Origin of the sequence: Caldicoprobacter algeriensis (assembly GCF_023838525.1) — a bacterium.
In the GTDB taxonomy this organism is placed as follows: domain Bacteria; phylum Bacillota; class Clostridia; order Caldicoprobacterales; family Caldicoprobacteraceae; genus Caldicoprobacter; species Caldicoprobacter algeriensis.
This window is the reverse complement of sequence record NZ_JAHUQD010000011.1, coordinates 1-57671: the sequence shown is the minus strand read 5'-3', so window position 1 is coordinate 57671 and position 57671 is coordinate 1. Positions and strand designations below refer to the sequence as shown.

At 48.3% G+C, this 57671-nt stretch carries 60 protein-coding genes, 4 tRNA genes, 2 pseudogenes and 1 riboswitch (1 of these 67 running past the window's edge); of the genes and pseudogenes, 9 read left to right on the top strand and 57 right to left on the bottom strand.

What is annotated here, in order from left to right; genetic code table 11:
* The 3 genes from KVG29_RS07920 to KVG29_RS07910 form a co-directional block, all read left to right on the top strand.
* Positions 1–53, top strand: a tRNA-Leu gene (locus tag KVG29_RS07920) (it extends 33 nt beyond the left edge of the window).
* Between the two features lie 4 nt (positions 54–57).
* Positions 58–132, top strand: a tRNA-Gly gene (locus KVG29_RS07915).
* A 27-nt stretch (positions 133–159) separates the two neighbouring features.
* A tRNA-Arg gene (locus KVG29_RS07910) sits at positions 160–236 on the top strand.
* A gap of 320 nt (positions 237–556) precedes the next feature.
* On the opposite strand, the gene KVG29_RS07905 is transcribed toward KVG29_RS07910, so the two are convergent.
* The 6 genes from KVG29_RS07905 to yfmF are packed head-to-tail and all read right to left on the bottom strand — an operon-like array spanning position 557 to position 4988.
* Complete coding sequence (locus KVG29_RS07905) at positions 557–937, bottom strand: phage holin family protein (RefSeq protein ID WP_252227699.1); 381 nt, start codon at positions 935–937, stop codon at positions 557–559.
* 31 nt (positions 938–968) lie between these two features.
* Entirely contained in the window at positions 969–1271 is a 303-nt protein-coding gene (locus tag KVG29_RS07900; protein WP_252227698.1) for an MTH1187 family thiamine-binding protein, read from the bottom strand.
* A gap of 21 nt (positions 1272–1292) precedes the next feature.
* Entirely contained in the window at positions 1293–1472 is a 180-nt protein-coding gene (locus KVG29_RS07895) for a hypothetical protein (protein WP_252227697.1), read from the bottom strand.
* A gap of 2 nt (positions 1473–1474) precedes the next feature.
* Complete coding sequence (gene lgt / locus KVG29_RS07890) at positions 1475–2398, bottom strand: prolipoprotein diacylglyceryl transferase (protein ID WP_338084628.1); 924 nt, start codon at positions 2396–2398, stop codon at positions 1475–1477.
* Between the two features lie 27 nt (positions 2399–2425).
* Positions 2426–3712 (bottom strand): EF-P 5-aminopentanol modification-associated protein YfmH, encoded by a 1287-nt coding sequence (gene yfmH / locus KVG29_RS07885; RefSeq protein WP_252227696.1) that lies wholly within the window; start codon positions 3710–3712, stop codon positions 2426–2428.
* Complete coding sequence (gene yfmF / locus KVG29_RS07880) at positions 3696–4988, bottom strand: EF-P 5-aminopentanol modification-associated protein YfmF (protein WP_252227695.1); 1293 nt, start codon at positions 4986–4988, stop codon at positions 3696–3698. Before yfmF ends, yfmH begins: the two co-directional genes overlap by 17 nt.
* 593 nt (positions 4989–5581) lie before the next feature.
* Between yfmF and KVG29_RS07875 the strand changes: the two genes are divergently transcribed.
* Positions 5582–6136, top strand: a complete 555-nt coding sequence (locus tag KVG29_RS07875) for a helix-turn-helix domain-containing protein (protein ID WP_252227694.1) — start codon at positions 5582–5584, stop codon at positions 6134–6136.
* 287 nt (positions 6137–6423) lie between these two features.
* Positions 6424–8079, top strand: coding sequence for an AMP-binding protein (locus tag KVG29_RS07870; RefSeq protein ID WP_252227720.1), 1656 nt, complete (start codon positions 6424–6426; stop codon positions 8077–8079).
* Positions 8080–8127: 48 nt separating this feature from the next.
* On the opposite strand, the gene spoIVA is transcribed toward KVG29_RS07870, so the two are convergent.
* The 17 genes from spoIVA to pdxS form a co-directional block, all read right to left on the bottom strand.
* Positions 8128–9606, bottom strand: coding sequence for a stage IV sporulation protein A (gene spoIVA, locus KVG29_RS07865; RefSeq protein WP_252227693.1), 1479 nt, complete (start codon positions 9604–9606; stop codon positions 8128–8130).
* 198 nt (positions 9607–9804) lie between these two features.
* Complete coding sequence (locus KVG29_RS07860; protein WP_252227692.1) at positions 9805–10833, bottom strand: NAD(P)H-dependent glycerol-3-phosphate dehydrogenase; 1029 nt, start codon at positions 10831–10833, stop codon at positions 9805–9807.
* A gap of 175 nt (positions 10834–11008) precedes the next feature.
* Positions 11009–11605: a glycerol-3-phosphate 1-O-acyltransferase PlsY gene (gene plsY, locus KVG29_RS07855; RefSeq protein ID WP_252227691.1), complete on the bottom strand. Its 597-nt coding sequence runs from the start codon at positions 11603–11605 to the stop codon at positions 11009–11011.
* 46 nt (positions 11606–11651) lie between these two features.
* A complete protein-coding gene (der, locus tag KVG29_RS07850; protein ID WP_252227690.1) occupies positions 11652–12965 on the bottom strand; it encodes a ribosome biogenesis GTPase Der in 1314 nt (437 codons plus the stop codon).
* A 20-nt stretch (positions 12966–12985) separates the two neighbouring features.
* Positions 12986–14290, bottom strand: coding sequence for a DUF512 domain-containing protein (locus KVG29_RS07845; RefSeq protein WP_338084630.1), 1305 nt, complete (start codon positions 14288–14290; stop codon positions 12986–12988).
* A gap of 113 nt (positions 14291–14403) precedes the next feature.
* On the bottom strand, positions 14404–14889 hold the full coding sequence (locus KVG29_RS07840; protein WP_252227688.1) for a DUF3189 family protein: 486 nt from the start codon (positions 14887–14889) through the stop codon (positions 14404–14406).
* Entirely contained in the window at positions 14886–15365 is a 480-nt protein-coding gene (locus KVG29_RS07835; protein WP_252227687.1) for a DUF3189 family protein, read from the bottom strand. The genes KVG29_RS07840 and KVG29_RS07835 overlap by 4 nt, the downstream gene beginning before the upstream one ends.
* 187 nt (positions 15366–15552) lie before the next feature.
* On the bottom strand, positions 15553–16683 hold the full coding sequence (gene spoIIP / locus KVG29_RS07830) for a stage II sporulation protein P (protein ID WP_252227686.1): 1131 nt from the start codon (positions 16681–16683) through the stop codon (positions 15553–15555).
* Positions 16676–17368, bottom strand: coding sequence for a DUF1614 domain-containing protein (locus tag KVG29_RS07825; RefSeq protein ID WP_252227684.1), 693 nt, complete (start codon positions 17366–17368; stop codon positions 16676–16678). Before KVG29_RS07825 ends, spoIIP begins: the two co-directional genes overlap by 8 nt.
* A gap of 122 nt (positions 17369–17490) precedes the next feature.
* Positions 17491–17856, bottom strand: a complete 366-nt coding sequence (gene crcB, locus KVG29_RS07820) for a fluoride efflux transporter CrcB (RefSeq protein WP_252227683.1) — start codon at positions 17854–17856, stop codon at positions 17491–17493.
* A 16-nt stretch (positions 17857–17872) separates the two neighbouring features.
* A complete protein-coding gene (locus tag KVG29_RS07815; RefSeq protein ID WP_252227682.1) occupies positions 17873–18301 on the bottom strand; it encodes a fluoride efflux transporter FluC in 429 nt (142 codons plus the stop codon).
* A 44-nt stretch (positions 18302–18345) separates the two neighbouring features.
* Entirely contained in the window at positions 18346–18663 is a 318-nt protein-coding gene (locus tag KVG29_RS07810) for a hypothetical protein (RefSeq protein WP_252227680.1), read from the bottom strand.
* A gap of 50 nt (positions 18664–18713) precedes the next feature.
* Positions 18714–18776, bottom strand: a riboswitch (Fluoride riboswitch).
* A gap of 65 nt (positions 18777–18841) precedes the next feature.
* Entirely contained in the window at positions 18842–19384 is a 543-nt protein-coding gene (locus KVG29_RS07805; RefSeq protein ID WP_252227679.1) for a pyruvate kinase alpha/beta domain-containing protein, read from the bottom strand.
* A gap of 171 nt (positions 19385–19555) precedes the next feature.
* The gene (locus KVG29_RS07800; RefSeq protein WP_252227678.1) at positions 19556–20299 is read right to left on the bottom strand and encodes an RluA family pseudouridine synthase; all 744 of its coding nucleotides are present in this window, start codon (positions 20297–20299) and stop codon (positions 19556–19558) included.
* Positions 20300–20687: 388 nt separating this feature from the next.
* A complete protein-coding gene (locus tag KVG29_RS07795; RefSeq protein ID WP_252227719.1) occupies positions 20688–21095 on the bottom strand; it encodes a secondary thiamine-phosphate synthase enzyme YjbQ in 408 nt (135 codons plus the stop codon).
* Between the two features lie 108 nt (positions 21096–21203).
* Positions 21204–22277, bottom strand: coding sequence for a bis-aminopropyl spermidine synthase family protein (locus KVG29_RS07790; protein WP_252227677.1), 1074 nt, complete (start codon positions 22275–22277; stop codon positions 21204–21206).
* A gap of 153 nt (positions 22278–22430) precedes the next feature.
* Positions 22431–23309 carry a pyridoxal 5'-phosphate synthase lyase subunit PdxS gene (gene pdxS / locus KVG29_RS07785; protein WP_252227676.1) on the bottom strand — a complete coding sequence of 293 codons (879 nt, stop codon included), beginning with the start codon at positions 23307–23309 and terminating at the stop codon, positions 22431–22433.
* Between the two features lie 549 nt (positions 23310–23858).
* On the opposite strand from pdxS, the gene pdxR reads away from it, so the two are divergent.
* Positions 23859–25340: a MocR-like pyridoxine biosynthesis transcription factor PdxR gene (gene pdxR, locus KVG29_RS07780; protein WP_252227675.1), complete on the top strand. Its 1482-nt coding sequence runs from the start codon at positions 23859–23861 to the stop codon at positions 25338–25340.
* Positions 25341–25537: 197 nt separating this feature from the next.
* Here the strand turns inward: pdxR and KVG29_RS07775 are convergent, their stop codons facing one another.
* Positions 25538–26233 (bottom strand): Crp/Fnr family transcriptional regulator, encoded by a 696-nt coding sequence (locus KVG29_RS07775; RefSeq protein WP_252227674.1) that lies wholly within the window; start codon positions 26231–26233, stop codon positions 25538–25540.
* A 133-nt stretch (positions 26234–26366) separates the two neighbouring features.
* On the opposite strand from KVG29_RS07775, the gene KVG29_RS07770 reads away from it, so the two are divergent.
* Complete coding sequence (locus KVG29_RS07770) at positions 26367–27074, top strand: ATP-binding protein (protein ID WP_252227673.1); 708 nt, start codon at positions 26367–26369, stop codon at positions 27072–27074.
* 196 nt (positions 27075–27270) lie between these two features.
* Positions 27271–28917: a hydroxylamine reductase gene (hcp, locus tag KVG29_RS07765; RefSeq protein WP_252227672.1), complete on the top strand. Its 1647-nt coding sequence runs from the start codon at positions 27271–27273 to the stop codon at positions 28915–28917.
* Between the two features lie 284 nt (positions 28918–29201).
* On the opposite strand, the gene KVG29_RS07760 is transcribed toward hcp, so the two are convergent.
* The 8 genes from KVG29_RS07760 to KVG29_RS07725 form a co-directional block, all read right to left on the bottom strand.
* A complete protein-coding gene (locus tag KVG29_RS07760) occupies positions 29202–29861 on the bottom strand; it encodes an MgtC/SapB family protein (RefSeq protein WP_252227670.1) in 660 nt (219 codons plus the stop codon).
* Between the two features lie 141 nt (positions 29862–30002).
* Positions 30003–30776: an alpha/beta hydrolase gene (locus KVG29_RS07755; protein WP_252227669.1), complete on the bottom strand. Its 774-nt coding sequence runs from the start codon at positions 30774–30776 to the stop codon at positions 30003–30005.
* Positions 30777–31015: 239 nt separating this feature from the next.
* Positions 31016–31537: a YhcN/YlaJ family sporulation lipoprotein gene (locus KVG29_RS07750; protein WP_252227668.1), complete on the bottom strand. Its 522-nt coding sequence runs from the start codon at positions 31535–31537 to the stop codon at positions 31016–31018.
* A 108-nt stretch (positions 31538–31645) separates the two neighbouring features.
* Positions 31646–32737, bottom strand: a complete 1092-nt coding sequence (gene mtnA / locus KVG29_RS07745) for an S-methyl-5-thioribose-1-phosphate isomerase (RefSeq protein ID WP_276576462.1) — start codon at positions 32735–32737, stop codon at positions 31646–31648.
* An 87-nt stretch (positions 32738–32824) separates the two neighbouring features.
* Entirely contained in the window at positions 32825–33604 is a 780-nt protein-coding gene (locus tag KVG29_RS07740; RefSeq protein ID WP_252227667.1) for an S-methyl-5'-thioadenosine phosphorylase, read from the bottom strand.
* Positions 33583–33732: a hypothetical protein gene (locus KVG29_RS07735; protein WP_252227666.1), complete on the bottom strand. Its 150-nt coding sequence runs from the start codon at positions 33730–33732 to the stop codon at positions 33583–33585. The genes KVG29_RS07740 and KVG29_RS07735 overlap by 22 nt, the downstream gene beginning before the upstream one ends.
* Before the next feature lie 186 nt (positions 33733–33918).
* Complete coding sequence (locus KVG29_RS07730; RefSeq protein WP_252227665.1) at positions 33919–34554, bottom strand: SGNH/GDSL hydrolase family protein; 636 nt, start codon at positions 34552–34554, stop codon at positions 33919–33921.
* Positions 34555–34615: 61 nt separating this feature from the next.
* Positions 34616–35254, bottom strand: coding sequence for a LysE family transporter (locus tag KVG29_RS07725; protein ID WP_252227664.1), 639 nt, complete (start codon positions 35252–35254; stop codon positions 34616–34618).
* 265 nt (positions 35255–35519) lie between these two features.
* On the opposite strand from KVG29_RS07725, the gene KVG29_RS07720 reads away from it, so the two are divergent.
* Positions 35520–35723, top strand: coding sequence for a hypothetical protein (locus KVG29_RS07720; RefSeq protein ID WP_252227663.1), 204 nt, complete (start codon positions 35520–35522; stop codon positions 35721–35723).
* Positions 35724–35837: 114 nt separating this feature from the next.
* Here KVG29_RS07720 and KVG29_RS07715 read toward each other — a convergent pair whose 3' ends face one another.
* The 25 genes and pseudogenes from KVG29_RS07715 to KVG29_RS07595 form a co-directional block, all read right to left on the bottom strand.
* The gene (locus KVG29_RS07715) at positions 35838–36497 is read right to left on the bottom strand and encodes an endonuclease III domain-containing protein (RefSeq protein WP_252227662.1); all 660 of its coding nucleotides are present in this window, start codon (positions 36495–36497) and stop codon (positions 35838–35840) included.
* Between the two features lie 164 nt (positions 36498–36661).
* Positions 36662–38416, bottom strand: a complete 1755-nt coding sequence (locus tag KVG29_RS07710) for a DNA methyltransferase (RefSeq protein ID WP_252227661.1) — start codon at positions 38414–38416, stop codon at positions 36662–36664.
* Between the two features lie 436 nt (positions 38417–38852).
* Complete coding sequence (locus KVG29_RS07705) at positions 38853–39110, bottom strand: hypothetical protein (RefSeq protein ID WP_252227660.1); 258 nt, start codon at positions 39108–39110, stop codon at positions 38853–38855.
* Between the two features lie 16 nt (positions 39111–39126).
* Positions 39127–39591: a Gfo/Idh/MocA family oxidoreductase gene (locus KVG29_RS07700; protein ID WP_252227659.1), complete on the bottom strand. Its 465-nt coding sequence runs from the start codon at positions 39589–39591 to the stop codon at positions 39127–39129.
* A 54-nt stretch (positions 39592–39645) separates the two neighbouring features.
* Entirely contained in the window at positions 39646–40032 is a 387-nt protein-coding gene (locus KVG29_RS07695) for a LacI family DNA-binding transcriptional regulator (RefSeq protein ID WP_252227658.1), read from the bottom strand.
* 76 nt (positions 40033–40108) lie between these two features.
* Positions 40109–41713 (bottom strand): mannitol dehydrogenase family protein, encoded by a 1605-nt coding sequence (locus tag KVG29_RS07690; RefSeq protein ID WP_252227657.1) that lies wholly within the window; start codon positions 41711–41713, stop codon positions 40109–40111.
* Positions 41714–41938: 225 nt separating this feature from the next.
* Entirely contained in the window at positions 41939–42928 is a 990-nt protein-coding gene (gene rnfB, locus KVG29_RS07685; protein ID WP_252227656.1) for an RnfABCDGE type electron transport complex subunit B, read from the bottom strand.
* 15 nt (positions 42929–42943) lie between these two features.
* Positions 42944–43531, bottom strand: a complete 588-nt coding sequence (gene rsxA, locus KVG29_RS07680; protein ID WP_035146079.1) for an electron transport complex subunit RsxA — start codon at positions 43529–43531, stop codon at positions 42944–42946.
* Between the two features lie 160 nt (positions 43532–43691).
* On the bottom strand, positions 43692–44285 hold the full coding sequence (gene rsxE / locus KVG29_RS07675) for an electron transport complex subunit RsxE (protein WP_252227655.1): 594 nt from the start codon (positions 44283–44285) through the stop codon (positions 43692–43694).
* Positions 44285–44869: an RnfABCDGE type electron transport complex subunit G gene (locus KVG29_RS07670; RefSeq protein ID WP_252227654.1), complete on the bottom strand. Its 585-nt coding sequence runs from the start codon at positions 44867–44869 to the stop codon at positions 44285–44287. Before KVG29_RS07670 ends, rsxE begins: the two co-directional genes overlap by 1 nt.
* On the bottom strand, positions 44862–45839 hold the full coding sequence (locus KVG29_RS07665) for an RnfABCDGE type electron transport complex subunit D (RefSeq protein WP_252227653.1): 978 nt from the start codon (positions 45837–45839) through the stop codon (positions 44862–44864). The genes KVG29_RS07670 and KVG29_RS07665 overlap by 8 nt, the downstream gene beginning before the upstream one ends.
* A gap of 20 nt (positions 45840–45859) precedes the next feature.
* The gene (locus tag KVG29_RS07660; protein WP_252227652.1) at positions 45860–46009 is read right to left on the bottom strand and encodes a hypothetical protein; all 150 of its coding nucleotides are present in this window, start codon (positions 46007–46009) and stop codon (positions 45860–45862) included.
* Positions 46010–46262: 253 nt separating this feature from the next.
* Positions 46263–47600 carry an electron transport complex subunit RsxC gene (gene rsxC, locus KVG29_RS07655; protein WP_420840541.1) on the bottom strand — a complete coding sequence of 446 codons (1338 nt, stop codon included), beginning with the start codon at positions 47598–47600 and terminating at the stop codon, positions 46263–46265.
* 380 nt (positions 47601–47980) lie between these two features.
* Positions 47981–48334: a sulfite exporter TauE/SafE family protein gene (locus tag KVG29_RS07650; RefSeq protein ID WP_252227651.1), complete on the bottom strand. Its 354-nt coding sequence runs from the start codon at positions 48332–48334 to the stop codon at positions 47981–47983.
* Positions 48335–48688, bottom strand: a complete 354-nt coding sequence (locus KVG29_RS07645) for a sulfite exporter TauE/SafE family protein (RefSeq protein ID WP_252227650.1) — start codon at positions 48686–48688, stop codon at positions 48335–48337. It abuts the gene before it with no gap.
* A gap of 209 nt (positions 48689–48897) precedes the next feature.
* The gene (locus tag KVG29_RS07640) at positions 48898–49701 is read right to left on the bottom strand and encodes a peptidoglycan-binding domain-containing protein (RefSeq protein ID WP_252227648.1); all 804 of its coding nucleotides are present in this window, start codon (positions 49699–49701) and stop codon (positions 48898–48900) included.
* A 135-nt stretch (positions 49702–49836) separates the two neighbouring features.
* A complete protein-coding gene (locus KVG29_RS07635) occupies positions 49837–50394 on the bottom strand; it encodes a GNAT family N-acetyltransferase (RefSeq protein WP_252227647.1) in 558 nt (185 codons plus the stop codon).
* 111 nt (positions 50395–50505) lie between these two features.
* On the bottom strand, positions 50506–51786 hold the full coding sequence (locus KVG29_RS07630) for a D-alanyl-D-alanine carboxypeptidase family protein (RefSeq protein ID WP_252227646.1): 1281 nt from the start codon (positions 51784–51786) through the stop codon (positions 50506–50508).
* A 129-nt stretch (positions 51787–51915) separates the two neighbouring features.
* Positions 51916–52003, bottom strand: a tRNA-Leu gene (locus KVG29_RS07625).
* Positions 52004–52127: 124 nt separating this feature from the next.
* Positions 52128–53105 carry a radical SAM protein gene (locus tag KVG29_RS07620; RefSeq protein ID WP_252227645.1) on the bottom strand — a complete coding sequence of 326 codons (978 nt, stop codon included), beginning with the start codon at positions 53103–53105 and terminating at the stop codon, positions 52128–52130.
* Between the two features lie 36 nt (positions 53106–53141).
* On the bottom strand, positions 53142–53297 hold the full coding sequence (locus KVG29_RS07615) for a hypothetical protein (protein WP_252227644.1): 156 nt from the start codon (positions 53295–53297) through the stop codon (positions 53142–53144).
* Between the two features lie 85 nt (positions 53298–53382).
* Positions 53383–53655: a nucleotidyltransferase domain-containing protein gene (locus KVG29_RS07610; protein ID WP_252227643.1), complete on the bottom strand. Its 273-nt coding sequence runs from the start codon at positions 53653–53655 to the stop codon at positions 53383–53385.
* A gap of 263 nt (positions 53656–53918) precedes the next feature.
* Positions 53919–56561: a GH116 family glycosyl-hydrolase gene (locus KVG29_RS07605; protein WP_252227642.1), complete on the bottom strand. Its 2643-nt coding sequence runs from the start codon at positions 56559–56561 to the stop codon at positions 53919–53921.
* A 51-nt stretch (positions 56562–56612) separates the two neighbouring features.
* Positions 56613–56711: pseudogene (locus KVG29_RS12650) on the bottom strand (AAA family ATPase); the annotation flags it as partial.
* Positions 56705–57023: pseudogene (locus KVG29_RS07595) on the bottom strand (IS21 family transposase); the annotation flags it as partial. The pseudogenes KVG29_RS07595 and KVG29_RS12650, both read right to left, overlap by 7 nt.
* Between the last annotated feature and the right edge of the window lie 648 nt (positions 57024–57671).

Genomic DNA, 57671 nt, shown 5'->3' with positions numbered 1-57671 from the left:
TTAGGATCTAGTGGAAGGTATCCGTGGAGGTTCAAGTCCTCTCGCCCGCACCATCATGCGGCAGTGGCTCAGTGGTAGAGCGTCGCCTTGCCAAGGCGAATGTCGCGGGTTCGAATCCCGTCTGCCGCTCCATTTATTTTTGACAAAAATTAAAACTACGCGCCCATAGCTCAGCTGGATAGAGTGACAGACTTCGAATCTGGAGGTCGCAGGTTCGAATCCTGCTGGGCGCACCAGAGCCCTGTAACATCAAGCGTTACAGGGTTTTAATTTTTATTATGTTCTGTTTTCACCAAGTTCTAAAATTGGTCAAAAACGGTAAAACAATACAAGTTACCGATAGAGGAAAGCCTATCGCAAAACTGGTACCGGTAGATACCCCATTGCCGCAAGGAATAGAGGAAATGCTGGATAAAGGAATCGCTTCATGGGACGGAAAAAAACAAAAGGGATAGACATAAAAGCCTTCCGACTTGATTAACACAAAAGGGACTTTTTCCCAAAGTACATCTGCTTGGGGAAAAGTCCCTTTTGTTGTGCTCCTTTCGCTTCCAAATCACATAACGTGTGTAGGGATAATGGCGTCAATAATCCCTATGATCAAAGCCGCCACAATAGCGCCGAATACATTGATCTGCATTCCCGGCACGATAAACTGCGTCAAGTAGATAATCAATGCCGACAATAAAAATCCCGTTATGCCCCGTCCAAAGGGTGAAGCATCGATCTTAAACAGCTTTTGTATCACGTAATCCAACGCTGCAATTACAACCGCGGCCAGCAACGCTGTGCCAAACCCCATATTGGAAAAACCAGGGGTCAGCAGCGCTGTCACCATCAGCACCACAGCGGCAACTACAAAGCGGATGATTATGCCTAACCAGCTTCTGCCGCCTTCGTTCCTTTCACTCTGCCTATTTTCAATTCCTTCTGCCATATCCTCACTTCTCCTTTCATGATTAAATTATTTATTGACTCATATTGCGCTTGACCGATTGCACTTGCCTTTCCATATCCATTGGCCGGTCATGGCGCTCATCAATTGTCATACTGGTAATAACCCGTTCGGCTCCCATTTGAAACGGGATACTGTGAATCTGTCGAGCCACGTTCATCAATTGGTCAAGATTGCCCTCTATCACCGTACCAGTAGGCGTAATCTGATATTTGAGCCCATGCTGCTCTATAAGCCTGCAGGCCTCAGCCACATAGCTGCTAAAACTGGGCTGACCAGTGCCAACCGGTACTATGCTGATGTCCAACACCGGCATTTTCTCACCTCCAACAGTTTTCTATCCGTTATTTTTTCCGACTTTATTATTTTTCATCCCATCTTTAATAATAAAAAGAGAGGAGCTACTTCCTCTCTTTTTACCTGCACTTAAATCGCGCCATAATTGCTGGTTTGCACTTTTAATTTGCAGTTTAAAGCTACCTTGTTTAAGCGTCGGGCACAGGGCATGATGTTCCACTATCATTGCCCGGCAGTATCGGAGCTGTCCGAATCGGGTTTTTGCCCCGTATCCTGTAAATCGTCTTCTTTTATACCCTGATTTTCTTGCTCTCTATGCTCTCCCTCTTTTTCGCCTATCTGCACTAGCCTTTCATCATCACCCGATAAAGCGCCCTGTTCGGCAGCAGGCTCAACCCTCCTTCGCCTGACCACAAGCATTATAATGGAAAAGGCTATAAGCAAACCCGCCAGCAGCTGTGAAACCCTGAACGGCCCCCAGTATAGGCTATCGGTACGAAGCCCTTCAATTACGATACGCCCACACGAATAGAGAAGCAGATACAGTAGAAATATGTCCCCCGGCCTTTTCCTCCGCTTCCTGTAATACATCAAAAAGATGAATACCAGCAAATTCCACATAGATTCATAGAAAAAAGTAGCCATGTGCCATTCTCTCTTTGCCTCTATGTATACGGCAAACGGAAACCACTGCCAGGCCTTATCGGTCACTAGTCTGCCGTAGGCTTCCTGGTTGAAGAAATTTCCCCACCTGCCAATTGCCTGACCGAGTATAAGGCTGGGCGCTACAATATCCGCCAGGTCCCAGAAATTGACCTTGCGCCACCGCGAGAATATCACAGCCGCCACGATGCCGCCTATCACCGCACCGTATATGGCAAGACCGCCTTCCCAGATTTTAAACATATCTATCGGATTGTGCTTATAGATCTCCCATTGAAAGACCACATAATACAGCCTTGCGCCTACAATGGCAAACGGGATGGCCAGAAGGGCAAAGTCCAGAATCATCTCTGGGTCAAACTTAAGCCTCTTGGCATATCCCATCGCCAGGTAAATCCCTATAAGCACCCCTGTTGCAATGAGTATACCGTACCAGTACACAGGGCGTCCAAAAATCTCAAATGCCACCGGATCCGGCCACATAAAACTTCCCCCTTACCTAAAAATTTTCTAATTCGGCAGTATTATGGATACGCTGCTTTGGTAATTTTCAAAAAATCCGTTGAAGTGGCCTTTTAGCTGCTCATAATTTATCTGCATCAGCCTCTCAATGTAATTAAACAGCCCTATTTCCTTGAAAATCAAGGACACAAACTGCACGCCAATGGTCTCAAGCGAGTTGAACATCCTTATATACTCCCCAATCTTCTTTTTCTTGATCCGGGAGAAATACTCCACATCCCAGGGTTCCTGCTTTAGCCTCTCTATCTCCCGGTAAACCATGTCCACAACCTTTTCTGGATTTTGTGACTCACCGCCCATTATTATATGCCCGTAATCCTTCTCGCCGGTATACTCGGCACTGAAGGACAGGTCAATCAATCCTTCCTCATACAGTTTGCTGTAAAGGTCGGAGCTTTGGCCCACCAGCATATCCAGCATGATGTCGTTGAGTATCATCTTATCGAGCAAAGCCTGACCCCCCTGTCCCACCTGGGTATCTTTGAACCCCAACATAAACAGCGGCCGGGGTACCGGCAACTTATCCTTCACCATCTGGCTGGCCACCGCGGGAGGCTCATTAGGATATATCCTCTTTATTTCGCCCTGTTTTGACACATTTTTATCCTTAAAATGGCGCTCCACCTGCTGTATAACTCTATCAGCATCAACATCCCCTGTTACAAATAAAACCATGTTGGAGGGATGGTAAAAAGTCTCATAGCATTTATACAGCATTTCCTTGGTTATTCTCTGAATGGATTCCACTGTACCGGCAATGTCGTTTTTTACGGGATGGTTCTGGTACAGCCCTTTTAGCAGGTTGAAGTACACGCGCCAGCTGGGATCATCCTGATACATGACTATTTCCTGAGTAATAATGCCCTTTTCCTTTTCTACCGTCTGGTCAGTAAAATAAGGGGTGCCCACAAAATTGAGAAGCACATCCAGGCACTCATAAAAGTTCCCAGTAGATGTAAAGTGGTAGGCTGTCGTGTTAAAGCTGGTAAAAGCATTGGGACTGGCCCCCAGCTTTGAAAAAACGTCAAATACGCTTCCTTCCTCCTGCTCAAACAGCTTGTGCTCCAGAAAATGTGCGATGCCCTCGGGCACCTTTGTGGGCTGTTCCTCCCCGGGCACCACAAACTGATTATCATTGGAGCCATAATTGGTGGCATAAATGGCAAACTGCTTTTGATAGCCCTCCTTGGGCAGCACGTATACATTTAATCCGTTTTTTAGCTTTGCATGTATCAGCTTTTCGTTTAATAGATCGCTTTTAATTTCCTTTTTCATGGACAACATAACCCCTCTTTCTATTTCTCAAAAAATATATGGTATCCAACTTGACCTTATTGGAGACTTCCACCACTTGATCCATGGTAACACCCTTTATTTTTTCTATCAACTCTTCCAGCGTAACTTCTGAATCCATCACGCTGTTGCCAAGATAATAATCGATGAGCTGTGACGGCTGGTCCATGCTGCCTTTCAGCGAAGTAACCATGGCATTGATGGCCCCCTCAAATTCATGCTGCGTGATCTGGCCGTTTGCCATGGCATTCAGCTGTTCCATAATTATGTCTACCGTCTGCTGATACTTGTCCACATCAATGCCAGCTCCCACAAACATAAGCCCTTTAAACTTTTCCAGCCTGGCAAAGGCGTAATAAGCCAAACTGGCCTTTTCCCTGACATTGATAAACAGCTTGGAATGCGGCCCACCGCCCAAAATGCTGCTGTATACCAGCAGCGGAAAATACTCCTTGTCAGCGGCACTTATATTGGTTCTAAAGCCCATGGTGAGTTTGCCTTGATTCACGTCCATCTCCTCTGTGACAGTCTTGGGTGCTACCTGCAGCTTTTTGTAGGCGGTCTTGGGTATTGTCTTTACCTGCTTTCTTTCCATTGAAAGGCTGCGTTCAAGCAGCAATCTGACCTTGGCCGAGTCCACATCCCCGACCACGAATACGTCCAGAGGGCTGGTCTGTACAACATCGAGATATACCTTGTACAGCTTGGCATCATCCATGGACTCCAATTCCTTCACATCGCCAAACACATATCTACTGTACTTTTCACCCTTGCACATTTCCTGAGCACATCTCTCCAGGCTGTACTGGATCTTGTCGTTGACCAGCGACTTGATCCTGTTCTTCATGTTTTCCTTCTCCTGAGCCACATAGCTCTTTTTAAAACCGCCGCCTTCTAAAACAGGGCGATTTATCACGCGGTTTAAAAAATAAAAAGCCTGTGCCAGTATTCCCTGCTCTGCCAGGTAATCGTCATTTACCACTTCCATGGAAAAGCGGAGTATCTGCCTTTCTCCCTTTTTTTGCACTCCTACATCGAACAAGGCACCGTACAGGCTCTCCAGGTGCCGCTCAATGTCCTTCAGTGTCTCAAAGCCTTCACATCCTCGCTTTAGCACTGCTGGGATTAAAGCGTTGTAGGTATAATCCTCATCCAAGTCCCTGTGGAAGCAAAAGCTTATGGTAACGGTTTTAAACTTCTTGGTCGGCAAAACCCACAGCTTCACGCCCTTGTCTATATCCATGTTTTCAATGCGCATATATTTACCTCCTGATTTGGCATAAATTCGTGCAACTGCAAACCACCATTTTACCTTTTTACTTTTATATTTTCGCTTTCATCTCCAAAAATCCTCTAAAAATTATTATTCTTAGGGAAAATTTTTCTATACCTTGTTATTTTCTTTTTTTCAAGGCCCAGGCCCCCACAATTTGGTCCGGCATTTTGGGGAAAGGGCCAAAGCTGAAAGGCGCCCGATTTCACGAATAATATGCGAAATATCCACCATACAACAAATTTAAGGTATTGCATATTTATACAATATTTACTATACTAGTTTTATATACAAAAACGCAGTGTTTGTATAAACCCATGTAAAGCTTTTTAACCGCCTGGCTGGGAAAAAAAGCTAACGAAAGCCAAAAAACCGCAAAACCAGGCTGTAAGCTTTTAAAGCAGCAATTGTCATCGTCAATCATCACGACAGAAAAGTTTAGACAGACCGTTATATCAAATAGATTTGAGCGGTTAAGCTATGGGTTAAGCTGCAATAACAGGGAAATAGCCTGCACAATAAAGGTGCCTGGCAGCAGTAAAAGGCTTAAATAAAATATCTCAAGGAAGGGGAAGCCTATGTGTGAGCAAATCAAACAAATCGCCATGAGGATCAAAGAGCTAAGAGAGATTTCCGGCATCTCGGAAGAGGACATGGCCCGAGAATTCAACATCCCCCTTGAGCTGTACAAAAAATATGAAAGCGGGGAAATAGACATACCCGTAAGTTTCCTGTACCAGGTGGCAAACAAATTCAACGTGGAGCTGACAGCAATCCTATCAGGTGAGGAACCCCGCCTGCGCATTTACTCGCTGGTGAGAAAGGGCAAAGGTTTGGAAGTGGAAAGAAGAAAAGAATACAAATATCAGAGCCTGGCCTATAATTTTGCCCATAAGAAAGCCGAGCCGTTTTTGGTCACAGTTGAGCCAAAACCCGATGACCAGCCTATATCCCTCAACTCTCATCCCGGACAGGAATTCAACTACGTTCTGGAAGGGACCCTCAAAGTGGTAATACACAACTATGAACTGGTGCTCAATGAGGGCGATGCCCTGTTCTTCGATGCCAGTTTCAAGCACGGCATGAAGGCATTAAACGGCAAAACTGCCAAATTTTTGGCTATCATACTTTAAAAATTTCTATAACCCTTCATCACGATAATTACGCTTTAGACGCTTTAGAGTCATATTTCGTGGAATTTATCATCTTTACTGCAAGAAGACCCCATCTTCTACAAGATAGAAATGAATTACAGGCGAAGACAAGTGTACATGAATTAAAATAGCTGACGAGTCTGCTGTTAAGCAGATAGCAGTAGTGGGTGTGTGGACCTTCCTGTGAACCTTCTCACAAAGCCACCACCTCTATAGGCATAGTAACAATCATACTAAACAAACATAAGAGGGGTAGGATGTATATGTTGCTTGAGAAATTCGTTTCAGGAAATTTTACATCGTACGAGGACTTCGTACAAAACTTCAAGATAAAAGTACCCGATAATTTTAACTTTGCCTATGACGTTGTCGATGAGCTAGCCAAACACCAGCCCCGTAAAACGGCCATGGTGTGGTGCGATGACAACGGTGGAGAAGAAATTTTTACCTTTGAGCAGATAAAATACTACACCGATAAGACGGCCAATTTCTTCAAATCCCTGGGGATAAAAAAGGGTGACAGAGTGATGCTGATACTCAGGGGACGCTACGAATTCTGGTTTTGCCTGCTTGCGCTTCACAAACTGGGGGCAATAGCGGTGCCGGCCACTCACCTGCTCACCGCCAAAGACATCGTATACCGTAACAACGCCGCCGACATCAAGATGATCGTGGCCTTAAACGAGCCCATGGTGCTTGAACACGTGGATCAGGCTCATGGCCAATCGCCGTCGCTCAAATATAAAGTGGTGGTTGGGGGCGAGAGAGAAGGCTGGATAAGCTTTTATGAGGGGATTGCCAATGCACAGTCCAATTTTGAGCGCCCCACTGGAGCCCAAGCCACCACAAACGACGATATTTCCCTGCTGTACTTTACATCGGGTACCACCGGCTATCCCAAAATGGTACAGCACAACTTCACGTATCCCCTGGGCCACATAATTACCGCCAAATACTGGCAAAACGTGCAGGACGGCGGCCTTCACTACACGGTAGCCGATACCGGTTGGGCAAAGGCGGTGTGGGGCAAGATATACGGCCAATGGATATGCGGCAGCGCGGTATTCGTATACGATTACATCAAATTCGACCCCAAGCGCCTGCTTCAGATGGTGGAGAAATATAAAGTTACCACTTTCTGCGCTCCTCCTACCATATATCGTTTCCTCATAAAAGAAGATTTATCCCAGTACAACCTGGAAAGCTTAAGATATTGCGTGGTGGCAGGGGAGCCGTTGAATCCCGAAGTATACTACCAGTTCCTGAAGGCCACCGGAATCAAGTTAATGGAAGGCTACGGGCAGACCGAGCTTACGGTAACCATAGCCACCTTCCCGTGGATGGAACCAAAACCGGGCTCAATGGGGAAACCCGCACCGGGATATGATATAGACATAGTCGATGAAAACGGGCGCTCCTGCGACATAGGTGAAGAAGGCCAGATCGTCATTCGCACCCACAGCAGCAAGCCTGTAGGAATGTTTGATGGATACTACAGGGACCTCGAGCGAACAAAAGAGGTATGGCACGACGGCATATACTATACCGGCGATATGGCGTGGCGCGATGAAGACGGCTACTTCTGGTTTGTGGGCCGCGCAGACGATGTCATAAAGAGTTCAGGTTACAGGATAGGCCCCTTTGAGGTTGAAAGCGCGCTCATGGAACACCCAGCGGTTTTAGAATGCGCTGTCACCGGCGTACCCGACCCCATAAGGGGGCAGGTTGTAAAAGCGACGATAGTCCTGTCAAAGGGATACAAACCGTCTCAGGAGCTCATCGAGGAGCTACAGGACCACGTAAAGAAGACCACTGCACCCTATAAATATCCCAGGATAATCGAGTTTGTGGACGAACTTCCCAAAACCATCAGCGGCAAAATACGCAGGGTGGAAATAAGGGAAAGGAATAGCAAGAAGTAGGTCCAAAAATAAAAGGGATGTTCCTGGACTTGCCCAGGCACATCCCTTTCATAATATTATGCATATCAGTCCTCCGCTTCCCTCGTTTATGATCCTCTGCAGGGTTTCTTGAATCTTGAACTGGGCATCCTCGGGCATCCTCATCAGCTTGTTGGCCAGCCCTTCCTTGACCAGCTCATGCAGTGATTTGCCGAATATATTGGTCTCCCATATCTTGGCAGGATCGTTTTCGAACTCCTCCAGCAGGTACCTCACTAGCTCCTCGCTCTGCCTTTCGGTACCCACAATGGGGGATACCTCGGTCTGAATGTCCACCCGTATGAAGTGCAGGGAAGGTGCACTGGCTTTAAGCCGCACGCCAAACCGGCTGCCCTGTTTCACGATTTCAGGCTCTTCCAGCCTCAGCTCTTCCATAGAGGGCGGTACCACCCCGTAGCCCGTCTCCCGGACATCGCGCAGTGCGTTGGCAATTCGGTCATACTCCTTCTTGGCTATGGCCAGCTGCTTCATCAGGCCTATCAGCTGATAATCGCCCTCAATCTCATAGCCACACTCCTCGCCCAGCACCCTGTAAAACATGCCGGGCTTGACGTCTATATTGATGGCCACCTTCCCATTCCCCAGGTTTATATTGCTCACCCTGGGCGGCTCTATATGCTCCAGCTGTTCTTCTTGGCCGCCAACTTTTTCGATGTCCCGCACCCTGTACACATTTTGGGTGATGCCCTTTACGTATTCCAGTATGTACTTGACAAGCCAGTGGTCCTCATCAAGGCTCTGAACCCACTTGGGAACGTCGATCCGTATCTCGGTCAGCGGGAACTCAAACAGCACCGTGCTCAATATGTTATGTATATCCTCTGTCGTAAGATTTAGCACATCAAGGGCCAGCACCGGCACGTCATATTTCTCCTCCAGGGCATCCCTCAACATAAGTGTCTCCTGGGCCGAAGGATTTTTTGAGTTAAGGATTATTATAAACGGCTTGCTGAGCTCCTTAAGCTCCCTGACGACTCTCTCCTCTGCCTCCACATAGTTCACCCTGGGAATGTCTGTGATGCTTCCATCGGTGGTAACCACGAGGCCTATGGTTGAGTGGTCAGTAATCACTTTCCGAGTGCCCAGCTCGGCCGCCTCTTCAAAAGGAATATCATAGTCAAACCAGGGCGTGCGAACCATGCGCGGGCCGTTGCCCTCCATGTGTCCTATAGCACCCTTGACCAGGTACCCTACGCAGTCGACCATCCTAACCTTAAGATTGGCAGTCCCCTTTATGGTGATCTCCACGGCCTCATTGGGAACGAACTTGGGCTGGGTGGTCATGATGGTGCGTCCCGTCCCGCTCTGGGGCATCTCATCCTTTGCGCGTTCCTTCTTAAACCCGTTTTCCATGTTGGGCAAAACCAGCAGTTCCATGATTTTCTTAATCAGCGTTGACTTGCCCGTACGAACAGGCCCTACAACCCCTATGTATATATCGCCATCGGTTCGTTCAGCTATGTCCCGATACAAGTCAAATTTCTCCATCCGTCCCCCTCCTTTTCTTGTTGAACCTCATTGATATACAGCTCAATCCTGCTTCGGCCAAACTGAAATATCGCTTCATATGGCATTTAACCCTCTTACGGCAGCTCACCAATCACGATTTTGCATTAGTAATATATATTGGAGGGAGACAAAAAATATGACAAGTAGTCAAAAAAATGGCACCCCATCACAGGTGCCTTACCATCTTATGTCCATATTGCTTACCACTTCTTCTATCTCATGGGTCCTGCTCCTCAACATCAGCTCGCTCACCGCTTCCTTGGGGTGCTTGCCCTCAAACAGCACGTGATACAGCTGCTCAGTTATGGGCATTGAGATGCCGTGCTTGTTTGCCAGCTGATAAGCCGCTTTACACGTCGTAACCCCTTCCACAACCATACCAATGCTGTCCAGCACCTGGTCAAGAGGCTTGCCCTGGCCTATCAAGATCCCGGCCCTTCTGTTGCGGCTGTACATGCTGGTACACGTCACCACCAGGTCACCTATCCCCGCCAGCCCGGCAAACGTAAGAGGATGAGCCCCCATAGCCTGTCCCAGCCTGGATATCTCGGCTATCCCCCTGGTGATAAGCGCAGCCTTGCTGTTGTCTCCAAACCCCAGCCCATCGCTGATGCCGGCCGCCAGTGCAATTATGTTTTTAAGGGCTCCACCCATCTCAACGCCTATGACGTCCGGGTTGGTATACACCCTGAACGTCGGCCCCATGAAAACATCCTGCACAAACTCGGCATCTTCCTTTTTGTAGGAAGCGCACACCACAGCTGTAGGGATATCGCGCCCAACTTCTTCGGCATGGCTTGGACCAGAAAGTACTGCAACGCGCGCAGAAGGTATTTCCTGCTCTATGACCTGCGAAAGCCGCAGCAGCGTATCCATCTCAAGCCCCTTTGCCACGTTGACGATCACGTGGCCTGAAGGTACAAAAGGGGCTATCTGCTGCGCCATGCCCCTTATATACTGCGACGGCACAGCCAGCACCGTCAGCTCTGCACCCCTTAGAGCCTCCTCTAATGACTGGGTGGGAAACACGCCGCTGGGTATCAGTACCCCGGGAAGATACCTTATATTCTCCCTTGCTTTCTCAATCTGCTCGCATATCTCCCTTTCCCGCACCCATAGCTTGACCTGCATGCCCTTCTTGGCCAGCATGGCCGACAGGGCTGTGCCCCAGCTGCCTGCTCCGACAATTGCTACTCTATGTACCATAAGCAATCCTCTCCCTGTGTTTTATGCTCCGGCTTATACATCTGCATTTCGTTTTATATGCTCTCGCTTATGCCTTTACACTTTGTTTTATATGCCCAGAGTCCAACATGTAAAAGAGCGCCCTGCTTTCATCCTTCATTTCGCTTAAATTCATCTCTACTTCTCCAGCTCTGGCTTACTGAACTCTTGCCCGCTCGCCCAGCTTATTTTCCTTCCCCTCTATGAGCCTGGATATATTGCTCCTGTGCCTGTACAAAGCCAATCCCCCAACCAGCACTCCAAACAGCACCATCTTCCAGTCATATCCGAATATGACCAGCAGTATGGGAAACAGAATAGCCGCCGTTATAGACCCCAGGGAAACGTACCCGGTTATGGCGATTATAATCACTCCTACCACAAAGAGTATGGCGCTGATGAGCGGGAAGAGCACCAGCAGCACACCAAACGAAGTGGCTATACCTTTGCCTCCCCTGAAATTGAGAAATACCGGCCAGTTGTGCCCTACAATGGCAGCAAACCCTGCCAGAACAGCCCCTATCTCACCAGCCATCCATCTCCCGATGAGAGTAGCCAAAACCCCTTTCAGGATGTCAGCCAAAAATACCGCAATGCCGGCTTTGACGCCCAGTACTCGAAGCACATTGGTGGCCCCTGCATTGCCACTACCGTACTGCCTTATATCGATGTTTCTGGCTATCTTCCCCGCCAGAAAAGACGGTGGTATGCTGCCCAGCAGGTAACCTGCAAGAACGGCAATAAACAGTTTCACGCTCACACCTCCTAAATTCCAACCTCCCCAACCCCTTATCTTTTCTTTAACTCCTCTGGCGCACCAGCAACCTGATGGGAGTTCCGGTCAGACCGAACATTTTGCGCAGGTAATTCTCCAGATACCTCTGATAAGAATCATGCATGAGCTCGGGGTCATTGACAAACAGGACAAAGGTGGGTGGCTTGACCGAAACCTGGGTGACATAGTAAATCTTGAGCATCCTGCCTTTTTCCGAAGGCGGAGCAGCCACGGCCACCGCATCCGAGATGCAATCATTGAGCACCCCGGTGGAAACCCGCATGGTATACCGGCTGTACACCTCATCCACCAGCTCTAACACCCTGTTTACCCTTTGACCCGTCCTGGCCGATATAAACACCATGGGAGCATAGGCGATAAAGCCCAGCTTCTGCAGAATGCGGTTCTTGTATTCCTCCATCGTATAGGTATCCTTTTCTACCAGATCCCATTTGTTCACCACTATCACCGACGCTTTCCCCTCCTCATGCACCAGGCCGGCAATCTTAGCATCTTGCTCAGCCACCGGCTGGGTAGCATCAAGCATGATGAGGGCAACGTCGCACCGCCTTATAGCGGCCAAGGCCCGCAGTACGCTGTAACGCTCTAGAGCCTCATTTATACGGCTTTTCCTGCGGATCCCGGCCGTATCGATGATCACGTATTCCCTGCCGTCCATCTCAAAAGGGGTATCAATGGCATCCCTTGTGGTCCCTGGAATATCGCTCACTATAACCCGCTCTTCGCCCAGGATACGGTTTACCAACGAAGATTTGCCTACATTGGGCCTACCCACCACAGCTATCTTTATCACTTGGTCTTCTTCCTCTTTAACCTCTTTATCGGGCAGGTGTTTCACCACCCTGTCCAGAAGGTCGCCTATCCCCCTCTTGTGGGTTGCTGAAATGCCAATGGGCTCACCCAACCCCAGGCTGAAAAAGTCCAGTACCATCGACTCATCTTCACGGTTATCAATCTTGTTTACTGCTAGCACCACGGGTTTCTTAGTCCTGCGCAGGAGGTTGGCTATCTGCTGGTCTGCCGGCGTTACCCCCACCTGCCCATCCACAAGAAATATAATCACATCGGCGGTATCTATGGCAATCTCCACCTGTCGCCTTATGTGGACCAGCAGCTCATCATCGCTTTCAGGATCCAATCCTCCTGTATCCACAAGAGTAAATTTCCTATTGAGCCACTCGGCATCAGCATAAATCCTGTCACGTGTCACCCCTGGCTGGTCATCCACTATGGATATCCTCTTGCCAACGATTTGATTAAAAAATGTAGATTTTCCGACGTTAGGGCGACCGACAATGGCCACTATGGGTTTATCCATTTCTCCATCACACCCCTCTTTCAACGGCATCTATCTATCTTTGATATGGCTTCAAGGAGCTCTCTTCCGTCCACTGGAACCGGAATAGCAGGAACTCCCAGCGATGCGCTTAAGCTTTCCAAGGTGATATCGTCCAAAAACACGTCTTCACCTCTGCGGAGCATGGTAGAGGGTATGAGCAGTGCCTGTCCCAAATCTTTATCCTTAAGCTGGGCTATCATATCTCCTCCCGTTATCAGCCCTGCCACCGTAACGCTTTCTCCAAAAAAGCGGTTGACAACGGGATAAACGTGCACAGTCACCCCCATGGCCTGCTGTACCCTGTCCATCAGTGCCCTGATGGTAGGATAAGCCGATACCCCCGTAGCCACAGAGACCTCCCTTGCAGCCACACTTCTTTCGCGGTAATCATCAATGGCCTCGTCGAATTCATGTACCAGCTTGGCAATCAATCCCACCCCGTTCTCGATCTGCGGGAAGTCCTCGTATTCCTCGTAAGGCGGAAACTCTCTACCAGCCAGGATATACAACTCATCGGCCGCAAACACAAAAGCGGTATCGCTTTCCTTGCGACATTTCCTCTGCCACCTTTCCACCTGCTCCACAACCCGGGCGGCAGACTCGGCATCAAAGGGCAGTATGTCCTCCAGCTCCTGACGGTGTTTGGTCAGGCCAACGGGCACCACCGCCACCGACTTTACTATAGACCTCATGTTCCACAGGTCGGACAGCGTGCGATCCAACTCTGCACCATCGTTCCAGTTACGGCACAGCACGATCTGGCAGTGTATGGATATACCTGCCTTTTCAAACTCCTTCAAGATGTTGAGTGCCTCACCCGCCCGCCTGTTTCCCATCATCCGCTGGCGCAGCTGGGGATTGGTGGTGTGCACCGACACATACAAAGGGCTTATATGCCTGGACGTTATTCGCTTTACATCCTTTTCGGTCAAGTTGGTAAGGGTTATATAGTTCCCCATCAAAAAGGACAGGCGCCAGTCATCATCCTTATAGTAAAGGGTGGAGCGCATCCCCCTGGGCAGCTGGTCTATAAAACAAAATATGCAACGGTTACGGCATACCCGCTGCCTGTCCATGAGGGGCTGTTCAAAGTTCAAACCCAGGTCCTCATCAGGGTCCTTTTCGATCTCCAGCTCCCATACCTGCCCATCGCTCTTCTCTACAGTAATGTTTACCTCGTCGCTGCTCGTCCATTCCATATAATCCAGTATATCCTCTACCGCCTGCCCGTTGACGGCCAGCAAAAAATCTCCCGGCTCTATACCCACCTCTTCAGCAATGCTGCCAGCCTCTACTCCTGCAATCCTGTGTTTTTTAACCAGCTTAAACCTCTCCCCATTTAAAATTTATTAGCTGTTTATAGTATCTGCTACTAAATATGGTCACACTTTTATTATCATCCAAAATCCGCATCAAGTCAATAACAATCGTTTCGCGCAGCAAGAGTCTGCTTGACCCTGGTCACCAAATCCACCAGAAGTGGATAGCTCCTCCTTATACCCCATATGGTCATAGGCCTGCCTATAAACGGGATGCCCAGCTTTCTGGATGTAATCCCGCCTATGGCGGTCATGAGATGAAGCTGCACCATAGCGCTGACGAACAGCACCTCCCGCTGGGAAATGCCAGTGGCGTTGAGATAGCTCTTAATGGCGGGTATAACCACGCTTTTTCCATCCTTCATCCCCACTACGTAAACATCCCATCCCAGGTCATCCCGTCCCATGTATATCGGCGTGCCCAGCTCTTTATTATTCATTTTATCATAAAAGGGTATGGCTTTAAACTCGTAAGTTTCGGGTATGCGGTCATGGGGAAGATAATTCAAGTGGATGGAAGCGCACGTGATGGATGTATGAGCCCCTCCATAGCAGTGATAAAACAGCACCCTCACCCGTTTCACCTCTCTTTGTTCTTTTGTCTGGCCTCTTTTAGCCTTTGCTTTTCCCCGTCAACGGCTTTGGCCAGACATCTGTATTTATGCCCAAACCAGTAATAAAACAGCTTTTCACAGAATCGAGCGTTGACGTCGTGGGCCAGCAAAAAGCCTATAACCCTGGGCAAAAAGCCTTCCACCCGTCCTGCATCTATGTGGTACAGCTCCTCGTCCAGCCCAAATATTCTATTCACATTGGTCTGGGCTTTCTGGATGACCGAAAAAAACCTTTTGCACCCAAGGGCATATATCTCCCTTAGCTCTTCGTCCACTCCCACATATATTAAATTCCCGTACTGTTCTCCGTATAAGCGGCACATCTCAAAATGTCCTTTTATGAGCTTACCGTTGGGAAGCCTGTCGCCTTTGTATAATCCTGTATGAAGTGCAGCCATCAAATACGCTCCATAAGTTCCCCTGTAACCGCAGTATATGACTTTCAACTTCGGTTTCTCCTCTCTCAAAGCTCTCTTTAAATTAAAGCCTTAAACTAATTCTATGGGTAATATTGCAAGTTGAAGCGCCGCTTTATCAAGCGAACATCACGAAAATTTAAGTCTGCAGCATAGGCCTTTACAAAAACACAAAACCGAGCTGCTGGGCCTGCCAGCAACCCGGTAACCGATGAGTTCATTCTCTGTCCTGCCGGTCTTTATCGGAGGAATTCCCCGTAATCTTCGAAAACATCTCTCTGGGGCCACCGCTCAGTGCGATAAATATCCCTATTCCAAAGGCCAGCAGCAGTACCAGCCACAGTATTCCTCTTCCCCCTCCGCGTTGTGTTTCTTCATCTATAGGCCTCGGTCGATAAGTCCCCTTGTTCTCGCCTTCCTGCGTCTTGCCCTGTATGGTACCCCCAAACATGGCCTTGTTCACCACATCGGCCATATACCGTGCAGACCTCTGCGCCGATTCCTTGCTGTTTTCATGAGTGCCAAACTCAAATATCAATGAGCGCGGGGAAAGCTCCTGATTATACGCTCCTGCCCCTATATATATATCCTTTATAAGCCCGGGATACACCTTGTCGGCCACGGCTTTGATCTTGTAAGCCAGCTCCTCGTTGGCCTTTCTGTTCTGGTTCCTTGATCCTACCACTATTCTAACCTTAGTCATGGGCTGCCCTGCCACCCTTGTAACGTAAACGTAGCCGGGCACGGCATCCCTGTGTATATCAAATATGGCAGCAACCGGCGAATACTGCCTTATCAGGTTGATGGCCGTCTGCCTGGAACGCCTGTATGCCCCGGCATCATGAGGATCGTGGGGCGTTTTGTCAAGCACCGCGTTAATTCCCCTCTCTCGCAAGGCATCTCTGAAGGCCTCGGCCACATCGAAAATGCCTCCACCACCAGGTCTGCTATGGGTACCATCTGATGGCGCATAGGATTCATCGCTATGCGTGCAGTACAGCAGTATATTCCCTCGCTTATCAACCTGTTGTGCCAGTGCATCCACCGAACCTGCAAGCTCCTCTACTTCAGGGAGTTTAACATCACCCATGTATTTGACCACAGCCTTCTTTTTTTCTTTGTCCACCGAGATGACGGAATAGCATTTATTATCGCTGCTGATGTATTTATCCTTTACTAGCACTTCTCTTGCCATCATGGTAAGCTCTTTGCCTGCCTCATCAACCAGGGTATAATACCCCAGCTCTTCTTCAAACCAGTCGTCGGCATGTACATTGGGAGCATGCCAGTTTAGAGCAATGGCAATCAAAAAGCAAAAAGCAGCAACCCAGCTCGCCTTTCTACTCATTCCCATCACCTCCCGCATTACCACCGTCATCCCCGCCCTTTTTCATAAAAGAACCGTCCTGATAGACCATGGCTTTTTTGGCCGTCCCGCCCTGTATCCTTTCACGGAACTCCCCTACAACCTCTGCCAGTAACACTGCCAGCAAGCCGGCAATCACCACAGCATCAACCGCTCCTGCACCTCCCAAACGAAGCCTAGTTGGGATGCCCCTCAACATGTTTTCAACCCACTGGCCCAGGTCTGCCAGAAGCACTCCCAGCACACCTGCTATGAAGGAGGCCCGACGCGAGCGTCCAAACAGGTAGCCGATAACCCCTGCGATGACCCCGTAGACGTAGTTTGGGTCGATCATGATGGTCTCAGGCTCTGAAGGCATATAGCGCCCGGCAAGATAGACGCCCAAAGCCGATAGCACAGCCGCTACAGCTGCTCTGGCTCTTTCCATTCCCGTACCGGCTTTGGCAAACAGATATATGACTAGGATAAGCGGAACAACAGCTCCGCCGATATTTATATAGAAATTTCTTCCCAGCGGTATGTCCGGGATGAGGCTGCCTACAAATATGGCTAACATAAACAGAACAGCCGTTTTGTCGCTCAAGCGCATCCTATCCACTATGCGCTGGCCAACGCCAAACAGCACTAAAATAGTCGCTACTATAAGGAGCGTCAGTCCCAAAGGCATTGTACCACACCTTTCGCTTAATATTTGGCTTCCATCTTATGTTTCCCTAGGTACAAGCATTATATTCTTCAAGGAGTCATAACACACAGGAACTGTAATATCCAAAAACCACAACACAGACTTTAATATTTCATGCTGAACTTGCCCAGGTCAAATCCTAATATATAGCATATAATTCCCAAAAACAGTGAGCATAAGATATAAACAAATGCATTTATTTTTTTATTTTTCTCAAAGAAATTGAATCCCTCATACATGAATGTTGAAAAAGTAGTATAAGCGCCCAAAAAACCGTCAGCAAAAAACAGGTATGCACTTCGGGTTATATCCAGGCTGCTCACAACTCCCAATAAAAATGCCCCAGTAATGTTTATTATAAAAGTTCCTATTGGGAAAGCTGTGTCCAATCTTTTTGATATAAGCTTGCCCAATATAAATCTTGTTATACTGCCCAAAGCACCGCCTATACAAACCAAAACCCAGGCCATTTATTTCATCCTTTCTTCAATTTATTTCGCCTTGTTTTAAAGTGCTATTACTGCGATTTTTTAGTATTACAGGTGCAACCTTCCGCACCAAATAAACGCCAGAGTACACCGCAGCAAATCCCAATACTGCCGAAATAGCCATATAAGTTACGGCCAGGATATAAAATCCTTGACGCATAAGCTCCACTGTCTCCTTACACAACGTTGAAAAGGTTGTAAAAGCTCCTAATAATCCCGTCGTAATTCCCAAATGGATATGCGTATCAAATTTACACATTTCAAAAGCGACAGTCAAAATTAAAGCCAGCATAAAACTGCCCATAGCATTAATTACCAGCGTATTTATAGGCATATTTTTGTAACCATTTATTTGTATTGCCTTTATAATAAATCTTAAAACAGCTCCTAAGCTTCCTCCAACACCGATGAATATATATTTTTTCATCTTATCTACCTCCATTATCATATATTTTCAGTACAAAATTTGTTTCATTTTTTTATTCCCGGTTCACCAACACACTTCTCTACAGCTTTTATCCATGCTATCCTTTCCTCATTGCTTTTGGGTTCATCGACAAACCTGTAATCGGATCTCCTTTTAATCTCGTTTAAAAGATTCAAAAGCATCTTAAATTTATCAAGCTGAACAGACATAATTTCCCTCACAATACTTGTATCCCCACAATAATCTAAAAGCTTAAACAGCAGAACATCTATGAAATTATCAACGTTTTTATTGATGAGAACACATATAGGGCATGCATCATCTTTTAAGCTATCCTTTAATTCATAATAGACCATATCCATAAAGCTCCCCTCCAACCCAAAACAAAAAACTCCTACAAATAACATGAAAGTTATTTGTAGGAGTCATCAGCGTTCTTTACGCGTTTATGGCGGACTCCATCGCCCAGTATTTATTATAATAATATAGCACACAAAAATCAACATAACAATAAACCCCTGCACAAATACAAATGCGGCATCAATAAGGCTTGCATATAATCTCGTGTATCCTGGTCTCAAGAATGCTGCTGGCATGGGATGGCGTGAGTATCACGGCGGTATCAGCACCCTCGCTGGTACCACCAACCGCGATTATAGGCTGGCTGTACGGTATCAAGCCTGCATCCAGGGCCATAACAGAAATCTCCACGCACACCTTCACACCCTGACCAAACATCCTGAGGGTGTGGGCCATTATCTCTACCGGATATGTACCGCCGAACTTCCTGCTCAATCCCCTTTCTGCCCCGCTGAGCACATGAGTGGTGGTGAGGACCTTAAGCCCGGATGCTATGAGTTGCTGGCGCACTTCGTCGGGCATCTCGTTTTTGCCCTTTTCGCTAAAGCCGTTTACGTGCGTCACGCACACCACTTCTAAATCCTTTGCATCCTTAAAAAAGCTGGCGGTGTAGCCTGAACATGATGCTACGACTATATGGCGTATTCCCCTCTCCCTGGCGGTTTTTAAGGCTAGCTCCACCGTCTTTTCGGTGTTGTGCTTGCCCTCAGCTTTAAAATACACTTTGCATCCCCCTCCTTGCTTGTATTCCATGTTGTTTATATTCCATTAATGTATGATGGAAACAAACCATTCCCCCATAGGGTAGCGATACCTATAACGCGAAACATCATGCAATTTGCGCTTTTTACTTAACTGCTGTCTACTCCCCCTCTGTTCACACTATCCATAAAACTAAAACAAACCATCCCTGCCATTTTTCAAGCTCTCCAGAATTTTGAACTGATTCCAGGGATAACAATCGGGTGGAAAGCTCTTGAACACCATGTCTTTCTTTAAAGTGGGGTGAACCAGCTTAATTACCGCAGACCACAGAGCAAGCTGCTGCCCCGGCCTGTTTACTTCCTGGCCATACTTTTGGTCCCCATAAAGCGGAAAACCCTCAAAGGAAAACTGGGCCCTTATCTGATGTGGCCGGCCGGTGATCAGATTTATCTTGACCAGGCTTAAAACCCCGGCGTTTTCAGGGGTATCCAGGCTCTCCAGCACCTCATACTCCAGTATGGCCTCTTTTGCACCTTCTCTAGGCCCTTCAAAGCAGCGCACCGTATTGGTGGCACTGTCCTTGTAAAGATAATGTTGAAGCCTTCCGCTTTCTGGCGGTCTTCCCCGGACCACCGCAAGATAGACCTTCCCAAAGCTTCCCCTGCGCACCTGGTCGGATAGCCTGGATGCAGCCTTGGAGGTCCTGGCAAACACCATCACGCCCCCCACAGGGCGATCCAGGCGGTGAACCAGGCCCAGATAGACGTTGCCCGGCTTGTTATACTTCTCCTTTATATACTGCTTCAATACCGACAGAAGGTCAGCATCGCCGGTCGCATCCCCCTGTGTTAGCATGTTCACCGGCTTTTCCACCACTAAAAGATGGTTGTCCTCATATAAAACCTTTACATCTACATCGCTATTAAACTGCATTTTCACCCAATCCCTGTTTTAATTTACAATTGTTCACTGCCAATGGTGGATAATGGTATTTGATGAACTTTCTTCAAACCGGTCCAGCTCAGCTATAATCTCTTTGCAACCGCCATATAATGATATCCGTTAAGACCGTATATCACCCCTACCTCTATTATAACCACATTTACAATCAGCTTCACTTATGTTGTCTCACTTCAAACAGCTTAAAAATGTTTATTCTCCCTGGCTACAGCTGATTTTGCTGCAAACTTAATTTGTTTAAACGCAGCTTGATAAAATTATCCAGCTTCCATACAGTTTACAGATGCTTGGCTATAGCCATTGTTAACTTGACATATTACTCCAGTTATTCCACCTCTATACAGCACCTCTATGCAGCCAATTACTTTGCCTCCATGCAGCTTATGTACACCCTCCTGCGCCTGGGGCCATCGAATTCGCAGAAATACACGCCCTGCCATGTTCCCAGCACAGGCCTACCGTTTGAGATGATGATATGGCAGCTTGAACCCATGCAGGAGGCTTTAATGTGGGCATGGGAGTTTCCCTCAACGTGCCTGTAATCCCCGTGCACCGGAAAAGCCCTATCCAGCGCCTTTATGATATCATGCACCACATCGGGGTCGGCGTTTTCGTTGATGGTTATCCCTGCAGTGGTATGGGGACAGAACACCACCGCTATGCCGTTTTGAACGCCGCTGTCCCTTATGGCCCGCCCCACCAGATGGGTTATATCGATAAACTCTTCGGCTTTGCTGGTCGAGATGGAGTACTCAAACAGGTTACCCATTTTAGCACACCTCACACTTCATTATCTATTTAGACTCTACCACTTTTTCGGTTTCATTTCAACAAAAACAAAACCCCCCTTCAAAAACAGGGGGGTATTATTTTCGGCTTATTTGTTTTCCGGCTTGTAAATCAACGCTTCCTCATCGATGTACAACTCGCAGTGCATGGGCTTGTTCTCCAGCTTTTCAGACCCGCTCAACACCTCTATCCTGTACATCGAAGACCTGTACCAGTTCAGCCGGGGTTTTACCTGCACAAATGCATAGTCATCCCTTATGCTCCCCAGCAGGTAATCCCAGTTAACATAGTGGTTGAACTCGTGAATTATGTCGGTAATGGCTACGTTAAACTTATTAACCAGCATTTGCTGGAAAAGGTTCCACTTCTTCAGAGAAGATTCAGTACGGGTCAATCCAAAGTATCCTGCACAACCCTCACCGCGGAGCCCGATAAGCCCTCTGGTCATACATACATCCAGCGCCTCCAGCGTCTCCGGCGGATCGGTGTTAAATGTATCGAAACGCCCCACATACTGTTCGGGAAGCTTATCTCTGAAATCGTACTTTTCAGCCTTCACAGGCAGACCCAATTGGCCGGCCTTTTTGTTGATGTACTCAACCAACCTGTCGTCAATCTCCAGGACCACTACTTCTTCCGGCAATCCCGACAACCCTGCGGCAATGCTGAGCAGGTCGTCATCTCCCAGAACCAGCAGCTTTTTCCCCTCCAGGTCTCCCCTCTCGGCAATCAGGGCTATCCTGCTCACAACCGTCTGTGTGGTCACATACCCCTGGTCATAGTCCAGGATGGCTTTAGGCCTGTCAACAGTCACTTCATCGAATTTTTTGGCCAGTTCACTCAAAGCCTCTCTCCAAAATCCTCGCCCCTCACAGGTGGGACACATATAGTCCTTTTGGGCAAATATTTTATTATCGCTCAAAAACTTTTTACCCTCGGGCGTTAAAATTATATCTCCCTGTTCATCGATGTTTACCAAACCCCGGCTTCTCATAACCTCTACTATCTCTGCAACCACGTTAAAGGGCTTCTGTGACGTACAAACGATCTCCCAGAAGTGAGAAGTTCTAGCCAGTCCCGACATTACCTTTTCAACATCCCGCACAGTGGTTTCAACCTTCGTCTTTTGATGAACCTGCTTCGCTATTTGTTGAACGTCCACGCAATCACCTCCTTTGAGATTTAAAAAAGGACCCTGCTTAACACAAGGCCCACAAAACATCACATCAAACAAGGCTCCATGTCACAACGCTAATCATTATACAAATTTCCCCTTAATAAGTCAAGAGAGGCTGGTGAAATAGTGAAATACCTTTTACCAGCCTCTATCCGCATACCTGTCCTTTTCATCCAATTTATCGATCTCCAAACCATACATGGGCTCGCCCAGGTCCTCTGACACCTCTGCCAGCACCTTGGGATCGTTATAGTGCTTGACTGCCTCGACTATCGCTCTGGCCATCTTCTCAGGGTTGGAGGATTTGAATATACCCGACCCGACAAACACTCCATCGCATCCAAGCTGCATCATGAGCGCCGCATCGGCAGGGGTGGCTATTCCGCCAGCAGCGAAGTTGAGAACCGGAAGTCTCCCGTGCTGGGCCACATACTCCACCAGGTGGTAGGGGGCTCCCATCTCCTTCGCTGCTATTATCAGCTCCTCCCTGGACATGCCCTGCAGGCTCCTTATCTCGGCCATCATAGTCCTCACGTGGCGCACCGCTTCAACCACATTACCAGTACCGGCCTCACCCTTAGTTCTTATCATGGACGCCCCTTCGCCTATCCTCCTCAAAGCCTCGCCCAGATTGCGTGCTCCGCATACAAAGGGCACCTTGAATGGCTTTTTATCGATATGGTACCGGTCATCGGCCGGCGTCAAAACCTCGCTCTCATCGATATAGTCGATACCTATTGCCTCTAGTATCTGTGCTTCCACAAAATGGCCTATCCTTACCTTGGCCATCACAGGTATGGACACCGCCGCCTTTATCTCCTTAATCAGCTTGGGATCAGACATACGGGCTACACCACCATGCCGTCTTATATCGGCCGGCACCCTCTCCAGAGCCATCACGGCAACCGCCCCGGCCTTTTCTGCAATGACAGCCTGCTCGGGCGTCACCACATCCATTATGACCCCGCCCTTTAGCCTCTCGTTTAGCTCCCTGTTCTTCTCAAAGACCTGCTCCATAACAAATCCTCCTCCACACAATTTTTTACAGGCTGAATCAATAAATTGTTGCGATACATTCGCTTTTATTGTATAATTGTATTGTTAGTGTTATTAAATCACAAAAATGTTATGCTGTCAATAAGGAGCGGAGTAAATTTTTAATCACCTGTAAAACCTATTTAAGGAAGCTGATAACAAAAATCAAAGCAAAAACAGCTGAGGATTGAAACGTTTTAAGCTCATCATCCCAAATTGATTCCTTAAATTCATGGAGTTGAACTCGCTGCAGCTTCGTTGATGCAGGTTTACGAATTGAATTTCACAAGACAGCCCTGTTGACGCAAATTTGTGGGCTCCAATCTATTGGCTGAGATGTATTAACTTGAGCGTATGGGTTCAAGCGGGTTGGTTGAAATGCATTGGTTCAAGTATATTGGCTCAAGCGGGTTGCTTAAGGGTGTTGGAACCAGGGGGCGACGCAATTGCCTGATGCCCACCCAAGCTAAAAATCAAACACCAAAAAGACACAAATGATAAAGCTTTGAGAGCGAAAGGAGAAGTCCGTCTGTGGATAAGAAATTGTCTATATACCTTGACGACAGCATTGATACGCCTTTGTACATCCAGCTTTTTCTGCAGCTTAAAAACCTGATTGTAGAAGGGGTTTTCCGGCCAAACGACAAGCTTCCCCCCATCCGAAAGCTGGCACAGCAGCTGGGGGTAAACACCATAACGGTGGTCAATGCATACAAAAGGCTTGAAAGCGAAGGGCTGGCCTACTCCATAGTGGGCAGCGGAACATATGTCGCATCCTCCACCAGGCATGAGCAGCCATTACATCTCCGGGATGAAACCGAACACCTAAAGATGATGGAAAAGGGGCAAATACAACTCAGGGAGGATACTATAAACTTTGCAAGTACCACGCCTACTCCTGATCTGTTCCCCGTTGATAGTTTCAAGGCTCTCATCAACAGGGTTCTGGATCGGGATAAGGGCGAGGCTTTTGGGTATCAGCAGGTCCAGGGCTACCAGCCCTTGAGGCAGTCAATTTGCGATTATCTAAAAAACTTTTCCATAGACGTTCTGGTGGATGATATACAGGTGATCTCGGGAGCCCAGCAGGGAATAGACATCGTTTCAAAAGCCCTGATTGAGTACGGCGACTGCGTGTTCGTCGAAAGCCCCACTTACAGGGGTGCACTGGAGGCTTTCAAATCCAGGGGAGCCAAAATAGTCGAAATACCCATGCAGGAGGACGGCATAGACATCGAAACCCTGAAACACAGGCTAGCCACATATAATCCCAAGTTCATATATGTAATGCCCAACTTTCAGAACCCAACCGGGTATTCTTATTCGCACGAGAAAAAGCTGGAGATGCTGAAGATAGCTCGTGAGCACAATGCTTTTATCGTGGAGGACGATTTCCTCAGCGAATTGTCGTTCACCGGTAGCCCTTCTCTACCTTTAAAATCGCTCGACAGGTGCCAGGTAGTGATATACATCAAGAGCTTCTCCAAAATATTCATGCCGGGGCTGAGGCTTGGTTTCATGGTTGTGCCCGAATCCTTGCGCGGCAGGGTTCTTGCAGCCAAGCATACGTCGGATATCTCGACCTCTGGGCTTATACAGCGGACGTTTGACCTGTATCTCAGAGAAAACATATGGATTGAACATATAAACTACATGAAAGAAAAGTACAAAAAGAGATATGAAATCTTTCTAGAAGCTGTAAAAAAGAGCTTCCCCAAAAGCATAAGGTACAAAGCCCCGGGCGGAGGACTGCATATGTGGTTTGAACTGCCCCCAGGGTACAGCGACCAAGAGCTGTATGCCCGGTGCCTCAAAAGAGGAGTGCTCATAACACCCGGCTCCCTGTTTTACAGCAAAGGCGCCGACACAAGCCATTTCAGAATGAGCTTTGCTGCAGTACATTCGGCTAAAATAGAGACGGGGGTCAGGATAGTGGGAGAAGTCCTTCACGAATATCTAGGAGAAAGCACGGCTCCCGCCATACAAGCCCAGGAGTACAGCCCCTTCCTGTAGGCTGGGCATACTTCGTTTTCGGACCTGCACATAAGCCTGTCCGAAAGTTCATTCGAGTTACGGCTGTACGGGCCATAATCGTTATGTTGTCGCTGTGATCGTATTCGTAGGCCACTTTATTAGGATGACAGTCCTTATATATTGACTACCCTGTCCGGCCATTTGACACAAACCCTGCCGTCAACAGCCAATAGATGTCACTGTGCCATCCTTTTTAACGCCTGCAGGTCCTTGATCCGCACCGAGGCTCGATGGAAGTCTATGATCCCTTCATCCCGCATGCTGCACATCTCCCTTGACAGGGAAGGCCGCGACACGTTCAGAAAATCTGCCAGCTCATTGCGATTCATGGGCAACATAAAGGTGGTCTTCCCTGTCTTTTTGTACTGTTCCAGCAAATAGGTGCTTATCTTGCCCCGTATGCTCTTTATGGACAAATATTCCACTTTTCTGCTCAATGTAAGCGCCCGTTCAGACACCATCATGAGCATATTCTCGATGAGCTTCCTGTGCCATGGGCACAGGTGTCTACACTCCCCCACAATCTTCTCCCGGCTTATAAAAAGCGCCTTGCATGGCTGCTGCGCCTCAACGGTCACCGGCCACTGGGATTGCGAAGAAAAAGCCACAATCTCGCCAAACACATCCCCGGGCTTGAGCAGCACCATTATGACCCGCGTTCCGGCGATGTTTTCCTTGTAGGCTGCCGCCTCTCCCTCCAGCACGATCCCTATACCTTGGAACTCTTCCCCAGCTACGGCCAAGTAATTCCCTTTGCCATACTCCTTTATCTTTGGCTCAAGGCACTTCAGCATTGAAGCAACTTCGTCTCTATCAAAGTCTCTGAATAACTCGGATCTGGAAAGCACTTCTACATAGTTTTCAAACGCCATATGACCACCCTTTAACTTTTTTGTAACACCAGATACCGACACGCCGATTGTAATTATAATATAATAACCGCAGCAAGACAACAAAGTAGAAAGCACCAACGCAATGAATTTTTGTAAAAGGAGGTAAAGATCTGTGATAAGGAAAATTGTAAAGATCGACCAAGAGAAGTGTAACGGCTGCGGCCTGTGCATAGACGCCTGTCACGAGGGCGCGCTGCAGCTCATAAACGGCAAGGCCACCCTGGTGTCGGAGTCGTACTGCGATGGACTAGGAGCCTGCCTGCCGGAATGCCCTATGGGAGCCATCACCATCGAGGAGCGTGAGGCACAGCCCTTTGACGAAGAAACGGTCAAGCAGCATATAATGCAAAAGATGGAAGGGACGCTGCCATGCGGCTGTCCGGGCACACAGGTCAGGGCCATGGAAAGGCCTTCTGACATGTCGGCACAGCAGCAGGCCCATGTACCGGTCGAGTCACAGCTGCGCCAGTGGCCATGCCAGATCAGGCTGGTACCGGCAAACGCGCCTTACTTTCGCAACGCCCATCTACTGGTGGCAGCCGACTGCACCGCATACGCCTACGCCAGCATTCACCAGGACTTCATGCGCAACAAGATCACGCTCATCGGCTGCCCAAAGCTGGATGATGCGGAGTATTCAGATAAGCTAACCGACATCCTGAAATACAACGACATAAAGAGCATTACAGTTCTCAAGATGGAAGTTCCCTGCTGCAGCGGTCTGGCATATGCGGTAAAAGACGCTCTTATTAGGAGCGGGAAGATGATTCCATGGCGCGTGGTCACCATCTCGATAGACGGGCATATCATCGAAGACTGAGTAAAACGGGCACTGCCTGACCAATTAAAACCGTCAAGGTAATGGCTGACTAAAATTGGCATGGAATGCTTATATGGGAACCAGTGTGGAAGTCGAAAACAGAAAAGCATAGTGTTTTTGTAAACGTCTTTGCGTAATTGACATTAACTCAAAATATTTTAGACAAATAAATCTTCAAGAGGAGGTTGATATGTTTATGAGCATGTTCTGCAATCAATGCCAGGAAGCGGCAAAGGGTACAGGATGCACGTTAAGAGGAGTGTGCGGTAAAACCGACGATGTGGCAAATCTGCAGGACCTCTTAATCTATGTGCTGAAGGGAATATCCGTCTATACCACAAAATTGAGAGAGGCAGGCATTAAGACTTCTGAAGCCGATAAATTCATCATTGAAAGCCTGTTCTCCACCATTACAAACGTCAACTTCGACAAGAAATACTTTGTGGAGAGGATAACCCAGGCGCTCAACCTAAGGGATCAGCTGAAAGAACAGGTGATGAATGCAGGCATAAAGCTGGACGAAAATCTCCACGATGCCGCTGTGTGGACAGGTAAAACCCTAGAGGACTTTGAGGCAAAAGCAATAACCGTGGGCCTGCTTGCCGAAGAGAACGAGGACATACGTTCTTTAAAGTCGCTGGTACTGTATGGTGTTAAGGGTATGGCAGCCTATGCATACCATGCTCGAGTCCTGGGATATGAGGATGATGAGGTGTACGGCTTCATGCAGAAGGCGCTGGCCACGCTCCTTGACGACAGCCTAACGGCCCACGATCTGGTGGCACTGGCCATGGAAGCAGGCAAATACGGGGTTCAGGTTATGGCACTGCTGGATAAGGCCAACACATCCACCTACGGCAATCCCGAAATCACCAGGGTAAACATCGGCGTGAGAAACAATCCCGGTATACTGATAAGCGGCCATGACCTGAAAGACCTTGAGGAGCTGCTGAGGCAGACAGAAGGGACCGGCGTAGATGTCTATACCCACGGCGAGATGCTCCCTGCCCACTACTACCCGGCATTCAAGAAGTATGAGCACTTCGTTGGTAACTACGGGAACGCCTGGTGGAAACAGGACAAGGAGTTTGAGAGCTTCAACGGGCCTATCCTGATGACCACTAACTGCTTGATACCGCCCAAGGATTCCTACAAGGACAGGCTGTACACCACCGGCGTAGTAGGCTATCCCGGAGTCAAGCACATTCCGGTTCGTGAGGACGGTACAAAAGACTTCTCCGAGATAATCGAGCATGCCAAGAGGTGTGCACCGCCTACCGAGATTGAGACCGGGGAAATTATAGGGGGATTTGCGCACAACACCGTGCTCAGCCTGGCCGACAAAGTAGTTGAAGCTATAAAAGCAGGAAAGATTAAGAAATTCTTTGTGATGGCGGGATGCGACGGCCGGATGAAGAGCAGGGAATACTACGCAGAATTTGCCAGGAAACTGCCGCACGACACCGTCATACTGACAGCTGGATGCGCCAAATACAGGTACAACAAGCTGAGCCTTGGAGACATAGACGGCATACCAAGAGTGCTGGACGCAGGGCAGTGCAATGACTCCTATTCCCTGGCCATAATTGCACTCAAGCTCAAAGAAGCCTTTGGGCTTGAGGACGTAAATGAGCTGCCCATAGCTTACAACATCGCATGGTATGAGCAGAAAGCGGTCATAGTGCTGCTTGCGCTGCTGTACCTGGGCGTGAAGAACATCCACCTGGGCCCAACGCTGCCCGCATTTCTGTCCCCCAACGTTGCCAAGGTGCTGGTTGAAAAATTCGGCATTGGCGGCATAACCAACGTGGACGATGATATAAAGATGTTTATGGCCGAGTGACCCGCAAGGCCAATGGCTTATAATGGTTTATGAAAACCCAACGGCTGAAATAATGTAAAAGTTAAAAGGGCTGCCCAATGCGGTCAGCCCTTTTTTTATTCTCACGCACAAATGATAAATACCTTAACTTGAATACTTTACCGTAAACCATTCTACACATAAGACGCTGTGCATACGGAAATCAATGCCTGCTTATACCGACAATAAGGGCCATGAGATTTAAACCTCGTATTCTATGGGCCCTCAATAACGGATATAATTTAAAAACAGAGTTCACTCCCCTTTTAAGCCCCTTCTGTATAAATCTCAACCCCTTCTACCGTTTGTAGCTCTTCCATCAATTCCTCTCGTTTCATACCACGGGGAAGCATCACATAAAACTTGGTTTGAACCCACGGCTCATCGGTGGGTTCTATTTTTATATCCCTTATCTGAACGTTCAAGCGCCCCATACACTCGGTCACTTTTGCAATCTGGCCCGGAACGTTTCGTATGTCAAGCTCAATCTCCTCTATTTCTGATCTCTGTTTAAGAAACCTTTCCATCTTTTTGAGCAGTATCAATGTAACATATGCCAGCACTGCGACAAATATGGCCACGCCGTACAGGCCGGCGCCCACCGCCAACCCGATGCACGCTACAACCCACAGGCTGGCAGCAGTGGTTAGACCGCGTACTCTGGCCTTATCCTTGAGTATGGTACCGGCTCCCAGAAAACCGATGCCGCTTATGACCTGGGCGCCCAGCCGGGCCGGGTCCAGATTGACTATGTCATGGTATAACATAAACAGGTGCATTGACGTGACCATTACCAGCGTAGAGCCCATGCAAACCAGCGTATGAGTCCGAAATCCAGCTGGCCTGTTTGTGATCTCTCTTTCCAGCCCCACAAGCCCGCCCAGCACCATGGCCAGAACCAGCTTAAAGACATCCTCCCAAAACATAGTTCCACTGCACCTCGCCATACAAACCAGTGCACTTATACATTGATTTGCATGGTTGGGGTATTTATAATCCGCCCTCTAGAGCTGCCCCAGCCCCAACAGGCGGTATTTGGAACAGCCCAAACAAAGCCGGGATACAATTCACGCATGGCTTTTTAGAAACTCTACCGTCTTCTCAATTACCTCCTGTTCCCACTCCCATTTATTGAACGTGTGATCAGCTCCCTCTATCACGTGCAGTTTGGCTCTATCGCCATATATTTCCAGATATCTGTAGGATGTCTTAAGAGGCACAGCTTCATCCCTGTCTCCGTGTAAAATCAACACCTGTTTGTCATAAGGAACGGCTATTTTAAATATGTCCAGGGATTGAACATCCTCCACAAAAGCTTTACCCACAAGATTTCCGCCCAGGTCAAAGTACTCCATAGAGCTTATATCGATTCCTGCGGCCTCGATCTGCTTTATCCTCTCCTGGATAAGCTGTCCCATATTGCCGGCCGGAGCCCACAGGCAAAGAGCGGCAATGTCCTGCGGATGGCGCCCTGCCAACATGCTGGCCACCGCACCGCCCATGCTCAAACCCACGGCAAAAATCCTGTTTATGTCCACAAACTCCAGGCTTTTAACATAGTTTAAAATCGCTTCAGCATCGTCAAGCTCCCCTGACAGCGTCATGTCCTTGAATTCTCCATCGCTCTCACCGCTTCCCAAAAAATCAAACCTCAAACTGGCGATACCCGCCTGCTCCAGCCTCCTCGACAGCTTGACAAATATAAAATGCGGTTCCATCTTGTTGCCGGTAAAACCATGGAATATTAAAGCCGTTGGAAGCTTTCCAGACACGCCCTCGGGCTTGTGCAGCATCCCTCTCAACGTCATCCCATTTTTATGTAACTCAACAGCTTTTTGCATAAACGCATACCCCCTATGTCTTGATTTATTAGTCTTTGATTAATCCCCTGTTTACTAAAAGTATACTATATTTTCCCGGTTAATTACTACAATTTGGTCGCATTTTTATTTTACCATACGGTTTTACAGGCAGAAAACATCAGGCGAGATACCAGCGCATGACACATCGCTGTGAGATAAGCAGTGCCAGTGATACTCGCTAAAAATATTTGAGGAATAGGGCTTTAAAGCCCTATTCCTCACTTGGGCTGCATCCTGTTGAGCAGCTCATTGATCTCCTTCACAAAACCCGACAGTGGCCTGCCCCGACCTATATCCCTGAAAATATCCCGTATACGGCTTACCATGTCAGGATCGGCGGTAACAGCTACTCTATTAATCCTGGTATCGGTCCTTTTAACCACCTGATCGATCTTTTTCTTTATCTCGTCGGTCATTTTACCCTTATACTGCTCGCTGAACTGCACTCCTATTATGGCGGTATTGCCGCTTATGACACATGTGGCCGACTGGATCTCCTTGAGGTCAGCCACGTTATCGGCAATACGGCGTGCCCTGTCTACATACTGCCTGTTGTCAACCCGGGTGGGCGTCACATTGGGCGCAGGCGGCGTAGTGGGCGTTCTGGGTGCAGTCCACCTGGTTGCACGCGGCACGTTTTCGGTGCGCTGCCGCGGCACAGGCCTTTGCGTACAAGCAACAACAAATATTAAAACCAGTAACACACAGGCAAACAAAACAAGGGACCTTCTTAATTTCATAGTTATCGCCTCCTTGTTCTTAGTTTGCCTGCTGCACTGGTTTTTATTTGATGAAATATAATGCAACCCTGTATAAAGTTGCTACACTTTAAAAGTTACACTTCAGTCTCATTTTGGGTTTTTATTAACCAACTTTTCCAAATTTTGCTTGTAAGGCGGATATACAATTCCACGATCAGTGATTATAGCAGTCACATATTCGTTTGGCGTCACGTCAAAAGCCGGGTTGGCCACCTTCACCCCGTGAGGCGCAATCCGTATTCCACCTATATGGGTGACCTCGCGCTCGTCCCTCTCTTCAATGGGAATATCCTCGCCGCTCTCCAGCGAAAGGTCAAAGGTGGACACCGGAGCCGCCACATAAAACGGAACCTTGTTCTCCTTTGCCAGCACCGCCAGGGTATACGTGCCTATTTTGTTGGCCACATCACCGTTGGCGGCAATCCTGTCAGCCCCTACGATGATGGCCGATATGACGCCCTTCTTCATGAAATACCCCGCCATGCTGTCGGTGATCAGGGTAACCGGTATGCCCTCCTCCATCAGCTCCCAAGCAGTCAGCCTTGCCCCCTGCAGATAGGGGCGGGTCTCATCGGCGTATACCGAGATATTTTTGCCCGCCTCGTGGGCCGCCCGTATCACCCCTAGGGCGGTGCCATAGCCTACAGTAGCCAGCGCACCGGCATTGCAGTGAGTAAGCACCACATCGCCATCCTTTAAAAGCTGCTGGCCAAAGTGGCCTATCCTGCGGTTTGTCTCAACATCCTCCTGTGCCATCTTGTCGGCCTCTTTGAGCAACATATCCTTGATATCGTCGACTGACCTCTGCTTGTTGTCAAAGGCCACCTTCAGCATCCGCTCTATGGCCCAGAAAAGGTTGACAGCCGTAGGACGGGTATTTTTAAGCACATGCGCCACCGCTTCAACGTGTTTGAGAAACCCTTCCACATCATCGCCCTTGTATTCAGCAGCACCTAGCACCACCCCATAAGCTGCCGAAACGCCGATTGCGGGAGCTCCCCGTACTATCATATCCTTTATCGCCCTAGCCACGTCGCTGTAGGTATAGCACTCCACATACTTCTTCTCGTGTGGGAGAAGGGTCTGATCCAGAAGGCAAAGTCTATCGTTTTTCCACTCAATAGGCCTGATAGTCGCTCCCTCCTTATCCTTGTTATCTTCACCCATGCGTCTGTACATCTGCTGTGCCACGGTTTTTAAGCTATGATTCTGCAAGTTTAATTTGCCAAATCCAAGCATTACAGGGTTTCTCATTAAGAGATCAAATCACTTGCAGCAGTCACACTCAACGTTTACGTCCATCTTCTCAATCATGGCCATTATGAGGTTCCTCACCTTATCGTTATTCTCCTTGAAGACCCTAAAGACCTCTTCCTCGGTCACTGGCGCTATATCGTCGCGCCCTTCAAGCCCGGCATCGTAATCGGTGATGAGCGCAATGTTCACATAACACATGCCCAGCTCCCGAGCCAGAATCACTTCGGGGTACTGGGTCATATTTATAACCTCCCAGCCCATGCTGCTGAACCAGCGGCTCTCTGCTTTGGTCGAAAACCTGGGGCCTTGTATAACGACCACCGTGCCACCATCGTGGATGGTTATGCCCTGCTCTCTGCCAGTCTCCACCGCCAGCTTGCGCAGTCTGTGGCAGTATGGGTACGCAGCGCTTACGTGTCTCACCACCGGTCCCTCAAAAAACGTGTCCTCCCTGCCCCATGTCCTGTCGACAAACTGGTCACACACCACGAAATCTCCGGGTTTGATGTGGGGCTGCAGGCTGCCCGAGGCGGTGGGCGCGATGATCTGCTTGACTCCCAGCTCCTTCATGGCGTACAGATTTGCCCTGTACGGGATCCTGTGAGGCGGATATCTGTGGTCCTTTCCGTGCCGCGGAAGAAAAGCTACCCGCTTGTTCCCTACCCTGGCCAGGGCAATCTTATCGCTGGGTGCCCCGTAGGGGGTAGGTACTGTTATCTCCTCCACATCCTCTAAAAAGGAATAAAATCCTGAGCCACCGAATACTCCTATATCAGCCTTGTGTTCCATATCATCTGCGGCGCAAAACCTCCAACCCGTGTCAGCCTGGATCTGCTACAAACCACCGCCATGGCCTGCCCAATTGAAAAAACATATACAAAGCTCACAGGCCATGACGGCATTGTCCTGCACAGCACGGGTTGGAATATAAAGCGCCTTCCTCCTTTCTTTCTAAAAATTTTAAACTTTTGTTTTTCTGTTCAGCGCAAGCTTGCTTGAGAAAACACCTTTGCTTTAAGCCAATCTAATGTGCAAAACAGGACAAAATTTAAAAATTTGCTGGTGCCCGGTACACCGTATTATACCATATGCTCGCCTGGCTATTACAATTCCGCCTTTACTGTTTGCAGCCAAGCACGGGCGATGAGCGCATGTCCCGCCTGAGAGGGATGAACCCCATCAGGTGCCCAAAACTCCGGCTCGCGTTTTGCGGCAGCTGCCGCAAAAATGCCATCCAAGTGGACATACAGTGCACCAAACTCCCTGGCCAGCTCCCGTACAACCTGAATCTTTGGGTCCAGGTCCTCCCGCCACATCTTGCGGTCCTCCGGCACCGGGAGTACAAAAGGCTCGCAAAGGATGATTTTCGCGTTCAACTTTTCACGAACCTCGGTCAAAATCCTTCTGTACCCCGCCGCAAACACCTCTACCGGTGTGGGGTCATTTCTATCATATCTGCGCCAGCAGTCGTTTATGCCTATCAATATGGACACCCACGAAGGATTAAGGTCTATACAGTCGCGCTGCCATCGCTCGACCAGGTCTCTTACCCGGTTACCGCTTATTCCCCGGTTTATAAACCTCACCCTCTTTTCGGGGTAAACGGCGTTAAACCAGGCCGCTATCATGTTGGCATAGCCGTTCCCCAGGTCTCGGTCATCGCTCCTGCTTCGCCCGCAATCGGTGATGCTGTCGCCCTGAAACAATACCACTGCCCCATCCTCTATCAAAGTGCTCATTTTAAAGACCTCCTTATCCTTAATGTTTAGTTTAATATTGTCTGTTGGATTGCATTCACTTCTATATGAACATTTTAACTCCGCTGTACATGAAATACAGTGAAAATCCAATTAAAAACAGCCCTAGAGCAAAGATTATCCAGCGATATACGAAGTCACTTAAAATCTTCTTACCTCTAGATACCCCAACAGAGACGGCAGAGTACCATATGAGGTCTGACAGTATGTGACCTACATAGAAAAACGCCACTCCCAAAAATCCCAGGGCATAAGCCTGGCGTATAAGCTCCATACCGGTGGTGGCCCACCACATTATAAAATACGGGTTGGTAATGCTGACCGCTGCACCTGCCAGTACCAGGTTTTGAGCGCTGAAACGGCCTTTGGCGCCATCCTGTATGGAAACAGCGTTGCACACAGCCGATTTCACCATGTCATAACCCATCCACATCAAAAAAACTCCGCCCACCAGGCCTATCAACCCCGCCACCGTGGGGTTTGCAAAAAAATCCTTCAAACCAAACGCCATGATGATAACCAGCATCAGTTCCAAAATCCCATGCCCGGATACCACCAGCGGACCAGCTACAGAACCCCTCTTGAAGCTCCCGTCAATGGTGACGCCCAGCATGGGCCCCGGCATCATAGCACCTGAAAAACCTATGATAAGTGCGCTTAAAAATATCCCCCATAGGCTCATATCAACTCATAATCCCTTCTCTCCCTGTCAAAATCTAGTTGAAAATATTTTACCACATTTTTACCTGCTCCGCAAAAGGGAAACTCAACCGGCCTTTCGAAGCGGCGGCTTCCTTTATCCCTTGCCAGTTGATTGAAGCAAACTCATGCCATATCTGGCTTGTATCCAATTTATTTTTTCGCCTGTCTACTGCCTCAATTTTAAATAAAAAACAGCGTAGGTGTACAGACTAACAGTACGATAATCAAAAAGGAAGGTGATAGTCTTGGCAAAGAAAAAGCGCGTTCGAAAAGATGATATGGTAAGCGACGTGCTGCAGGACAAGAGCGCCTACGGCGAGTTTATCTCTACCTTCCACGCCTGGACAGGCCAGGAAGGAACGCACAAGCGCGGAGCAGAACTCCAGGAAAAAGGCAAGACCAAACCAAAACAGGATGAGCCTTACGTGGCCAAAACAAAAGAAGAATGAAAAATGGGTGTATCCATCTAAAAAGCATTTTTAAAGCTTTTAAAGCAGGAAAGCTCAACAAGCAGGTGGCGGCTTTTCGCAAACCGGGAACAGCTTAAAAATGATACAGGAAAGTCAGACAGCAGAGGCAAAGCCGCACAAAGGCCTCAGCGGGCACTCTCCGCATGACGGCTTTTTGGCTGCACAATAATGGTTGCCCACCGCGTCAATCTGCGCGTGGTACTCGTTGTAAAGCATGACATCAGGAGGAATGTGATCCATGAAAAATCTTTGAAGCTGGCCGTATTTTATATCGGCATCCACCATGCCCAACCTAGAAAATATCCTTCTCGTATAAGCATCCACCACAAAAATGGGTTTCTCGGCAGCATAAAGCAGTATGCTGTCAGCCGTTTCCTCGCCTATGCCGTATATCCCCAAAAGCTCCTCCCTTAAAGGCCACAGGTCCATGGCAAAAAAGCGTTCCAGCGACCCATCGTAATTCTCCAGCACATGCCTGCAAAAGGCCTGCAGTTTCCTGGCTTTCATATTGTAATACCGGGTGGGACGTATAAGCCGAGCCAGCTCATCAAGCTCGGCCTGAGCTATGGCAACCAGGTCAAGCAGCCCCGCCTGTTTTAAGTTTTTTATGGCCTGTTCAACGTTTCGCCACGCAACGCTCTGGGTGAGTATCGTCCCCACCACCACTTCAAAGGGCGTATCGGCCGGCCACCAGTGTCTAGGCCCAAAATGCTTATACATCCTGTCATATATGTCCATCAGCTTCTGATACACGAACGCTTCTACCTCCAGCTGGTAATTTTAACTGCGCTAAACCGAATTCCAATTTTTATCGATTGATTGCATTCTAGTTAGAACTTTACAAAGGTTTTGTCTCCGGTCTCACCTCAACAGGCAACAACGGCCCAATGGTCGCTACCTGCAATCCCTGTACATAGCTACAGCCCCTCCATACTAAAAAACCACTGCTGCCCGTATACATCTACAAGGTGTACCACTGGGGCTTGATCACCGTGCACAGCCATCCTAAGCTCATCATTCAGGCAGGAAGCATCAAAGCTCCTCATCGACCAGTTAGCCGCTTTAAACACGCCATTTTCCAAGTAGCCGACCGCCCAGCAATCCACAAGGTCGAGAGGCCCTAAAGGCAACCCCCTTACCATATCGCTTAAGCGCTCATCCCCCTGGATTTGCGGCAAAACATATCTTTTAAGCCGCACAGCAACCTGGTGATCGGGCAGCCTGACGCACTCCACCTCAATCTCTGGAACCACCATATATCCTGCTTCACCCTTGAAATCCTGGCAATAATAAAACAATACTTTGACTCCTATGTTTGATAATTCCCCCGAGACCCTGGCAGCATCTCCATATGGATTCCCGTTTACAAGGCGGCTGCAACCATCCTGGCCCACACTGCCTGACCAAAAAGGAGCCATCGAATGCGCGGCGCCCTTACCGTTATCACACCGCCGTTGCGCCTTCAAACCGACTTCACCGCAGAAACGGTTCAGCTGGCGCACAAGCCTCTTCCTGCATGTATGCAACGAAAAGATACCATTGTCCACCCCTATCCAGCATCTGCCCAGCCTCTGGGCCACCGCCAGAGTGGTCCCCGAACCGGCAAAAAGGTCGGCCACCAGATCCCCCGGCCTGGACGATGCCTTGATGATCCGCTCAAGCAGCGCCTCGGGCTTCTGCGTATCATACCCCGTCCTTTCGGGGTCCTTTTGATGGAGGTGAGAGATATCGTCCCACACATCGCTGGGATATATCTTGCTGTCCTCGTAATACCGGTATTCCCTGCCTCCTGACCTTATAGACCAGAATATTCGCCCATCCTCATCCACCTGCTGTTTCATATGGTTGCGCTTGTCCTTTCCCCTGGGAACCCCCACCGCCTCTATGTTAAAATAGTACCGCGGCGATTTCCGGTAAAACAGGATAGTATCGTGTTTACGGCTGAAATGGTTTTTAGCCCTGCCACCGCTCCTATAGTGCCATATGATCTCATTTAGAAAATTTTCCTCACCAAATATCTCATCCAACATGATGCGCATGTAAGCGCTGGTACGGTAGTCGATATGCAGATACAACGACCCCTCAGGAGAAAGAAGGCGGTATACGCAGGACAGCACCTCTCTCATCATCGATAAAAAGGCATCCCTGCCCGATTTCCACAAGTCATCGTAGGCGGTATGAGTTATGATGTACTTTCGGTCCCCCCTCCACCCCTGTGCACCAACAGGCTGCTGAAATCGAAACACCTGACCGGTCACAAAAGGGGGATCCATGTACACCAGCTGTATTTTGCCTTCATACTGTTCAAGCAACAATGGAAGGGCTTTTAGCACATCACACCAGTAAAACCTGCCAATGACATGCTGCAAATCATGTCCAGAGCGGCCATATGAATCACCGCTTAAAGCAGCATTTAAACCGGTATTTGGTCCGGCATTTGAATCAGCACATAGGCAGGCGTTGGAAGCGGCACACGAACCAGTATTTGAACTAGACTTTGCACTGGTATCTACTCTGCCGTCTGTAAAACAGTCCATACGAGTATCCATACCTGCGCAGTACTCTTCTCCTATAACATGTACCTGCCTTAATCGAACCAAACTCATCACCACATCAACTATTATCAACCTATTAGGTATCAAGAATGTCCATGGCATTGTGACAACCGCCACAGTTACTTTGAAGGAGCATCCATCATTCCACCCTATTATGGTATCACATAGAAAAAATGATGTAAATAACTCCAAAAACAAACTAAGGGGCACGATACCCCTTAAAACATTCTCAAATTCATAAAATAACTTCTTAAAATCGCCTTTACCTTGATACCATATAGTGAGGCTTGGGTAGTTCTCCATTGCTTAAAACCCGAATCCCCAAAGATGACGCTCCCCTTCTGACCATGGATTTCAAGTCGCGTCTCCTGAGGGGGATAAACCGATTTAGTGCCTTCGATTACACCAATTCAACATTTGCACCAGCTATTTCCCTCACCTTGGATGTGAAATCTCAGCCGCTGAAAAGCAACCTTGCTAAAGACTTCGCTGCGAGAATATGTTGCAATAAATCCGACTCATACGTCGCCAATTTAGAGCTTTGTACCGCAAGTCAACACAGGCATACCTCCTCCAGGCTCTCGTCAATCTCTATGGCATCCAGGCTGGACATCAGCACGTCCTCGCCGGAGATTATGACGTCCTTCCTGCCCTCAATGCGGTTTATAAAATCCTGGGCGAGCATAGTGGGTAAGGCCACGTCTTCACACCTTACATATGTTTCGGTATTCCTGATGAGCAGGGCATAGGGCTCGCCCTTTGCCTGGCAGTCGCCCGTGGTGCGCACCTCAACCCTGCCCTGCGTCCCCACGCAGAATATCCGCCCGTCACCGAAAGTAAAATAGGGGTTTCATGATGGTAAAGCTGACCACCTGCCCCAGCTTACCCTCGCGTATCATCTTCCATAATGCGTAAATGGGAGGATTAAATCGCTCGGTCAGCATCATGCCCACCTGAATTCTCCCTTGCTTAACCACTCTCTCAAGCCTTGCATAGCCTTCCCTGCTGGTCACTATGGGCTTATCTGCCATTACATGGATGCCCTGCTGGTTGCACAACTCGATGACGTCGATCTTGCGGTTGTTGACGGCCAAGGTACCTATGACATCGGGCTTCAGCTTGAGAAGATCTTCCCCTTTGTCAAACAGGGGCACCTTGTACTTCTCAGCCATGCCCCTGGCTATATCCAGCTCGGTCTCGTAAATACCTACAAACTCATGCCCCAGCTTGAGCATCTCATCGACAAACTCGGCTATATGCGCATGCCTGCACCCGTAAATGCCGAACCTCATACCAATCCCTCCACCAGCTTGGCGGCATCCCTGTCTAAAAACAGTACAGCCCTGTCATGGGTCCTGAGGACAGAGGCCGGGCACTTCTCGGTAATGGGGCCTGTCAGCGCTGCCTTTACCGCTTCGGCCTTCCGGTCGGTGGGAACGATGCAGTATATGAAATGCCGTCATCCTGCCCCAATCGATGCCCTGCTCCTCCACCAGGTATTTCAAGAAATCCGACTGCGAAGGCACCGACGCAAATACCATTATGTCATTGCTGGTGTTGCTCTTTAGGCTCCTTGCCAGCACGTTTGGGGAATAGTTGAGCTTCTTTGCGGCTTCAACAACCCTCTTTCTTAACGCCTCTTTCACAGGATAATTGGAACCGCTCAACACCCTTGAGGCGGTAGCCGGCGAGACATTGGCCATCTTTGCTATATCGCCTAAAAAGAAAAACATAAAATGTCCAACCGGACACAAAAAAGAGAGCTGCCAGACAAAGTCTGACAACCCTTTTTTTACGGCTTTGTTTCTATCACACCTTTATATATTTCTCCAGAGTCTTCCTCACCGCTCCCTTGCCGGCAACCAGCTCTGCGAACATGGCCTCCACTTTGGAAGCCAGGTTATACTCGTACAGGTTGACGCCAAAGATGTTTTCATTAGACAGTATGGGCTTTAAGGCCTCGGTAAACGGCCCTGTATCTCCCAGCTTTATATCCTTGAGGTAGGACTGCAGGGTCTCCAGCATGGGATCGGGGCTGGGCGTGAAAGGATTGCCCTCATCGTCCACTCCCATGAGATACCTGATCCAGCCCGCGAAGAAGAGCGGTATATAGGTCAATGTGGATATGTCCCTCTTACCGGTCCTGATATAGGCCTTCAGGGTCTCGCCGAAACGCACCGGTATCTTCTGCGAGGTATCGGTAGCAATCCTTTGGGGCGTATCAGGCACGAATGGGTTGGGAAACCGTTTCTCGATGACCTCCTTGATAAACTCCTGGGGATTGATTATGCCCGGGTCTACCACCACAGGCAGCCCCTCTTCATACCCCACCTTTTCTATAAAAGCCTTCAAGTGCTTATCCTTCATCTCATCGGCAATCGACTTGTAGCCCAGCAGACAGCCGTAAATTGCCAGTACGGTGTGAAGTGGATTCAAGCAGGTGCACACCTTCATCTTTTCGACCTTATCCACCGTCTCCCTATCGGTGAATATAACGCCGGCCTTCTCCAGCGGCGGCCTTGAGTTGGGGAATACATCCTCAATCACCAGATATTGTGCTTCTTCAGCATTCACAAAGGAGGATATATAGGTATTCTTCTTGGTGCACACTATGTCAGCGCCCTCAAGGCCATCGGCTTCCAGCATGGCCTTTACCTGGTCGGACGGGCGCGGCGTTATCTTGTCTATCATGCTCCAGGGGAAGGATACGAGATTCGGATCTTCAATGTAATCCTTGAAACCCCTGTCAACAAAACCTTTTTCCACCCAAGCATCGACAAAGGCTCTTACGGCCTCATACAATCTGGTACCATTGTGGGAGCAGTTGTCCATGCTCACCAGCGCTATGGGCAACCTGCCAGCCTGATACCTCTTATAGCACAGCAGTGCGATCATAGCCATCAAGGTTTTCGGCTGATCCGATAGGGAGTTGAGGTCATCCACCACATCGGGGTAATACTCTCCCCTGGCATTTTTCAGAGAATACCCCTTTTCGGTTATGGTAAAGCTGGCCATCTGAAGCGACGGAGACGTAAATATCTCCACCAGCCTGTCCATGTTGCCCCTAGCTGGTATAGCCTCAACCACGCTAGCCACAACCTTCTTATCCACGCTGCCGTCGGCCTTCAAAGTGACGACCACGCTGAGGTTGTCAAATGGCGCATAAGCTTTTTCTATAATCTCCTCATCGTAAGACTCGCAGACTATGATGCCCCTGTCGCTATGCCCACCTTCTAAAAGGATTTGCTGCAGCACAGCCGGGAAAGCCCTGAATATGTTGCCTGCTCCAAAATGAATCCATATGGGCTCTTTCCGGGTCTTCTCCCTTACCTTTTCGATATCAAACTCAGGCAGCTTATAGCCCTTTTCCTCCCATACCTGTCGATTTTTCAAATCGGCCACGCTAAGCTTCATACTTTCACCCCAACTTCTTAAAATTAATATATTTTATGCCACTATCCAACCGCTGGGGATAGTGGCCTATCAAAGTCCAAATTGGTTAACCGCTTACCTCGTTGCGCATTAATACTCTCCCATTAAGATAGCGCCTTTATAGCACCTTTCCACTCCATTTACTGGATTTACTGCGGAAGAAGAAAGTATTCTTCCGCATTTTAGGTTTCAAGAAAAACAACATCCTCAATTCCCGCGAACGCTTAGCGTAATGGCATCTACCGGGCAACGCTCGACACACTGGCCGCAGCCCGTGCATTTGTCAGCAAGCACCCTGTGCTTTTGCTTGCGCTCGCCATCTATGGCCTCAAACTTGCACACCCTCTTGCAGGCAGTGCAGCCTATGCACTTGTCCTCATCGATAAAGGCCACTTTGCGCTTGCTGAAATCGGCATATATGGCGCCGGTTGGACATTTCTCAGCGCATACCATGCAGTTTACACACTTATCATACCTTATCCTGGCAAGATTGTCAACAAAGTCTATGGCCTCAAACTGACAAGCCTTGACGCACAGCCTGCACCCTATACATCCTACTTTACAGTTCTCACGTACCTGTTTACCCGGGTCCTTGGATATACACAGCACCTGTACCAGACTGGATTCAGGGATAAGCTCTATCAAATTCTTGGGACAGGCCTCTACGCATTTGCCGCACCCGGTACACCTGTCGGGGTCCACCACAGCAATGCCACGGTCGGAGATATGGATGGCATCGAAGGGGCATGCCCTCACGCAGGTCCCAAGCCCAAGGCAACCGTAGCTGCAACCCTTTGGCCCGCTGGCCAGCATGGATGCCGCCACGCAATCCTGTATCCCCCTGTATTCGTATTTATTGATGGCGTTTTGGCAGTCGCCCTGGCACAGGACACGGGCAATGCGTCGCTCTTTTTCCTCAACCTGCACGCCCATTATATTGCCCACTTTCAAGGCCACAGGCGATCCACCTACGGTACAGCCATCCACCGGCGCCTTACCGGAGGCCACAGCTTCCGCAAACCCGTCGCACCCCGGATAGCCGCATGCACCGCAATTGGCACCCGGCAACACCTCACGGATGGCTTCAGCCCTGGGGTCCTTCTCAACTGCAAACCTCTTCGACGCAAACGCCAAAACTGCCCCAAACAAAAGCCCCATGCCTCCCAGACTGAGCAGGGACAGCAGTATCTTCTCCATGGACAATATCCCCCCTTACTTTATGAGCCCCTGGAACCCTAAAAAGGCCACCGACATCAAGCCCGCTGTAATGAGGGCGATGGGAAAACCTTTAAGCGGCTTGGGTATATCCGACAGTTCCAGCCTTTCGCGTACTCCAGCAAAAAGCACGATGGCCAGGGTAAATCCAAGGGCAGCGCCCACTCCGTTAAACAGCGCCTGAATCAAATCGTACTTCTCGTCTATGTTTATGATGGCCACGCCCAGCACGGCGCAGTTGGTGGTAATAAGCGGTAGATACACGCCCAGCGCCTGGTACAGCGTCGGGCTGGTCTTCTGTATCACCATCTCGACGAACTGCACCAGCGAGGCTATCACCAGAATGAATATGATGGTCTGCAAATACTCAAGGCCCAAAGGCTCGAGTATGACATACTGGATTATATAGGTAATCAAAGATGTCATGGCCATCACGAAGGTAACGGCAGCGCCCATCCCCACAGCGGTTTCAACCCGCTTTGACACCCCAAGGAATGGGCAGATACCCAAGAACCTTGACATGACGAAGTTGTTTATAAGTATCGAGCTTATCAATATGACGAATATTTTACCCACGTATTCCATACCCTTTCCCCCTACACATTGCTTTTTAATTGAATCTACACCCGCTCAGCGCACGGTCATCGCCAAACACATCCAGAACGAAATCTGTATCAAAAAATTTACCGTGCAACATCTATCCATCGAAATCAATTAATCCGTCTTTTCAGTTATTCAGCCAGCTCTACTCAGCCCTGCCTGTCAGCTTGTTGAGCAGCCCCAGCACCAGCCCAAGGGTTATAAATCCCCCGGGAGGCAGTATCATGATGACAGCTGGGCTGAAGCCATCCGAAAAAACGGGCATACCAAACCAGGTCCCGGCGCCCAGTATTTCACGTATTGAACCCAGCAAAAGCAGCGCCAGTGTAAACCCTACGCCCATGCCCAGCCCGTCAGTTATCGACAGAAACACCGAATTCTTGGATGCAAAGGATTCTGCCCTTGCCAGAATGATGCAGTTTACAACAATGAGCGGAATATATATGCCCAGGCTCTTGTTGAGCTCGGGAAGAAAGGCCTGCATTATCATGCTGACCACCGTCACAAAGGTGGCGATAACCACCACAAAGGCGGGAATCCTTATCTTCTGCGGTATGAAGCTTTTAAGCAGCGATATCACCAGGTTTGAACCCACCAGAACAAAGGTGGTGGCCAGCCCCATGCCTATGCCGTTTATGGCTGCAGTAGTCAAAGCAAGGGTAGGGCACATCCCCAGAACCATCCTGAAAGTAGGGTTTTCGTTGAGCACCCCGTTAAAAAACACCTTCAAAGCCTTCATCACTCAGCACCCCCGTCCTTTAATACCCGGCTGTAGAACTCTAAAGCAGAGTTCACGCCCTGGGTCACGGCTTTTGAGGTTATGGTAGCGCCGGTTATGGCCTCCACCTGTGTATCCTGTGTGGCGCTTCCCCTCACCACCGCCAGTGGACTACCAGCCGACTTGCCGGTATACTGGCTCAAAAAATCAGACTCAGCCGCTTTGGCCCCCAGCCCGGGAGTTTCGTTGTGGCTGATGATGCTCACGTTCTCGATTTTATTCTCCTTAGCATCTATGCCCACAAACAGCTCCACATCGCCGCCGTAACCCTTGGATATCACCTTAAATACATAGCCCACCGTGTCATCTCCCGATTTGCCCTGGTACACCTCAACAACGTTGGGATACTCATCTTTGTATTCCGATATGTCCACCTGGACGAACTCCTGGGCATCGGGTAGCACGCCTTTTCTAGCCTCTACGCTAGCCTGTTCGTTCTGCAGCCTTATGGGCTCCTCGGTAACGGCATGGGTGATGCCCAGTGCCAGAGCCGCCACCGCGGTTATTATGAACAGCTTGATGGACATTCTCATACCTTCAGACATCTGCTCTCACCTCCCCGTAAATGCGGGGCATTGTAAACCTGTCAATCAAAGGAGCGGCCACGTTCATCAGCAGTATGGAATAGGTGACCCCTTCGGGATAACCGCCGTATACGCGAATGATAGACGTGATTATTCCGCACCCAATACCCATTATTATCTGCCCTTTAGGCGTCACCGGTGAAGACGAATAGTCTGTGGCCATATAGAACGCTCCCAGGATAAGCCCGCCCGAAAATATGTGGTATATCGCATTTCCTGTAAAAAGCCCCTGTGGCCCCAAAATCCAGGTAAGCAGCGCCACAGTGCCGATGAAGCTAAATGGGATCCTCCAGTTTATTACCCTTCTCCACAGCAGATAAACAGCACCCAGCAGCAGTGCCACATCCGATGTCTCGCCAAGGCAGCCTCTTGTATTGCCCAATATGATGGCCCACAGAGGAGGAAGCTGCGCCTCCGTCCCTTCCATCCCCTTAAGTATGGCAAGCGGTGTGGCCGAGCTGATGGCATCAGCCGCTGCCGCGCTCATAGCTACGCGAATGGGGTCAGCCCAAGTCGTCATATACACCGGCCACGCGGCCAGCAAGATGGCCCTGGCAGCCAAGGCCGGGTTCATGAAGTTGTGTCCCAGCCCACCAAAAGCCTGCTTGACCAGGGCAATGGCGATGGCCGAACCCACCGCAGGCAACCACAGCGGAACGGTAGGCGGCAGGTTAAAAGCCAGCATGAGCCCCGTCACCGCAGCGCTCCAGTCGTTGACGGTAACCGGCTTTTTCATAAGCTTTTGCACAACCGCTTCGGTCATAACGGCCGATAATACGGATATAGCCATTATCAAAGCCGCTCTTCCCCCGAAGAAGTACACAGCAACTGCCGCCGCAGGTAAAAGCGCCAGCACCACGTCCCGCATGATGCGAGCTGTAGTATCCTCTGAATACACGTGGGGGGAAGAAGAAACTATTAAAGGCTCCATCGCAACATCCCCCTGTTCATCTAAACCGTATGGGTATAATGCCGGCTTAGAAGGTTGGGGTATTTGTAATCCGCCTTTATATCATGCTGCCCCGACCCCAACAGGCGGTATTTGGGACAGCCCTGCTCCTTAATCCAGCACAAATCAATTGCACCACACCTAAATGGCATAACATTTACACAACAGTTATACAACACTTACATAATACGGTATAACCCAGCACAACATTGATACAACACTGGCACAAGGCTGTATAACAAAACTGTAACAGTATAAAAGTATACATACAGCGAAAATGCCTGCTGCAAGATTATGCCCCTTAACCTGATGGTATCCGTTTTGCTACAGCAGCTCATTGGGCTGCTTAAATCACATATCAGCTGGCTGCACACCTTTGACCGCCAGACATCAAATACGCCGTTGTCATTTGGCACTGGCAGTGCGCCTTCTCCTTTCGGTGATCACGCGCTTTGCCGTACGGATGGACTGCACAAGCGGGCGTCTGGCAGGGCATATATACGAGCAGCAGCCGCACTCTATGCAGTCCATGGCATGCAGCTTTTCGCTGCGGTCGTAATCCCCCTTCAGGGCATAAGCGCTGATAAATAGAGGCATAAGCCGCATGGGACAGGCCTCTACACATTTGCCGCATCGTATGCAGGGACCCGGCTCGGGCATCTCCACCTCCTGCTTGGTAAGCACCAGAATACCCGAGGTACCTTTGATGACGGGCACATCCAAGGTGTACTGCGCAATCCCCATCATGGGGCCTCCCGATATCACCTTGGCCGGTTGGCCCAGCAGTCCGCCGCAGGCCTCGACGACGTCCTTGAAAGGCGTACCTATGCGCACCAACAGGTTCTTGGGCTGGGCCACTCCGCCACCCGTCACCGTTACGATGCGCTCGATAAGCGGCATACCCGTTTTTATTGCCCGGGCAATGGCAGCAGCCGTGCCCACGTTGTTGACCACAACTCCCACATCCATCGGCAGGCCTCCCGACGGCACCTGCCTGCCGGTCACGGCATATATGAGCTGCTTCTCGGCACCCTGGGGATACTTGGTCTTAAGCTGTATCACCTCCACGCCGGGCACTGATTTGACGGCATTAGCAATGACACACACGGCATCCGGCTTGTTGTTCTCTATCGCGATGTACCCTCTTTTAACCCCAAGCACTTTCATAATGGCCTTCAGCCCATCCACCACATCCCGTGGATTTTCCACCATTAAGCGGTGGTCGGCCGTCAGATAAGGCTCGCATTCGGCGCCGTTTAAGATTACGACGTCTATATTCTTGTCCTTGGGCGGCGAAAGCTTGACATGGGTTGGGAATGCGGCACCACCCATACCCACGATACCGGCCTCAAGAATTAAATCTTTTAACTCCTCGGCGCTCAGCGACTCAATATCCTTTGGGACTATGAACTCATCCAGCTCATCCTTGCCGTCATTCTCAATAACAACGGCAAGCCCCTGCCCCATGGCAGGATGAGGTACCTGCTTTATCTCTTTCACAACTCCCGAAACGCTGGCATGAACCGGCGCGCCCACAAAGCCCTTTGGCTGTCCAATCTTTTGCCCCAGTTTGACATGGTCACCGGGCTTTACCAGCGGTTCACAGGGAGCACCTATGTGCTGCTGCAAAGGTATATACACCAGCTTTGGCGCTTGCATCCGTTCAACCGCTTTGTCTTGCGTGCTCTCTTTCCTGTGGAAAGGATGCACTCCTCCTTTAAATCCAAACACCTTCAACCCCATTTCACACACCTTCTTTGCCTTAAATCTTTATGATTTATCTGATGGCGCCAACCGGCATGCAACTCAATCCGTCATAATGCAACATAATATGCATTCATCCTTGAATATTATAACACAGATTTTATAAAAATGTTATACATCTCACAAGTTTATTTTTTAACAAATGGCTTGAAAACAGCATTTTAAACAGTTTCAGCTGTTATATAACTATTACACATTTTTATGAGTGTATTATACATATATCCCATAAAATTGAGGAAAATTTGCTAATTTTTATAAAAATGCAGAACTTTTTTCACGGCGTTTACATGTTATAAATTTAGCAATCTCAGCAAAAAACGTATATGTAATTTTTTACCAACAATCAGCCAGCCGGTATATTACTTTTTCCCGCTTCGCGTGAACTCGTAGATGCCCATTACCAGCAAGAAAATCCCAAACAGCTTCTTTAAGATACCCGAAGAAGTGATAACAGCAAGCTTAGCTCCCAGAAATGCGCCTATGGCCCCTGCCAGAAAGAGATAGAGGGCCATCCCGTATTTGATGTATCCGTTTTTGACGTGAAGCCAGATTGCCAGAATTGCCGTAGGGAAAAATGCTGCAAGGTTGACCCCTTGGGCAGCGTGCTGGGACAGGCCGGCCAAAAAAACCAGGGCCGGAATGAGAATGCTACCCCCGCCAATGCCCATCCCACCAACAATCCCGAAAGCCAGTCCTATAAAAAAAAGAAGCATCTATGCGATCATCCTTATCGCGGCAATGATCATGAAAAGGCCAAAAACTTTGCGCAGCCAGTAAGGCGAGATTCGGTTCAGGATCCACGCCCCTACAAGGCCACCCAGAGCGCCGCCGGCGGCCACCTTCCATATTACATCCCATTCGAAAAAGCCGCTTTTGAAATACACAAAAGAGCTTATGGCCGTCAAAGGCAGTATGACCGCCAGAGCGGTAGCGTGGGCATCGTGCTCCTTCATGCCCAAAAGGTGCACCATTGCAGGCACCACAATGGTACCGCCTCCCGAGCCAAAAAAGCCGTTGCACAGCCCGGCCACAAATCCCGATATTCCAATTTTAAGCCAGCGCTTCATCCTTCGCATCACCCGTAATTAATCTTGCCAAAGAGAAAGCCTTTTATGCCTGTTTTTCATCGTTGCCAGTGAAGGTGCATTAAAAGAAAGGGGTTACACTCAAGTTACCTAGAACAACCACACCAGCTAGATTTGATACCCAGTCAAATCCTGCAAACATACATAAAGGGTAACTCTCGTAAGTCAGCCAAAAAAATAAAAAGCCGGCCTTATCGGCCAGCGGCTCTCATCACAGCAGCCTGATGATCAGGGTCCTGCCTGTTGTGTATGTGGGTTTTGCTCTTGTAGAAGTGTATGCACACATGGCCCTGCATGCCGTTGTTGGGTATGGTGTCATAGGCATGGGGCATTCCGTGCATGGAAGCGGCCACCCGCACGCCGCCGATCTCGACTATGACAGGCCTGCGGTCCCAACTCCAACCACCCCATATTTCTCTTATGATCTGGGCATCCTTTGCCGTCACCGGCTCCGAGTCTGCATGGTTGGTTCCACCGGTGCGCTTCATGTAGAACGACCTACCGGTATACAGGTCTATCACTTTTGCCACTGCACCCCTGGGAAAGAGATACTGCCCCTTGGAGAACCACTCAACCAGCACCCCCAGGGAGTTCCTTCCGCCTCGAGAAGCCGGTAGATAAGAAGCCGCCTGGGATGGATAGGCAGTATAGCGCTTCGCACCAGGGCTGTACAGGATCCTCCTGGTCTCGGGCCCTACCGTTCCATCCACTGCAAGCCCGTTTTGCTCCTGAAACAGCCGAACGGCATCGGCCGTAGCCGTCCCGTAATATCCCGTGATCTTGTAGTTGAAATACCCCAGATCCCTGAGCCTCATCTGAAGGTCCACTACCTTCTGACCGGTACACTTTACCTTCAGCACCTCGTCACCGGTCGCTCCAGATGTAGCCCCCTCATCCATATCTCCATCAGCAGGCGTCCCTTCCCCTCTTGCCGGAACGCCCAAAAGAAAGCATACAAACAACATCAACACAAGTATGCTGACCGCTTTCTTCACTCTTATCACCTTTTTTTGAAATTGTACAGCCCACCCATTATATTAACACAAACTATGGGAAATTGCATCAATTTTTTACAAAAATATTTCAAAAATATTTCTGCTTTGTTAATTGGACTCAGCAAAAGCTAAAGGTCAGCACAGGCACAATGCAAGCAGCTGCTCACACTCCAAATTCTTGGCCATGATCATTATATCCTCAGGCTTATCGTTCAGCATGATCTGATAGCGGGTCTTCCTCACCTCCGCATATCCCATACTCTTCCAGAATTCCAGTCCCGCTATATTGCTGGCCACTACACCTGTGTACAGCCGCCTGATAAGCCACACGCTCCTGAAATACTCCTCCAGCATGGACACAACTCTATGTCCCACTCCCGCGCCTTGATAGGCCTCATCGATGAGGATGGAGCTTATCCAGGCCTCGTCCTTTAAGAGATAGTGCACACGCCCTTTTACCACGCCCAGCATGATGCCATGCTGCTTTTCGACCACCTTGAAAAAGAACTCCCAGCGGCTGCAGCAGGCCTCGATGTACTTGTCCCTCATCTCCTCAAAGGTGATGGGCCGATTAAGTCCCGTGGCGTGCTTGTACCTTTCAACATCCCTGTACCACAGCCATATCTGAGGCAAATCCTCTTCGGTGACGGGCGCAATCGACAACCCATCCCTTTCCAGACGGTGTTTAATCATTTAAGCGCATCCCTTCTTGGATATGGTATACGCACCACAACATACTGTAGTCATCTATTATTTTTATTCTACAAATAGTACACGAAATCCTTTTTTAGAAATTAAAAAATTTTAAAACCCAAACTCCGTATCGAGCCACCTGTCAATTATCCTCTTCAAATTGGACCTTATGGTGTTTTCCTTGACGTCGGCTGCGGTATACAAATCCTTCCTGATGCTGACCTCATCGCCCAAGGTCACCTTTACATATCCTACCTTGGTGTCGGCTTTCACAGGCGCCTTGAGGTACTGCGGCAGTTCAATCTCGACCGATATCTCCTTTTCCTCTCCTTCCCTTACGGGCAAGAGTATCTCCTCCCTGCACACGGCTGCCACCTGGGCCTCATACCCATCCCTGACCGGAATATGCCCCAAAACCTGCTCCTTCGAGACCACGGTATAGGGTTTAAAGTTTGCAAAGCCGTAGTCCAGCAGGGTGGCGCTGTCGTCAAACCATGGCTGGCAGTCTAGCACCACGCACACCAGCTGCATGCCATCGCGCAGTGCGGCCGAGGCAAGGCACCTCCTGGAGACCTTGGTGTAGCCCGTCTTTATACCGTTTGCACCTTCATAGCTCCACAGTAAGGCGTTTTTATTTTGAAGCACCCTGTCGTAACTTCGCCCCTCCCAGGGGATCTTCTTGTATTTGGTGGACACTATGGTGCGAAAAATAGGATTTTCCATGGCATAGGCCGAAATCAGTGCCAAGTCGTAAGCCGTTGTATAGTGCATATCATCATGCAGTCCATGTGGGTTGACGAAGTTGGTATTTCTGGCACCTATTTGAACCGCCTTCCTGTTCATAAGCCTCACGAAGTTTTCCACGCTGCCGCCTATGTGCTCGGCAATGGCAACAGCTGCGTCATTGCCCGAGCGAAGCATGAGCCCGTACAAAAGCTGCTCCAGGGTCAGCCGCTCCCCCTTTGCCAGGTAGATGGACGAGCCCTCCACCCCCACCGCCATAGGTGAGACCGTCACCACGTCCTCAAGATTGCCCATCTCTATAGCCAGTATGGCTGTCATGATTTTGGTGGTGCTGGCCATGGGCAGCTTCATGTGTGGGTTTTTGGCATACAGCACCCTCCTGCTGGATGCCTCCATCACCACAGCCGCCCTCGCAGCGGTGGAAGGCGGCACCACGGAAGACACTCCAGAGGGATTGCTTATCCGCTCTGCGCTCAGACCAGCACTTTGAAGTACAGCATCTTCGAATTTGGAGGCCGCTTGGGAGGCCATCAAACCGCTATAAGCGACATCGCCTGAATAAGCCCCTTGAGCAGAATATACAGCACCCGAATAAAAAAACGCATACGCAAAAAGCAATATGCATGCTATGCTGCGCCTTATCACCATTCCTTCCTCCCGTGCACAGTATGAAATGTAATCAACATACCATCGACATAGGTTTATTATTTGACAGCTCATGAAAATAATTCACAAAAAAATAAAGCCTCGCTGTATCATCAGCGAGGCTTTTTTACGTGGTGCGGAAGAAGGGACTCGAACCCTTACGCTCTTAACGAGCAGCAGCCCCTCAAACTACCGCGTCTGCCAGTTCCGCCACTTCCGCACGTTTACCGTTTATATTTTGTTGTAACCTCCGTCTCTTTGCAGGAAATATTATATCCGCTTTATATAAAATTGTCAACTAGTAATTTTGAAAACCCGTCTCCAAATAGGCTCTCAATAAGTCCTCAAACATACTTATAATGTCCCTCTGGCTGTAGATCAGGAAGGTTTAACTTCCGCTCCAAAACCAAAAAACTCCGGATATCATAGCAAAGGTCGCACTTCCCTGCATATTCGGACTCGGGCCTGTAGTCATACTCTTTTATTGCCAGTTCCACCAATCCGCCTATCCCAGTGGACTCCAAACTATATAATACCTTATATTTACCCGGATCAGCCCCGTATGATACTTCACTTAAGTTTATTGAAAGGCCTGGACACGACTGTGGAATAAAGTTACCATACAGATCAACATGAAAATGGTAAATACCTGATAATAATCTGCATGGCTTAGATTCTTTCAATATTTGTTCAAAAGGCTGTTTCTTCATCATCGGTTTATACGTCTTTAAAGCTCGCCCTTTCAAGTTAAGTCCATATCTTCTTGACAGTTCTAACAGATAATTCTGCCCAAAAAACCGGGCATACTCATCAAGAGAATGGGGTTTGCGGTCATCCATTGCATCCAGATCAGCCCAAAAATCCATCAGCCACGGAAATACACCCATGTTTACTTCTGAACAAGCCGCCATTAAAGCTTTTACCTTCCAGAATGGTATATGTTCATTGTGGTATGGATCTATAGATATAAGCAACGTATGTACACCATATTTCATTAGTTCCTTAAGAATGATTTTTGCCGATGCCTCATCCCTGTACCAAGACGCATTGGTCTCAATATACTCTATATCAATGTTGTTTCTTCGAGCCGACTCCAGGACAGCAAAAATTTTGTCAGGCTGCAGAAGCGGTTCACCACCACCAATATGAACGTAATGGCAATCTAAACTCTTCAGAATAGAAAATATCTCGTCGGCCATGGATGGGGTCATATAATCGTTAGGCCATTCCGGGGAACTGGCATAACAACAATGCTTGCACTTTGACGAACATTTGTAATTTGTAATTACTCCTCCTGACACAAGGCAATCAATTTTAAGCACAGCCAAAAATCCTCCCTGTATCTATACTTGCCAAAATCAAATCTTATACAGTACGTTGCTGTAATTGGCCTCGCACCTGTACCTGAACATCTTGTTTCCTGCAAATCTGTCAAGACGCTTTTCAATAACCCTATCAATCTTTATTCTAACATAACCCTCGTCTTCAATTAAATACCTGAACTTAATCGGCATGAGATTACCCTGCCAGTCAAACCAGGCAATTACTTCTGTTTGTGTGTCTAAATAAAAAAGGAACTGCAAGTTTGTTGCAGTCCCGCTAATTGCAAAAGTTTATCCATAGCAGATCAAAATCTTCAGTCTCGAGGGCTTCAGCTATGCTGTCAATCAATTCAAGCTGCTTCTCCCAATCCCCCTTTTTCCGCAATAAGACGGCTATATCTATGTCACTTAAATCCGTGGTCTTTCCCGTAGCATATGACCCGTAAATATATGCCGCTACAATTTGGGGATCTTTTTCGAAAACCGCGGGGAGCTTTTCCACAGCTCTAGCTAATATATCTTTTGGCAGCTTTTTGCCGAATTTTATCATAATACTTCCTTCCCTTCATTAACTCAATTTTACGTTGGTAAGATACATTTTGTGAAATACAAACCAATTCCGCTACCACTTTAGTATTTTACAACAACACAGCAGTTTTGTCTGTTAATTCCTCTACATATTATACCATAATACTAAATGATAACATACCTATCCATAACCATCCAATTAAGAAAGCAATCCCCACGGTATCCACTGTAGATGCAGAATTGTTAACCCTAGATCCATTGATAAGTACGTCAATTTAAACCATGTTAAATAATCATTATTTTTTGCCCTTTGCTGATCCTGACAATATCACTAAATTTAATGTTTTCCCCATCCTTTTTATAAGCCACCGGCACATCTTCCAGCAAAACCGACTTCACATCTCTGCCTTTCATAAAAGGCAAGCACAGCTCTTTCAAATCCAGATAGCCGTACAGCACCTTCAGCTCTATTTTATCGCCTGACTTTTCAAAAATTCCCCATCCAGAATCCAGAGACCAAAATACTCTAAAGTTATCGCCACCAGTGACCGGGTTAAAGCCTATAACGCCTTTAACCATATCAAACATAAAACCTGAAAAAGCCAAAAGCAATGAGTAACTGGCCATGGATCTAGCATAGTTGCTTCCACACTCAAACTCATTCCATGGATTGCGTTTGTATCCATCATACCTGCTGCGTACGGCTTCCACTATTTCCAAACCTTCTTTAATGAATCCCTCCTGAATGAGGTGGGCTGCTATTTGGTACTCAAAACCGTTCATGGTCTCCTGAGCATACGGCACTGGAACAGCCGGCCTCCTCCTGCCCTCCGGGTAGGAGCAGATGACCACTCCCCTTTCATCGTTTAACGAAAATACCCTGCACGGATTGAAGACATCCCTCATCCTCTTAAAATTGTTTTTATAAACCGAGTAGACGGCTTTTCGAACCTGCGCTGGATCGAATATCTCCCCTAAGCCTATTAAATTGGCATGCCATTGAGCCAACACCTGATCCACAAGACATCCTTCGCCCACCTGGTATTTGATCTCGCCTTTTTCTTCATTCCAATAAGTATCCACCGTTGTCCCGCCAACCAGGGTATCGCTTTTACCCTCATCAAACTGGTCCAGAATGGATTTATCATTCAAATCAATGCAGTGATAATAGTATTCGCCATTGAAGAGGTTGGAATCTACCCATTTCTTGCCGCGATGAAATATGTCTAGATACTCCCGAGCAGTGTCTTTTTCCCCTAAATAATCTGCCATCTCGGCGCCGGCTTTTAAAGCCGCCAGATAAAAGCCCGTGAGCCACGAGTTGGGGCCAAAGAGCTCCATATCGAGGGTGTGGTGTTGACGCCCTGTCAAAACGCCGGTACGTTCTGGGTCCCACCTGTCCTTATTGGTTTCAGCCCAGGCGTATTCAATGGATTTCTTTACCGAAGGCCAGAGCTTACGTAGCCATTCGGTATCGCCAGATACCTTCCATTCCCTGTAAACCTTCAAAACGCCGCCAAACTGACCGTCAGCACAAGGCCTAAAATCCCATCGTTTGCTCCCCAGTGGAAGCTGCAGCCTAAACGACATGCCCCCGTCTTCGCCTAGATTATACCAATATTCCAATTCACGCATAGAACGTTCCAACTTAGGGAATAAAAAGGGTAATGCATAGGCGTAATTCCATACATGGGTACAAGAGCCCTCACAGCAGCCAGAATCACAATGGCATCCTTCAAAACCGTAAAACGAACCATCCTCCAACCGCAAACAGGTAGGCGTTTTCAGAATGGATATATTGGCCGAAATGGCGTCTATAACAACTGGTGGAAGGGTTGATGAAAATAAGGCTTCTTTAAAGCACATAGTTTCCTCATACAGCCGATCCCAGTTTTGAAGCGCGTACACGGCGCAGTCAAAAGAATCTTTAAACAAGTGCGAGTAATAATTCTTCCATTGCGCCTTTATGTATGTTTGACAACCACAGCAGCTCTGTTCCCGACCTTGTTGCTTCCAATAGTTATAACAGTTGGGATAATACCACGTCAGAACAAAGCGGACTTTTTTGTGTCCGCCCGGTTTTAAGGAAAAGTGTACCGCCAGCGTGCACATGTCCACTTCATTCCCGGAACCGATTGTATGACTTCCTTCCTTACTTCTATATGTCCTGTTGGAAAACTTTCCAGGTGTATTCAGGTCGTTCCAGTACATTTCCAGATCGTCAAACCAGCTTCCTCTGTACCAGTACTCCTGATAGCTTATATCCTGCTCATCGGTAGCTATAGTCAGCTCTCCATAGCGTACATCGGCCGGCTCAACACCACGACACCCCATTCTGATCCCTTTGACCTGTCCACACTGGGTAAACTCGTTATATCCAATGGTCCGGCCGTTTATATTGCCAATGCAGGATACCACAGTGTAATCGAGGGGTTCATTTGACGTGTTCTCCACCTGTATTTCAAAGAAAGCCGCTGGCAAACTTGAATCTTTATCGTTGAGCGGTATAAAAGGATTGAATGCTGTCATGGTCACTTTGCCCGGAAAAGTATCATCTACAAACGTGATACTGGCAAACGGGAACTCCCCTCTGAATTCCGCGTCCCTGAAATGCGGCACTCCAGATAAATAAGCCCTTGGCGGCCCAAAACCGAAGCTCTTAAAATGCGGCTCACCAAAACTACCCGAATAAGGAGGATGCAGGTCGCTATTTAAGACCCTTGCATCAATTACTCGGCCGCCCTTTTCCACCTTTACGGCAAAGTGGGAATAGCCGTTATAGCTGCCTTTGTTGGGACGATTCCTAATCTCCCAATCAATTAACCTGCCGTTACCGGCCAGGCCAATGCACCCTGTACCTATTCCCCCCAATGGAAAGGAAATTTCTTTAAGCCTTTCTTTAGTGTACAAGAAATATGGATTGTTCATAAGGTTAGCCTCCTTTTCATTTTTTAAATTGACCCATTCTGGTTTTTTAAATTAGACGCTATCACGCAGGCTGGCATATAGCCCAGTTTTTAATCTATCCTTTAGGCGGTAGCTGTTACCCCTTATGTTAACTATATGAGCAAGGTAGAGTTCCATACTGGCTTTCTGTTTTCATCGGTACCAAGTATTACAGTTTTCATTCTATCGGTAAGAACTACGTCGGCTACTCTGTCGAAGTATTCCCACCCGTGGATAAGGTAGCGGGTGAAACTATGGACGTTGCAGCAGTTTACAAATTCCACGTATATAGCCCTGGAGTATCCTAATACCATGACAAAGACGTAAAGCTTGTGTATCCCAACGGTTTCCTAGTCAACATAGCTGTATTCACTCCAGTCAACCTGGGCTTGCTGGCCAGACCTGGTTGCGTAAAGGCATACTGCCAGGAACCTGTTTGGGAGGAAAAGCTTTTTCAATTAATTAATGCATTCTTAATCTATTCATAGATTAGCTTATCTATTGAGATTAGTAAAGGGAATATAACATATTGTTTGAATTATGTTTCACAGACAGCGAAAAGGAGGCTTTTAGTTACTTAAATTTTGTGCAAACAATATCTCAAAAAATGGTTAAATAAGGAAGATAACTGGATATACTTTGACTTTGACAAAGTCATCAAAACGGTACTGACACTGTTGCAATGTTAACTTAAGGAAATTTCATGCATTCTTTCTTCGGCTTTTGTACAAAATTTAGGTATATAGAATTACATTTCTGTATGCCATAAAGTTCCTTCCTTGCCTTTATATTCATATTCTACCTTATACTTATATTCCATAATCTGACATATTCATAGAGATATAACTTAAACCAATTTTTTATTAACGATATATCGTTAACTCTATTCTACTATAAACTTTTTCGTTTGTCAACGATATATCGTTAATATTTTTGATGAAAATTTGGTATACTTTTTCCAAAATGGTAGTGTCAAATAAATAATGAAAAAGTCAACGATAAGAGAATTGTTATCAAAACATGGACTTTGGCAACAGAATATAGACTAAAAATATAAAAACACAGTAATTAAGAGTGCTTAATAAGTAAGAT

Bases quoted from the DNA above. Each gene is read 5' to 3' on its own strand.
- KVG29_RS07905 (WP_252227699.1), bottom strand. From the start codon at position 937: ATGGCAGAAGGAATTGAAAATAGGCAGAGTGAAAGGAACGAAGGCGGC.
- KVG29_RS07900 (WP_252227698.1), bottom strand. From the start codon at position 1,271: ATGCCGGTGTTGGACATCAGCATAGTACCGGTTGGCACTGGTCAGCCC.
- lgt (WP_338084628.1), bottom strand. From the start codon at position 2,398: ATGTGGCCGGATCCGGTGGCATTTGAGATTTTTGGACGCCCTGTGTAC.
- yfmH (WP_252227696.1), bottom strand. From the start codon at position 3,712: ATGAAAAAGGAAATTAAAAGCGATCTATTAAACGAAAAGCTGATACAT.
- yfmF (WP_252227695.1), bottom strand. From the start codon at position 4,988: ATGCGCATTGAAAACATGGATATAGACAAGGGCGTGAAGCTGTGGGTT.
- KVG29_RS07875 (WP_252227694.1), top strand. From the start codon at position 5,582: ATGTGTGAGCAAATCAAACAAATCGCCATGAGGATCAAAGAGCTAAGA.
- spoIVA (WP_252227693.1), bottom strand. From the start codon at position 9,606: ATGGAGAAATTTGACTTGTATCGGGACATAGCTGAACGAACCGATGGC.
- KVG29_RS07860 (WP_252227692.1), bottom strand. From the start codon at position 10,833: ATGGTACATAGAGTAGCAATTGTCGGAGCAGGCAGCTGGGGCACAGCC.
- der (WP_252227690.1), bottom strand. From the start codon at position 12,965: ATGGATAAACCCATAGTGGCCATTGTCGGTCGCCCTAACGTCGGAAAA.
- spoIIP (WP_252227686.1), bottom strand. From the start codon at position 16,683: ATGAGTAGAAAGGCGAGCTGGGTTGCTGCTTTTTGCTTTTTGATTGCC.
- KVG29_RS07825 (WP_252227684.1), bottom strand. From the start codon at position 17,368: ATGCCTTTGGGACTGACGCTCCTTATAGTAGCGACTATTTTAGTGCTG.
- crcB (WP_252227683.1), bottom strand. From the start codon at position 17,856: ATGGCCTGGGTTTTGGTTTGTATAGGCGGTGCTTTGGGCAGTATAACA.
- KVG29_RS07815 (WP_252227682.1), bottom strand. From the start codon at position 18,301: ATGAAAAAATATATATTCATCGGTGTTGGAGGAAGCTTAGGAGCTGTT.
- KVG29_RS07810 (WP_252227680.1), bottom strand. From the start codon at position 18,663: ATGGATATGGTCTATTATGAATTAAAGGATAGCTTAAAAGATGATGCA.
- KVG29_RS07800 (WP_252227678.1), bottom strand. From the start codon at position 20,299: ATGCAGTTTAATAGCGATGTAGATGTAAAGGTTTTATATGAGGACAAC.
- KVG29_RS07795 (WP_252227719.1), bottom strand. From the start codon at position 21,095: ATGGGTAACCTGTTTGAGTACTCCATCTCGACCAGCAAAGCCGAAGAG.
- pdxS (WP_252227676.1), bottom strand. From the start codon at position 23,309: ATGGAGCAGGTCTTTGAGAAGAACAGGGAGCTAAACGAGAGGCTAAAG.
- KVG29_RS07775 (WP_252227674.1), bottom strand. From the start codon at position 26,233: ATGGCGTTTGAAAACTATGTAGAAGTGCTTTCCAGATCCGAGTTATTC.
- hcp (WP_252227672.1), top strand. From the start codon at position 27,271: ATGAGCATGTTCTGCAATCAATGCCAGGAAGCGGCAAAGGGTACAGGA.
- KVG29_RS07760 (WP_252227670.1), bottom strand. From the start codon at position 29,861: ATGTTTTGGGAGGATGTCTTTAAGCTGGTTCTGGCCATGGTGCTGGGC.
- KVG29_RS07755 (WP_252227669.1), bottom strand. From the start codon at position 30,776: ATGCAAAAAGCTGTTGAGTTACATAAAAATGGGATGACGTTGAGAGGG.
- KVG29_RS07750 (WP_252227668.1), bottom strand. From the start codon at position 31,537: ATGAAATTAAGAAGGTCCCTTGTTTTGTTTGCCTGTGTGTTACTGGTT.
- mtnA (WP_276576462.1), bottom strand. From the start codon at position 32,737: ATGTACAGACGCATGGGTGAAGATAACAAGGATAAGGAGGGAGCGACT.
- KVG29_RS07740 (WP_252227667.1), bottom strand. From the start codon at position 33,604: ATGGAACACAAGGCTGATATAGGAGTATTCGGTGGCTCAGGATTTTAT.
- KVG29_RS07730 (WP_252227665.1), bottom strand. From the start codon at position 34,554: ATGAGCACTTTGATAGAGGATGGGGCAGTGGTATTGTTTCAGGGCGAC.
- KVG29_RS07725 (WP_252227664.1), bottom strand. From the start codon at position 35,254: ATGAGCCTATGGGGGATATTTTTAAGCGCACTTATCATAGGTTTTTCA.
- KVG29_RS07700 (WP_252227659.1), bottom strand. From the start codon at position 39,591: ATGAGGTTCGGCATTTACGGGTGCAGGCATGCGCATATAGCCGAGTTT.
- KVG29_RS07695 (WP_252227658.1), bottom strand. From the start codon at position 40,032: ATGTTTTTCTTTTTAGGCGATATAGCAAAGATGGCCAATGTCTCGCCG.
- KVG29_RS07690 (WP_252227657.1), bottom strand. From the start codon at position 41,713: ATGAAGCTTAGCGTGGCCGATTTGAAAAATCGACAGGTATGGGAGGAA.
- rnfB (WP_252227656.1), bottom strand. From the start codon at position 42,928: ATGGAGAAGATACTGCTGTCCCTGCTCAGTCTGGGAGGCATGGGGCTT.
- rsxA (WP_035146079.1), bottom strand. From the start codon at position 43,531: ATGGAATACGTGGGTAAAATATTCGTCATATTGATAAGCTCGATACTT.
- rsxE (WP_252227655.1), bottom strand. From the start codon at position 44,285: ATGAAGGCTTTGAAGGTGTTTTTTAACGGGGTGCTCAACGAAAACCCT.
- KVG29_RS07670 (WP_252227654.1), bottom strand. From the start codon at position 44,869: ATGTCTGAAGGTATGAGAATGTCCATCAAGCTGTTCATAATAACCGCG.
- KVG29_RS07665 (WP_252227653.1), bottom strand. From the start codon at position 45,839: ATGGAGCCTTTAATAGTTTCTTCTTCCCCCCACGTGTATTCAGAGGAT.
- KVG29_RS07660 (WP_252227652.1), bottom strand. From the start codon at position 46,009: ATGCCATTTAGGTGTGGTGCAATTGATTTGTGCTGGATTAAGGAGCAG.
- rsxC (WP_420840541.1), bottom strand. From the start codon at position 47,600: ATGGGGTTGAAGGTGTTTGGATTTAAAGGAGGAGTGCATCCTTTCCAC.
- KVG29_RS07650 (WP_252227651.1), bottom strand. From the start codon at position 48,334: ATGCTTCTTTTTTTTATAGGACTGGCTTTCGGGATTGTTGGTGGGATG.
- KVG29_RS07645 (WP_252227650.1), bottom strand. From the start codon at position 48,688: ATGAAGCGCTGGCTTAAAATTGGAATATCGGGATTTGTGGCCGGGCTG.
- KVG29_RS07635 (WP_252227647.1), bottom strand. From the start codon at position 50,394: ATGATTAAACACCGTCTGGAAAGGGATGGGTTGTCGATTGCGCCCGTC.
- KVG29_RS07630 (WP_252227646.1), bottom strand. From the start codon at position 51,786: ATGGTGATAAGGCGCAGCATAGCATGCATATTGCTTTTTGCGTATGCG.
- KVG29_RS07615 (WP_252227644.1), bottom strand. From the start codon at position 53,297: ATGCCGATTAAGTTCAGGTATTTAATTGAAGACGAGGGTTATGTTAGA.
- KVG29_RS07610 (WP_252227643.1), bottom strand. From the start codon at position 53,655: ATGATAAAATTCGGCAAAAAGCTGCCAAAAGATATATTAGCTAGAGCT.
- KVG29_RS07605 (WP_252227642.1), bottom strand. From the start codon at position 56,561: ATGAACAATCCATATTTCTTGTACACTAAAGAAAGGCTTAAAGAAATT.